The organism is Nitrospina gracilis Nb-211 (genome assembly GCF_021845525.1).
Lineage (GTDB): Bacteria > Nitrospinota > Nitrospinia > Nitrospinales > Nitrospinaceae > Nitrospina > Nitrospina gracilis_A.
Genome location: NZ_JAKJKD010000001.1, coordinates 2,926,573 through 2,984,243, shown reverse-complemented (window position 1 = coordinate 2,984,243; position 57,671 = coordinate 2,926,573). Strand labels below are relative to the sequence as shown.

Below are 57,671 nucleotides of genomic sequence, written 5' to 3'. Positions count from 1 at the left end.
GATGGCGCCGATGTCCGGCATCACCGACCTCTGCTACCGTCACCTGATGGATGAGATGGGCGCGGGGGTGTTGATCTCGGAGTTGGTGTCGGCCAAGGGACTGGTGTACAGCTCGGAACGTACGGCGAAGATGATCCGCGTCCACGAAAACCCCGGTACGCTGGTCGGCATTCAACTGTTCGGCGAGGACGCTGACGATTACGTCCGCGTTGCGCCGCAGGTGAAAGAACAGGGCGCGGACTTCATCGACATCAACCTCGGTTGCCCGGTGAAGAAGGTGGTGAAGAAAGGGTGCGGGTCGGCGCTCATGCGCGATCCGGAAAAACTGTTTGTCTTTCTCAAACACATCCGCACCAATATCGATCTGCCGCTCACGGTGAAGATGCGCACCGGGTGGAGTCACGACGAACTCACCATCCACGAATGCGTCGATGCGGCCCAGCAGGCGGGGTGCCAGTGGGTGGCGATCCACGGGCGTACGCGCCAGCAGGGATACAGCGGGCAGGCCGACTGGGGATTGATCGCCGAGGTCAAACGCAAAACCGGCATCCCCATCATCGGCAACGGCGACATCCGCAGTGCCGGCCGCGCCCGTGAGTTGCTCGAGGAAAGCGGCGTCGATGCGGTGATGATCGGCAGGGGCGCCCTGCGCGATCCGTGGATATTCAGGGAATGCACGGGCGATCTGGGAGAGACGCTGTCGCCGACGCCGGTCGAGTTGCTGCAACGTTTTCACGAAATGCTGGAGCCGGTGTACGACATGCGCCGCACGCTGTTGTACCTGCGCAAGCTGGCGGTGTGGATGGCATATGGCTATCCCGGTGCGGCGGCGTTTCGCGGTATGATGTTTCAACTGCCCACGGTGCGGGAGGTGCTGAAAGAGGGGGAGGCTTTTTTCCGAAAGGTGGCGCACCTGCCCAAACCGAAGTTCGACGAGGCGGAGGCCTTCATGATGGGCGGCCACGGCTGATAAATGTGAGGCCTGTCGGGTTTCCATTTATTGAGCCCGTACTCCAACTTAAAGGGGAGGGGGGGAGGATCATGGATCAGGCAACGCTACAGCACTGGGTGGAGGCGAACAACTTCTTCCAGTTCATGGACTCGGAAGAACGGGCGCACCTGTATTCGTTCAAGGACCACTGGAAATTCGTGAAGCCCGGTGAGTGCGTGGTGCGCGTCGGTGATACCGATTACGGATTCTTTGTCATCATCAAGGGCACGTTCAGCGTCATCAAACCGGAAGACATTTTCCTCGCGCATCTGAATCCCGGCGATCTGTTCGGTGAAGTCAGTATGAAGGCACGCAGGAAACGTTACAGCAATGTGGTGGCGGACGAGGACGGCATTGTGTTGAAGATCGATGACATTCTTTTGAAAAAAATCAGCCCGGCCCTGCATCTGAAAATCAAAAACCAGGTGATCGAGGTATTGATCCGCCGCCTCGACGACATGAACCAGCGGCTGGTCAAACTCACCCGCATGCGCTGACCGGCAGGCGGCTTCCATTTCAATTTTAGAGGTTCCACCCGTGACCGCCCGCAACCCGTCCACTCCGCGCGATAAAAATTCACACCGCAAACCGCCGCCGAAAAAGAAGCACACTCCCATCAAGGAACGCGAATGGACGCTGTGCGGCTGGAACGCCTGCGCGCGTGCGTTCGAGGAACGGCCGGAGGACCTGCTTCGCCTGTACTACCACAAGGATCGCTCGAAAGCCCTGTACCGCGTCAAGCAGTGGTGCGCCAAACACAAGCTGCCCTATCGCGAACTGGACGACGATTCGCTGAACCGTGCCGCAGGCGGCGTGCATCACGAAGGGGTGGTCATGGTCACGCGTCCACTGCATGTTGCCTCGCTGTACAAACTGCTGGAGCAGGCGGTGCACGCCGACTGGATCGGTGTCGCCTTCGACGGCGTGGCCAACACGCACAACGTCGGCGCGGTCCTGCGTTCCTGCGGCTATTTCGGCGTGCGCGGGGTTCTGCTGGACAAGGCGCAACGAGCGGTGGCGGTGGCTCCTTCCACGGCGCGCACGGCGGAAGGTGCGCTGGAGGTGGTGCCGGTGTACGACTGCGCCGATCTCGCCTCGGGCCTGCGTGACCTTAAAGAAAAAGGCGTGTTCGTGCTGGGCACCGACCCGGAAGCGAAGGAATCGCTCTACGATGCGGACATCCCGTTTCCCTGCGTGCTGGTGCTGGGTGGTGAACGTGAGGGGTTGTCGAAACGGGTGCGCGGACGTTGCGACCGGGTGGTGCGCATCCCCGGTGAGGACACCATTCAATCGCTCAACGTATCGGTGGCGGCGGGGGTGGTGCTGGGCGAGTTGTTCCGCCGCCTGCATGCGCGACCGAAGCCCTCTTCTCGATCGTCATGAACTTCGCGCTGGTGCATCCTTTGATCGTGCATTTCCCGGTGGCCCTGCTCACCAGCGGCAGTGTGCTGGAGTTGTACGGCCGCCTGCAGAAGGAACCGGTGGCGGAGCGGGCCGGACATTTCAACGTGCAGTTCGGGTTCTGGGCACTGCTCGCCGCGGCGACCGTGGGCCTGCTGGGACTGCTCGACCTCGAAGTGCAGGACAAATTCCGTTCGTTTCTGAGTTCGCACATCCTGTTCGCGTTCACCACGGCGGTCGTGTATGCGGTGGGCATGATCTGCTACCGCTTCCGTTCCAAATGGTGGGCGGACCGGCTGTATCTTCTCTTGCTGGTGGTGGGGTTGTTCACCACGCTGGCGACGGGGTATTACGGCGGCGAGCTGGTGCATCGCTTCGGTTTGCCTTCCGGCGGTCAGCCGCTGGCCGAATGAAACACCAGCATGTAACCGCTGTAGGCGGTGGCGCTCATCAACAGAACGTTGGCGATGTAAAAAAAGAAGGCGTTGCGCGACAGGGCGTTGGTGTAAGCGTAGATGGTGCAGATGATGGTGACGATGACGAAGGCGAAGGAATAGCCCTGGTGGCCTTCGACTTCCACCACCGGCCACTGGCCGAGGTCGACGGCGAACAGGCCGGAGAAGATGGCCATCACCCCCATCAGTAAGGCGACACTGAAGTTGAAGGCGGCGGCCTGAACCATCTGGTTGTCGTTGCGCCGTTTGGCGAACCACATCATCAGCAGTCCGGCCATAGCCAGTGCCACTGGAAAATGCGACAAAAAGGGATGGAGTGAAGGTGTGCTCAGCATAAATGGCGAACATGGTTCGCGGTAAAACGGCCCGGACTGCGTCCGGAAGCAGATGGCCAATGCCATGTGGGCGAACGATGGTCTCAGAGCGCGTTCCAAATACACTCTGTTGGCTCCGCGCCCTACGCGGCGGACTGCGTCCGGAAGCAGATGGCCAATGCCATGTGGGCGAACGATGGTCTCAGAGCGCGTTCCAAATACACTCTGTTGGCTCCGCGCCCTACGCGGCGGACTGCGTCCGGAAGCAGATGGCCAATGCCATGTGGGCGAACGATGGTCTCAGAGCGCGTTCCAAATACACTCTGTTGGCTCCGCGCCCTACGCGGCGGACGGCGTCCGGAGGCAGATGGCTAATGCCATGTGGGTGAATCAGGGTCTGTGGTGCGGACTGCGTTCGATGCGACTGGCTACTGCATAATGAGCGAACGATGGCCTGAGAGCGTGTTCCAAATATGCTCTGTGTCCCCGCATCCTGCGCGGCGGATCAGTTGTCGTTGGGCCGGATATCCGTATCCAGGTTGACGTCCACGTCCACCTTGGTGGCGGCGGAGACTTCCTGTTCCAACTCCTGCATGTTGGCCGTTTTCTTGACAGTCTCGGTTTCGTCCAGCACTTCCTGCTTGAGTTCGTTGAAAGTGCGCTGAAACTCGCCCCAGCCTTTGCCGATGGCCTTGGCGAGACGGGGCAGGTTGGCCGGTCCGATGACGAACATGCCAATGCCCATGAGAATCATGATCTCAAAAAAACCGATATCGAACATAAAGGTTTCCAAAAAAAAGGATTCTGGTATGATTCGATCTTATCAGACTCCGCGGGGGGCGGCAAGAAAAGACAATCGGGCTTGCCAGATGCCGCCGGGCCCGGAATTTGACACGCCTCCCGGACTTGGCTACCCTAAGGCGATCCCTCCCCAAACTGGGAACCGGTGGCTCCGAATCCAGCCCGAACGCAATCCAAATTGCCCGAAACGCCTTTCATGAAAATCACTCGTGGCACCAAGCACTTCAAAGGTCCGTTGCCGCACCCGGTAGTGGCACTGGGTAACTTTGACGGGGTGCATCTGGGCCACCAGCTCATTTTCCGCAGGGTGGCGGAAATCGCCAGGGAGAAACAGGGCACGGCGATGGTGTTCACCTTCGAGCCGCACCCGCTGAAAATCCTCGCGCCGGAAAAAGCCCCGCCGTTGTTGACCACCTTCCGCCAGAAAATGGAATTGATCGAGCAGTGCGGCATCGACGAAGTGGTGTGCGCCGATTTCACCCAGCAGTTCGCCGATCAGCGCCCGCGCGACTTCGCCAAGGACATCCTGGTGGACCTGCTCGGCTCCAAGGAAATCGTGGTCGGTTACGACTACGCTTTCGGACGCGGGCGCGAAGGCACGTTATCGTACCTGCAAAAGATGGGGGAGGAATTCGGTTTCGCCGTGCACGTGATCGAGGAAATCAGAATCAACGGTCAGCGCGTCAGCAGTTCGCACGTGCGGGAGTTGATCGAGGACGGGCAGGTGGAGGAGGCGAGGCAGTTCCTCGGCCGCTATTATTCCATCCACAGTCCGGTGGTGCATGGCTACAAGACCGGCCAGCGCATCGGTTTTCCCACCGCAAACCTCGACACCAGCAAGGTGCAGATTCCCGGCACCGGCGTGTATGCGGTGCGCGTCATCCACAATCAGAAAGAGTATCAGGGCGCGGCCAACATCGGGTTCAACCCGACGTTCCACCGCGACCGGTTGAGCCTCGAGGTGCACATCTTCGACTTCCACCAGGAAATTTACGGCATCGACCTCGAGGTGCAGTTCATCGCCCGCATCCGCGGCGAAAAGGAATTTGCAAACGCCGACGAACTGGTGGCGCAGATCGAAAAAGACATCGAAACCGTCAAATCCATTCTCGCCAGGCATACATTTTGAAACGATCCGGCCAACTGATCATAGGCATGTTGGTGGCCGTTGCCGCCGTGTACTACACGGTGCGCAACGTGTCGATGCAGGAGTTGCTCGCCTCCTTCACCGAGGTGCACTACGGCTACCTCGCCGTCTCGACGTTGATGATGATCCTCACTTACGTCGCGCGCGCCGTGCGCTGGCGGGTACTGCTTGCGCCGGTGAAGGAGGTGCGGACCATCGAGTTGGGTTCACCGTTGATGGTGGGATTCATGGCGGGCGTCCTGCCGGCGCGGGCGGGCGAACTCATCCGCGCTTTTTTGCTGGGCAAGAAGATGAACATGTCGTTCGCCAGCGCGCTGGCCACCATCGTCGTCGAGCGCCTGTTCGATATGGTGCTGTTGCTCATCCTGTTTGCGTGGTTGCTGGTGTTTCACGCCGACATGCTGGGGACGCACATCGCCTGGTCGGGCATCCCGGTGCAGACCATTGCTTTCCAGTTTGGGCTGGCGAGCATTGTGCTCGTGGCGGGGCTGGTGGTGTTCATTTACCTTTTGATCTACCACGAAGAGCGCGCCATGAAGCTGGTTCACTGGTTCATGAAACCGTTTCCGGAAACGGTGCAGTACAAGATCGTGCAGATGGCGGAAACCTTCAGCCAGGGCCTGCACGTGGTCAAGAGCCTGCGCTCGCTGATGTGGGTGTTCGTGGCGACGGCGGCGGTGTGGGCGCTGGTCATCCTGCAGTATTACCCTCTTTACTTCGCCTACGACCTGAATGAAAAAACTCTCGCTTCCGCCATCCTGCTCACGGTGATGATCTGCATCTTCATCACCATCCTGCCGACGCCCGCGTTTCTGGGATCGCTCAACGCAGGCGTGCTGATCGCGCTCCACGAAATCATGAACGAGCCGGAGGTGGCGGCGGTGAGCTTCGGCTTCGTCGCCTGGGGGCTCAACTTCCTCGTCATCATGGTGGGCGGCATCTACTTCATCCTGCACGACCACATCTCGGTCAAAAAACTCGTCGAAATCGAAGAAGAAATCTAACCCCGCCACGCGGGGAGGGAGCTGGCTATTGCCCGGTAGTCCCTGCGATGGTCCGTGGGCGCGGACTGCGTCCTGGGCAACTGGCTAAATACCTTGGGTGTGCCTTGAGCTTTACGGAAGGGGCGGGATCACTTGCCCGCCAGGCCGGGCGTGCGGTAAGTGGTGAGTTGGCTGTAAAGCAGGGCCTGCGTTTGGCGGTCGAGGCGGCCGGTCACCTCCAGCCGGTGAGCCTGCTGAAAACGCTCGACGGCTTTTTCGGTTAGCGGACCGTACTGCGCGTCGGGCTTATCGAAAAATCCCAGCGTTTTGAGTTGCGCCTGCAACCACAGCACCGTCTCGCCCTCGTCATTGCGGCCGAGCGACTCCGGCAGGTTCTCAAAATTCTTCCACACGATCTCCACCTTGCGGTCCCAGACGGGATCGATGAGCGCGAGCGGAATCTGCAACAATCCCTTTGCGCCAAACAGGCCGATGTTGCCGATGCGACCGAGGTAGGTCACGCGGTGCCGTCCGGTGGTCTCGCCCAAATCGAGGGTGATGAGCGCCGGGTAATTCAGCGTGGTCAGGCGTTCCAAGTTGGCGTTCAGGGAAAGCGTTTGCAGGCCGTTTTGAGTTTGAAGATTTTTCCAGCCCGCCTGCTTAAGCTCGGCGATGGTCTCCAGCGTGACGCCCCAGGTTTTGAGCATCCACCGTTGCGCGTAGGCTTCGCTTTCCCCGCCCGTCATGGTGGAGAAGTAGCCGTGCAGGTGTCCCGCATGCACCACCCGGTACGCGCCGGAAGGCGTCACCAGCGGCGGGCCGACGGGTGCCTGCAGGTTGGCGGAGGACGGTTGCATCGATTCCAGTTTGCCTGCGGGATGCGGATTCATCAGGTTGTGCTGGATCACGGGATCGAGGTCGATCCCCCAGGCCGGACGCCAGTCCAACTGATCGCGCACGGCATAAAACAATCCCGCCCCGGCAACGAGCGCCAGCAGGATCAACCCCAGCACCGCCTTCACGCATGTTTGCAGGAACGAGGGTTCGCGGTCCAGTCCGCCCAGGTCGTCGGCCGCCTGTCGTATGATTTTCCCTGAAATTTTTTTCGTTCGTTCGTTGTGGGCAAGGGTCAACGCGCGGTCCATCAGCGCGTTGATCATGCGCGGCACGCCTTTGGAGAAGCGGTGCACGTTGTCAAAGGCGCGGTCGTCGATCAGCACCTTGCCTTTTCCTCCTGCACGCTGGATGCGGTAGCGGATGTAACCGCGCGTCTCTTCGCGGTTGAACGGCGTCCACACGCGTTGCAGAGCGATGCGCTGGCGCACCGACTTCCATTCAGCTTTCGATAGAAAGCGGTCGAGCGCAGGCTGGCCCAGCAGAATGAACTGAATCAGTTTTTCCGTTTCCGTCTCCAGATTCGACAGCAGGCGGATCTCCTCCCACACCGCGGCCGGCAAATTCTGCGCCTCGTCGATGAGGATCGCCGTCCGCCGCCCGGCCTTGTGCTCCGAAAGCAGAAAGCGTGACAGCTCGCGCACCAGTTCTTTTTTGCTGGTGGAGTCGGCGGGCAGGCTGAATTGCTGGTTGAGGGATTGCAACAGTTCGATGCCGTCTTCCGCCGGGATATGGATGCAGGCGAAGCGGTAGGGTCCTTTCAGATTTTTCAGAAAACTTTTGCACAACGTGGTCTTGCCGGTGCCCGGCTCGCCGGTGAGTTTCAAAAAGCCCTTGCCTTCTTCCAAACCCATCAAGAGCGCCGCCAGCATGTCCTTGTGCCGGTGCGGCAGGTACAGGTAATCCGGGTTGGGGGTCAGGTCGAAGGGTTTCTCCGTGAAACCGAAATACTCCGGGTAGGTCTGGCGGCGGCGGGTGCGTGGAGTTGCCGGTGCGGCGGAGAGGCTGTCGTTCTCCGTATTGCTTTCCGCAGGCGCGTCCTGCACTCCGGTGTTCAGTTTGCCCGCGGACAGTGCGTCCAGCAGTTGGTATGAATCCAATTCGTGCGGTTGACCCATGTCTGCGGTTCCGAAAAGGCTCGGTGTGGGTGGCGGCGTCAGACTGTGGGAAGCCTCCCCATCGGCCAATTAAGTCAAACTAAATCAATAAAATACGGTCGGATCGCCGCGCAAAAAATATAATGCATTACTATACAAAGGTTTAGGGTTCCTGTAAACCGAAAAAGAATTTTAACCAATTGATTTTTAAGGATTTTTTGGGTTGCGCTCCCTGCCGGGCCGGACAAGGCCCTTCCTGTGCCCAGGGAGGGGAGGGCCTGGGGGTTGCGCAGGGGTGGGGGATTACGGCACACTTGGGGGAGTCACGCCACCCTGAACTTTGTGATGGACCATGAGCACTGCATTCTTCAAATGCCCCACCTGCAAAAAGAGAACGGAAAAAGACGGCAACCCGTTCTTCCCGTTCTGTTCGGAACGGTGCCGGCTGGCCGACCTGGGCAAGTGGCTGGACGGCGCTTACGCCATACCGGACACGCAAACCCCGCCTTCGCCGGAAGAGCCGGATCCCGAAAACAATTGATGTGAGTTGAGAGCGGTCAGGCCGAGCCCGTTCGGGCTGTGCCTGCGGTCAGGACGGATCCCGTCAGGACTGAATGTTGCGCGCGGGGATCTTGCGCATCAGGATTTCCAAGATGGCGTTGTCGTACAGGATGATGGCGACGTCTTTCATGCCGTCCTTGTTGAAGTCGCTTCCGGCGATGGCCCACGGATGCCTGCCGACGGGATAGTTGAAGTGCGGATAGATGAAGGTGCCGTCGCCGCGTCCCTGCAGAAGGCTCACGGAATTGTCGCGCTCGTTGAGGATCAACAGGTCCGGCACACCGTCGCCGGAAAATTCGCCGGGAATGATGTGGCGCGGACCCTTCTCCGCCGCGAACTCTTCGGTCGGGTGGAACCCGCCTTTGCCGTCGCCGATAAACAGAGTCAGGCTGTCGGTGGTGGGGCTGGACACGATGAGGTCGATGTGGCCGTCCTTGTTCATGTCCGCCTGTTCGATGTACATCGCCTGGTGGCCGCCGCGGATGGTCTTCGGCGGCATGAAGGTGCCGTTGCCGTTGCCGAAGAAGATGCGGATGTAGTCCGCCTTCACGCCGTTGAAGGCGACCGCGAGGTCCTGGTTGCCGTCATTGTCGTAATCGCCCACCACGACGCGCACCGGCAGGCTGTGCGCCTTGTAGGCTTCCGCCAGTTTGAAAGTGCCGTCGCCACTGCCGAGAAAAATGATCAGCTTGTCGAAACGAAGAGAGACGGCGAGATCGATCTTGCGGTCGTTATTGAAATCGCCGGTGGCGATGTTGATCGGCAGTTTGCCTGCTTTCACCGTGCCCGCGTTTTTGAACACGCCGTCTTTCTGGCCGAGGAAGATCTGGATATTGCCGTCGCCATAGTTGCACACCGCGATGTCGGCGATGCCGTCGCCGTTGAAATCCTCCGCCGCCAGCGCCATCGGTTCACGGCCGGTGTTCATGGTGAACGGGTCCTTGAACGTGCCGTCACCGCGTCCTTCAAAAAACATGATGTTGTTGTCCTGCGAATTGGACACCAGGATATCCGGAAAGTCGTCGTTGTTCATGTCGTGGGTGATGACCATCGACGGCTTCTTGCCCACGTCGTACATGGTGGGCATGTGAAAGGGGTCCGGGTCCTTGGCGCTTGGACCGGAATCGCAGGCGGAAAGGGTCACCCCAGTCAGGATCAGGACAACGGAAAACAGGAAAAAGCGGTGAGACACGATGCGGAAAACCGGGAGGCCGGCTGGTAAATATGGATTGATGGATACGGTTAAGCTTCGTTTCTCATATATACAGAAACCGAGGCGGCTTGTAAAGCAGGGAAAGCGTCTTGACTCCTATGGGGGTGGTGTTATAATTTTAGTGTTTTCAATCACTTATAAAGCAAGTGCGCGTGACGCCTCTAATCCGTTTACTGAAATGGGCGGCCCTTTTGGCCGCATTGCTGTTTCTGACCAGTTGCAGTGTGCTCGATGCCTGGCGGTATCCGGCACCGCGCGGCGTGTACCACACCGTGGACCGGGGCCAGACGCTGTATTCCATCTCGCAGGCATACGGGGTGAAGGTGCAGGTGCTGATGCGCGTCAACGGTTTGCAGGACCCCACGCAACTGCGCGCCGGACGGCACCTGTGGATTCCCGGCGTTGATTCCGTGAGGTACGTGCCGCCGACCGTCGGCACCGCAGAGAACAAACCGCAACGCAAACATCGCACCACTTCGCGCAAACGGAAAACCGGTGACAAGCGCGTCGCGCGGAAAGCGTTTTCCAAGTACCTCGTCTGGCCGGTGAACGGCGTCATCACATCGCGGTTCGGTCCGCGCGGACGGAGCACGCACGAGGGCATCGACATCGGCGCCACCTCCGGCACGCCGGTGTTTGCCGCCGCCGACGGGCTGGTCAAGTTTTCCGGCTGGGGCCCTACGGGGTACGGCCGCATGGTGATCATCAAGCACCCGAACCACCTCACCACGGTGTATGCGCACAACTCCGAGAACCTGGTGAAGAAGGGGCAGAAGGTGACCAAAGGGCAGATCATCGCCAAGGTCGGCGCCACCGGCCGCGCTTCCGGACCGCACCTGCACTTTGAGGTGCGCAACGACACACATCCCAAAGACCCACTGTTATATCTGCCCTGAATGGGCTACAATCCCCCGGCATTCGCATGACACCCGCCTGAAACCGCAGGCAACGTCCATCGAGAGGAGATACCACGGCATGAAGGAAATTAAAGAATATATCCGCGATATTTTGAACTTTCCGAAGGAGGGCATTGTCTTCAAGGACATCTCTCCGCTTCTGAACCACTCCGACACGTTCACCCGCGTCATTGAAATGTGGAAGGAAAGGTACGCCAATCGTGGCATCGACACCGTGGTCGGCGTGGAAGCGCGCGGCTTCGTGTTCGCCTCCGCCGTGGCCTACGCCATCGGTGCGGGATGTGTCATGATCCGCAAACCCGGCAAGCTTCCCTACAAGACCTTCACCAAAACCTATGATCTGGAATACGGCACCGACACCATCGAGGTGCATCAGGACGCCATCGACCCGGGCAACAAGGTGCTGGTGATCGATGACGTGCTGGCAACGGGCGGCACCATGGAGGCGGTGCTCGAGCTGTTGATGGACAACTTTAACTGCGAGTTGGTGGAGGTGACGTTTCTCATGGAACTGTCGTTTCTGGGTGGCCGCGACAAAATGAAAAACCTGCCCGTTCATTCCCTCGTCGTCTACTGATCCGTGGCGGGAACGTAATTCACTCCCCCCTCACCCGCAAACCCAGGCTCTCCGCCAACCGCCAGGCCGGTTCGAAGTCCGGGTCCAGAGTCAGCGCATGCTGGATATGGAACACGGCGCGGTCGAAAATTTCCTGCGTGACGCCCCCGGGCCAGGAAAGCAGGTAGTGCGCGAACACGGTGTGATAACGGGGATCGGAGTCGTGCAAAAACAAAGCCGATCCCAAAGCGAAGCCCGCCTCATCCGCCCGGTTTGCCTGCAACGCCTCCACGCCCCTGCGGAAGTACTCCTCCGCCGTGGGGTGCTTCGTGCCGGCGATGGTGATCGACCCCAGAAGGTCCCGGAAGGAACCGGTGACCGGCCCGGTGAACATCCCTCCTCCCGCAGTCAGGCCCTGACGGTACACGTGAAACAACTGGACCAGGCGCGGGGTCTTTTCCTTCTCCACCACATACGATTCGGTGAGCAGGTCCAGTTGGGTGCCCGGAATGTGCCGGGCTTTCATCTTCGTCCGCCGGCGAAACTGAAAGTCCAGCTCCAGCCCGCGCTCTATCACGAACAGCAGGCCCATGCGTTCCTCATACCACTTCAGGCCGAGTTCCAGGTTGGTGGCCTTGTAGTTGAGGTGGTGGAAGTACGCCGCCGCGGACAGCGTATCCAGCAGACCCTGCACAAAGGTTCTGTCCTGCAGAAAAATCTGCGTGCCGTCGGGGGTCTGTAGTGCCATCGCATGCAGGGTGAAGTCGTAATGAATGAACCCCTGCTTCAAAATGTTTTCCCTCTGGGTGCGGAAAGCTTCGGAATCCATGCGGACGTGCAGTATATCGACCACCCGGGTGCCTTCAGGGAGCAGGATGCGATATCCCATCGGCAGGAGGAAGGGCGTGGCCTTCAAAGGCGTGCGCACTCCTTCCACGTGGGAGGTTTTCATTTTCGGAAAGTTCAGCGCCACGGCGAACCCCGTAATCATGGGAGCGAGTCCCACGAACAGGATGGTCAGCCCCACGTTTTTCAAAATTCGCCGCGGCCGTTTCAGCTTCACCGTCTCGTCGATGAAGCGGGAATAGATGTTGGGATGCTGAAGAAATGCGATGGCCGCCGCGAAGGTCGTGTAATGCAGAAGGTAAAACCACCCCATTCCCCGCACGCCCAGGAGCACCATCTTGAAGTACACGTAGCCGAAATAGAAAACCACCAGCGTCAGCTGCGCGAAGAACCATCCCCAGAGCCGGGGGCGGAGCAGGCCGTACGCGGAAACCCAGCAGGACGCGATCAGCATGACCTGCCAGTTCAGCCAGAAGTAATCCCAGTAAATGTTGATGCTGCGCGGAAAATCGTCGAGGTAAAGGCGCGCGAGAAAATACAGGCCGAGGCCCAGCGCGGTCATGCCCATCAAGGGCGGAATGATTCTGCGGGTCGGTTTCTCCAAACAAAGCTCCCCAGTGTTGAGGGCATTATTGGTCAAATGCGCGCAGGATGCAAAGGATGAATCGCCCGGACCATGCCCATCATGAAATGATGGGTTCTTTTTTGAGGGGCTACCCCGTGGCAAGGGGCGGGTAGGATGGAGTTGCTTCTGCTTGGTTCCTTCCTTTTGGAAAGAACTTCATTACCTCTCCCCGATCTTCTCTCTGGAAAAAAGGGGAAGGGATAAAGGGCGTTATATGGCTTCTCCCACTTCGCCGCGGTTACCGGGACAACACCTGCACGGGGATTTCTTTGGAGAGAGCGTTCACCACGCCTTCGACTTCGCCCGCGAAATCCGGCGCGATCATGAGCTCGATGTGCCCGCGCCGGGGATCGAGCGTGCGCACCACGGCGAGGCCGTCGTAGGCTTCAAAGATGCCGACGATGTAGGCGATGTCCTTCGGCTCGACTTCCAGAATCCATTGAACCGAATCGGTGTGCGGAGGTTGCATGGTTTTGGGAAAGTTACGCGGCGGGGGCGTTCGTGGTTTCGGCGGAGCCGTGGAGTCCGCGCGAGCGCCGCTCCAGAAGGAGCATGAGCAGGCTCACCGCGGATGGCGTCACGCCCGAGATGCGAGATGCCTGGCCGAGCGTCGCCGGGCGGATGCTCTCCAGCTTCTGCACTTCCTCGCGCGACAACCCGGCGATGTCGTCGTATGCCAGGTCGTTGGGGATGACGTAGTTTTCGAGCTTCTTCTGTTTTTCGACCAGGTGGTTCTGCCGCTGGATGAACGCCTCGTACTTGACCTCGATCTCCACCTGCTTCGCCACCGCCTCCGGCACCGCGTCCGCGCCGTCGCCGAACACCTCCATCAACTGCGTGTGCGTCACCTCCGGCCGGGTGAGGAGTCCGCTCAGAGGGGTCGGCCCTTTCAGATTGCCAATGCCCAATTGGGCAAGTTTTGGTTTGGTCAGCTTGTCCGGCACCACGGTGGTGGTGCGCAGGCGGTCGATCTCTTCCACCACCTTGCGATGGCGCTCGATGCACGCGGCATGCGTCGCGTCGGAGATCAGTCCCAGCGCATGGCCCTTCGCCATCAGGCGCTGGTCGGCATTGTCCTGCCGGAGCAGGAGCCGGTATTCGGCGCGCGAGGTGAACATGCGGTACGGCTCCAGCGTGCCCTTGGTGACGAGGTCGTCGATCAGCACGCCGATGTAGGCGTCCATGCGTGTCAAGACGAACGGCGGCTTGCCCTGCACTTTCAGCGCGGCGTTGATGCCCGCCATCAGGCCCTGCGCCGCCGCTTCCTCGTAACCCGAGGTGCCGTTCAATTGCCCGGCATGAAACAGACCCGACACGCGCTTGGTCTCGAGCGTGGGTTTGAGTTGCGTCGGTGGGATGAAATCGTATTCCACCGCGTAACCCGGCCGCACCAGCTCCGCCCGTTCCAGCCCCGGGATGGTGCGCACGAACTGTTCCTGAATTTCCTGCGGCAGGCAGGTGGAAATGCCGTTCGGGTACACCCAGTCGGTGTCCAGCCCCTCCGGCTCCAGAAAAATGTGATGCGACAGCTTGTCGGGAAACTTGACGAGCTTGTCTTCGATGGACGGACAGTAGCGCGGGCCGATGCCCTCGATCACGCCGCTGTAGAGCGGCGACTGGTCCATGTTGGCGCGGATGACTTCCGCCGTCTTCTCGTTCGTATAGGTGATGTGGCACGGCACCTGTGGACGATGCGCAACGGAGTCGGTGGAAAACGAAAACGGTTGCGGGTCGGTGTCGCCGTCCTGCACCTCGCAGACGGAGAAGTCGATCGACCCCGCCTTAATGCGCGGCGGTGTGCCGGTCTTCAACCGTCCCACTTCGAAGCCGCAGGCGAGGAAGGAGTCGGAGAGTTTGTTCGACGGTTGCTCGCCCATGCGCCCGGCGGCGTAATTCTCGAGCCCGATGTGGATTCTGCCTTTCAAAAACGTGCCGGTGGTGATGATCACCGCCGTCGCGTAATACTCGTTGCCCCCGGCGGTGCGCAGGCCGTGAATCGTCCGGTTGTGCAGTAGCAGTTCCTCGGCTTCTTCCATCACGATGTCGAGGTTGGGTTGCGCCTCCAGCACGCGGCGCATTTGGTCTTTGTAAGCATGCTTGTCCGCCTGGGCGCGGTTGCCCTGCACGGCGGGGCCCTTCGAGGCGTTGAGCATGCGGAACTGGATGCCGGTGGCGTCGATGACCTTCGCCATCTCGCCGCCCAGCGCATCGATCTCGCGCACCATGTGGCCCTTGCCGACGCCGCCGACGGCGGGGTTGCACGGCATGAGGGCGATGTTGTCGAGGTTCAGCGTGAGGAGCAGGGTGGAACACCCCATCCGCGCCGCGGCCAGTGCCGCTTCACAGCCGGCGTGCCCGGCTCCAATCACTATGACGTCATACCGTTTCATGAAAATATAAAGTTACTTGGAAATATAAATTTTATTTTGCTGATTTTTTAATCTTTCGATCAATTCATCATAAAGAATGATTTCTAGGTTTTTAAGAGACATTCTTAAAACTCTAAAGTCTTCAATTTTCTTTTGTGAATCTAATTGGGTGGTTTCTCCCATTATTAAAAAAGCTCTTGGTTTTACCACCTTCACAGAGATATTTACTTCTCTTTTTATATCATCAGCTAAAGAACTTCTTTTTGATTCAGCATTAAATAAATACTTTTCGGCTTGGGTAATGGCCTTGATAGCATCTGTTGACCAGTAATAATTTCCTCTGTCTTGTGAAGAAGCCAAAAGCTTGGTATCTGGTTTTTTGATCTCAAAAATATCCAAGAATCCCTGAGAATCTACTAATCCAAAGTCAACGTTCCTGCTTGTCGCAAGGACAACATTTAGTTGTGGCAAAACATGAATATATTTTGAATCCAAAAGATAAAGGTTTTTCTTTAAAAATTGACCCCATTTAGCTTCATTGGGATTTTTTTTCATTAAGCTATCAAACTCATCCAAAACTTCGGATATTGCAATATTATCCACCTTCAGCTTTGTCCCGGCAAAGAGTTTGTGCTTAGGTGTGCCAAGGCTAAACTTTGTTTTTAAAATAGCTTCGACAAAATCTAATATCTTTTCGATTTCCGGTGAGGATAATTTTTCGATAATTTTTTCATCAAGGTTATTGATAACTTTTTTCGCCCGTCGATTAGCAGATACCCCAGATGATTTATAGAGTTTTGGTAACTCACCTGCAAAAAAATCATCAATAAATTGACTTTTTTCTGCCTTCCCTTCTTGTATTAGAGCCGTGACATCCTTCTTGAGTTTGTTAAAATTTCCATAATTTAAAATTATTTTATGCCCCTTGCTTAATTTCTTTATGGAAGTATTTTTGTTTTTAGAAATTATTAAAGATTGAACATTATGTTGCGAAAGCTTTTTATTTAAATAATAACCTAATCCTGCTTTGAAATAACCTTTTTCGTTCATCACAGAAGGAATGGTGTCAAATCCTTCAAAAGTAACTTTTTTTACAGCAAATTCTTCCGATGGAAAAAATTCAACAATCTTTTTTTTGTAATTTATTTTAAAGGCAAGATGCCAATCATTGGGAGTGTCCTCTTCATAAACATAAACACCTTCTATATCTGCTGAAATTTCTTCGTATTCTACTTCGCGTGCCATAATGGGACCTTGGGGTCATTAAAAATGATCTTCATGATTCCTTATGATTCCTTGTTAAGAATTTCCTCTTCCCCATCTAGCGTATAACCTGCATCTTCAATTTCAGTTTGTGCCAATTCGGTAAAGCTTGCATGGCTCCACCAAGGGTTTACTGGAAGTTCTTGGCCTGGGATTCTTTCTGGTGCAAAACCAAATTCAATAGCTACAAGAGATCTAGCTTTGTCCTCGTTTTCTGCTCTTACGATTACCCAGCCTTTATGTGTACTCCTTCTCCAGTGGTGTTCATCAATAAATTCTGGAATTGGTTCTGCTCTGAAAATTTTCATGGTCAAGGTCCTAATTTGACGGGAATTAAGCTATTTAAAAATACCAGAACCCCATAAATTCTACAAACCGATTAGCTTATCCCCTCCGGTCCATCACTCCATGGAGCCCCCTCATCCTAACCTTCTCCCGCGAGGGGAGAAGGGACCTTTAAAACTCCCTCTCCCTTGATGGGAGCGCTCACGGAGTAACGGGCTGGGGTGAGGGTGATTGGTGAGTTTCCTCATTAGAATCCTTCGCTGACGCTCAGGATACGAGACAGAGGAAAAAGCCCCCCAGCCCCACCCCGTGGGGAGGAAACTGGCTCATGCTCAGTGAACTCATGCTGATCTGTGGGCGCGTTCCGAATCTAATTCGTTGCCTCCGGGTTTAACCCGGCCCTTCGGAGAAGGGGGAGCCGGGCTACGCCCGGATGAAACGGCTTGTATTTGGAACACGCTGGGGGACCATCGCAGGGACTGCCGGGCATTAGCCATCTGCCTCCGGGTGCTTACCCGGGCCTGTTTGCACCGGGCCATGCCCGGGCCGTTGACTTTATAAAGGATTGGCGGTTTAATAGCGCCCAACGCTCACCCGATCCACTTCCTTGAAAGTTAAGGTCATGCCCGAATTGTTTTTCGAAATCGGAACGGAGGAAATCCCCGCCGGCTACATCGAGCCCGCGCTCAAGCACCTGTCGGGCCAGCTTTCCGATTACCTGGAGAAGCACCGCCTGCACGCCGGAAAGCCGGTGTGGATGGGCACGCCGCGCCGCCTCGCCGTGTGCGTGCCGGACATCGCCGGGCGGCAGGAGGACGTGGTCGAGACCCACCTCGGCCCCAGCGTCAACATCGCGTACGACAAGGAAGGCCACCCGACCAAGGCCGCCATCGGCTTCGCCAAAGGCAAGGGCATCGATGTCGCGGCGCTCACCACCGAGTCCACGCCGAAAGGCGACGTGCTCTGCGCCCGCGTCGAAAAAAAAGGCCAGCCGACGCCGGACATATTGAACGCGTACCTGCCGGAGCTGTTCGGCTCGATTCCGTTTCCCAAAAAAATGCGCTGGGCCGACGGCAAACTCGCGTTCGCCCGCCCGGTGCACTGGATCGCCGCGTTGTTCGACGGCAAACCGCTCCAATTCGAGTTCGGCGGCATCGCCGCAGGCAACACCTCATACGGTCACCGCTTTCTCAAGCCCGACGCCTTCACCCTCAAAAGCTTCGACGACTACCGCAAGCAGGCGGAGGCGCACTGCCTGGTGGTCGATCCCAAGGCGCGCCTGCAACGCATCCGCGAGCAGTTGAATCAACTCGCCTCGGAGGTCGGCGGCACCATACAGGAAGACAACGAACTGCTCGATACGGTGACGTATCTGGTCGAATACCCGGTCACCCTGCGCGGCGAGTTCGACGCGCGCTACCTGGAGTTGCCGAAGGAACTGCTGGTCATCACCATGAAGCACCACCAGAAATACTTTCCCGTGTGGAAGGGCGGCGACTTGTTGCCGTACTTCCTCGCCGTCAGCAACATGAAGACGCGGGACAGTACGTTGATCCGGCAGGGCAACCAGCGGGTTCTGCGGGCGCGGCTCGACGACGCGCGGTTTTTTTACGACGAAGACCGCAAGCACAAGCTGGAAGATTTCGTGGAGGAACTCAAGGGCGTGGTGTTCCAGAAGGACCTCGGAACCGTGTACGAGCGCACCGAGCGCATCCAGGCGCTGGTGACGGCGCTCACCGGCGAGATCCAGCCGGGGCAGGTTCTGCCCGTCGATGCCAGGGCCACCCGCCGCGCGGCGATGCTGTGCAAGGCGGACCTGGTGACGCAGATGGTGTACGAGTTCCCCGAATTGCAGGGCATCATGGGCGGATACTATGCGCTTCATTCCGGCGAGGGTGAAGACGTGGCGGTGGCGGTCAAGGAACATTACAAGCCCGCGTTCGCCGGCGACAGTGTGCCTTCCACCCTGACCGGCGCGCTGGTGGCCATCGCCGACAAGCTGGACACCATCGTCGGCTGTATCGGCGTCGGGCTCATCCCCTCCGGTTCCGAGGACCCGTATGCACTGCGCCGCAACGCGCTGGGCATCATCCAGATATTGATCCACTACGATTTGCAGACCAGTCTCGAATGGCTGATCGACCAGGGCATCGCCATTCTGGGAGATAAAGCCAAGCTGGATAAGGACAAGATCCGCTACCACTGCCTCGAATTGTTCTCGCAACGGTTGAAAACGTTGCTCACGCAGGAGGGATTCGAGTACGACGTGATCGACGCCGTGCTGGGCACGCGTGTGGATTCGTTCAAGGACATCAAGGAAAAGGCGATGGCCCTTTCCGACCTGAAAAAACAACCCTATTTCGAGACGCTGGCCATCGCCTTCCGGCGCGTGGCCAGCATCATCGAAGGCCAGGTTCCGGATGAGGTCAACCCCGATTACCTGAAGGAGGAACCCGAGCGGGCTCTTAACGAAAAATTCGTGGAACTGCGTCCGATGGTTGAAAGCTGTCTCAATATCCGCGATTATTCGTCGGCGCTGGCGAAAATCGTGGAGATCAAGCCGGCGGTGGACCGGTTTTTCGATCACGTCATGGTGAACGTGGAGGATTCCAAACTCCGGCAAAACCGCATGGCGTTGCTGAAATCCATCTCCGTCCTGTTTTCGCAATTGGCGGATTTCTCGAAGATCGTAGTCAAAAAAAGTTGAAATGAAACAGCGGGTTCGCTAACCTGAGGCCCGTTTTTCCGATTAATCTTATAGGAGTCAATTCCTTACGCGCCCCTCGCGGGGTGTTCTAAAAATGAGCCCCAATCCCAAGTACGTTTATTTTTTCGGAGCCAACCAGACCGAAGGCAAAGCAGAAATGCGGGAATTGCTCGGCGGCAAAGGCGCCAATCTGGCCGAAATGGCTTCCCTCGGCATCAATGTCCCGCCCGGCTTCACCATCACCACCGAAGCCTGCAATTACTATTTCAAAAAAGACCAGACCCTGCCCCCGTCCCTGTGGGACGAAATCATCAAGAACCTCAAAAACCTTGAAAAGGTGATGGACAAGGCGTTCGGCGGCAAGACCGATCCGCTGTTGCTGTCCGTGCGTTCCGGCGCGCGCGTGTCCATGCCGGGCATGATGGATACCGTCCTCAACCTCGGCCTCAATGAGGACACGATGAAGGCACTCGCCAAGAAAACCAGCAACAACTGGTTCGCCCACGACTGCTACCGCCGCTTCATCGCCATGTTCGGCAACGTGGTGCTGGGCATCGACGGCGAGCATTTCGAAACCATCCTCGAGCGCAAAAAAGAAAAGCGCAAGGTGAAGTTCGACACCGATTTGCTGGTGGACGATCTCAAGGGCGTCATCAAGGATTTCAAGGCGCTGGTGAAGAAGAAGGTGGGCCGCGCGTTTCCGGAGGATCCCGTCGAGCAGTTGCGGATGTCCATCGAGGCGGTGTTCAACTCGTGGAACATTCCGCGCGCCATCCATTACCGAAGGCTGAACCACATCCCGGAAGACTGGGGCACGGCGGTGAACGTGCAGTCGATGGTGTTCGGCAACATGGGTCCGACCTCCGCCACCGGCGTGGCGTTCACGCGCAATCCCGCCACCGGCGAGAAGAAGTTTTACGGCGAGTACATGATCAACGCGCAGGGCGAGGACGTGGTGGCGGGCATCCGCACGCCGCAACCCATTGCCAAGCTGAAAGAAGACATGCCCGCCAGCTACGATGAGCTCCTTGAGGTGTACCAGACCCTGGAGAACCACTACAAGGACATGCAGGACATCGAGTTCACCATCGAGGACAACCGGCTGTACATGCTCCAGACGCGGAGCGGCAAGCGCACCGCGGCGGCGGCGATCCGCATCGCCGTGGACATGGTGAACGAGGGATTGATCAGCAAGCAGGAAGCATTGCTCCGCGTGCCGGCGGAGCAGGTGGACCAGATCTTCCATCCCATGATCGACCCGAAGAGCAAGGTCAAGGTGCTGGGCAAAGGTCTGGGCGCGTCCCCCGGTGCGGCCACCGGCAAGGTGGTGTTCTCGCCGGATGTGGCGGCGGAGATGGCGCGCAAAAAAGAACGCGTTATCCTCGTGCGCACCGAGACCTCGCCGGAAGACATCCACGGCATGAGCGTGGCGCAGGGCATTCTCACCGCGAAGGGCGGCATGACCTCCCATGCGGCGGTGGTGGCGCGCGCCATGGGCAAACCCTGCGTCTCCGGGCTGGGCGAACTCAGCGTCGATATGCGTAAAAAGAAAGCGTGGTTGAACGGTGCCGAGATCAAGGAGTTGGACCCCATCACTCTGGACGGTGCGGACGGACGCGTCATGCTGGGCGCGGTGAAGCTGGTCCAGCCGCGCGTTACCGGGTACTTCACGCAACTCATGAGCTGGGTGGACAAGGCGCGGAACCTGGGTGTGCGCGCCAACGCGGACACCCCGCACGACGCACTGGTGGCGCGCGAGTTCGGCGCGCAGGGCATCGGCCTGTGCCGCACCGAGCACATGTTCTTCGACGAGGACCGCATCCTGCTCGTGCGCAAGATGATCGTCGCCGACAAGGAGAAGACGCGGGAAGAGGCGTTGAAGAAACTCCTGCCGATTCAGCGGAGCGACTTCACGCAGATCTTCAAGGCGATGGAAGGCCTGCCGGTGACCATCCGCCTGCTCGACCCGCCGCTCCACGAATTCCTGCCCGCCGACCCGAAAGAAATCAAAACCCTCGCCAAGCAGATGAAGGTCTCTCCTTCGGAGCTGACCAAGAAGATCAACTCGCTCAAGGAAGCCAACCCCATGCTGGGCCTGCGCGGTTGCCGGTTGGGACTGATGTTCCCGGAGATTTACAAGATGCAGGTCAGCGCCATCATCGAGGCCGCCTGCAAGCTGGTGAAGAAGGGAACGAAGGTGTTTCCGGAGATCATGATCCCGCTGGTCGGGCATGTCGAGGAATTGCGCCAGACGCGCGCGCAGTTGGACGAAGTGGCGCAGGACATCATCAAAAAGTCGAAAGTGAAACTCGACTACAAGGTGGGCACGATGATCGAGCTGCCGCGCGCCGCCATCACCGCCGACGAGATCGCGCAGGAAGCGGACTTCTTTTCCTTCGGTACCAACGATCTGACGCAGACGACGTTCGGCCTCAGCCGCGACGACTCCGGCATGTTTCTGCCGGAGTATATCGAGAAAGGCGTGCTGGACCGCGACCCGTTTGTCAGCGTGGACGTGAGCGGCGTCGGAGAACTGGTGCGGCTGGCGGCGGAGAAGGGACGCGCCGCGAACAAGAAAATCCATCTCGGCATCTGCGGCGAACACGGCGGTGATCCCAAATCCATCGAGTTCTTCAACAGCCTCAAGCTGGATTACGTCAGTTGCTCTCCGTTCCGCGTGCCGACGGCTCTGTTGTCCGCGGCGCAGGCGGCGATCAAGGATCCAAAGCCCTGATTTTCCCTCCATTGAGTGGTTTCCAGAATCGGGTTGACTTCAAAAATGGGGGCCACCATAATTGGTCCATCCTGAAGAGGTTGTGTCGTCCTGCGGCATGCACTGCATCCGTATGAGGGCGATTCCCAAAGGCAACGGCAACCCGGCGGAGCCCGCCGGTTAAGGAAAGGCTCGGAGGTTTTTTCATGAAAATCGCAATGACCGGGATCACCGGTATGGTCGGGTCCCACCTGATCAATAAACTCCACGGCAAAAAGTCCGCTGAGGAAGACCCGAAATTCGGCCCGGCCAATTTCGACGTGCGCGCCCTCATCCGCGAGGGCAGTGTGGTGGAACACCTCAAGCCGTTTGAAGAGGTCGATTACGTCATCGGCGGCCTGGAGGACAAGGAGTCGCTGAACAAGCTGGTGGAAGGCCGCGATGTGGTCATCCATCTCGCGCATTTTCCCGGTCCAGTGCAGACCGCCGACCAACTGGTGAACGTGAATGTCAGCGGTTCGTTCGATCTGCTGGAAGCGGCGCGGCGCGCCAAGGTGAAGCAGTTCATCTTTCTGAGCGCGTGCAACGTGTTCGGGCAAATCCTGCCGACGGTCAACGAACAGAATCCGCTGGACGAAACGCATCCCGTTCAACCCGGCACGCTGTACGGATCCATCAAGTCGGCGATCGAATCGTTCTGTTTCTTTTTTCAGAAGAGCCGCTATTTCGATGTCACCATTTTCCGCCCGGTGCTCATCTACGGCGTGCGGCCGGAGATCCAGAAGTCGGAGTGGTTCAACACCGTCGATTTCCTCGCCACCAATTACAACGTGGACGTGAAGGGAAGCACCAAGTACGTGTCCGTCGATTCCGTGATTCAGGGCATCGTCAACAGCCTCGGCAACAAGGACTGCGCGGGCAAGGTGATCCATCTGGTGGACGACCACATCCACAACATGGAACTGGCGAAGATGATCGCGGAAGCCATCGACTCATTCGGCGAAGTTGAGGGCACCATGGGCGAGAACGGCGTGCCCATGTCCAATAAGCTGGCCCGCGACCTGGGCGTTACCTTCCGCGGCAGGGACGGTGTGCTCGATTACATCAAGAAGATTCACGAACTGCAGATGACTTACGGAGGCGAGCGCAAGATCGAGAACTGGTGAGCCGCGGCTCCCGTTTGTCGATCGCCTCTCCACGCCCCATCACTCTCCCTAAGAGCACACTCAACATGCTGGCATCCGATTCCTTTATTGAAAAGTTAAGAGAGCGCGGGTACGACTTCTTTACCGGGGTTCCGTGCTCGTTGTTGTCCGGTCTGATCTCCGCCCTGGAAGCGCGCGAGGACGTGTCGTACTTCCCCTCGGTGCGGGAAGACGCGGCGGTGGGCCTGTGCGCGGGCGCGTTCATGGCGGGCAAGAAACCGGTGCTTCTCATGCAGAATTCCGGCCTCGGTTACAGTCTCAACGCCTTCACCTCGCTCAACCTCATCTACAACCTGCCGGTGCTGGTGATCATGAGTTGGCGCGGGTGCGGCGGCAAGGACGCGCCGGAGCACATCATCATGGGTGACGTGAATGAGAAACTGCTGGACACGGCGGGGATGATGCACGACGTGATCAGCGAGGACAACGTCGATGCCCTGCTGACGCAGGCGGAAGACGCCTGGGCCAAGCACCTGCCCTACACCCTGCTGGTCAAGAAAGGCATGTTCGATGAAAGGCATTGAGGTTTACCGGGAACTGGCGCCGTTGTTGAAAGACGAACCCGTGGTGTGCGCCAACGGCTACATCAGCCGCGAGTTTTTCAACGTGGACGACCGCAAGGGCAATTTCTACATGATCGGGTCGATGGGCCTGGCGTCGTCCATCGGACTCGGCGTGGCCATGGCGCGCCCGGACAGGAAGACCATCATCCTCGACGGCGACGGCAACGTGCTGATGGCGATGGGCACGCTGGCAATGATCGCCGCCGCCCAACCGAAAAACCTCCTGCACATCTGCATCGACAACGAGGTGTACGAGTCCACCGGCAAGCAGCGGTCGCTGTCCAATACGATCCGGTTGGAAGAGGTCGCGAAGAGTTCCGGTTACACGCAGGTCCTGCGCGTGACGAAAAAGGAAGAGTTGAAGCCCGCCTACGAAAAACTGCACGCCGCCGAAGGCCCCACGTTTCTTTTGGTGAAGGTGGAGCCGGGATTCGATCCCAATACCGGCCGGGTGACGCACACTCCGGAAGAAATAAAAAACCGGTTCATGGAAGCGGTCGCCGGGTAGCGACCCTTCCACAAACCGGTAAAAAAGCACGGGGGTTGATTTGCACCTGGGCTGTGCGCTGAGCGTGAGGACTTTCGCGCTGAAGACAGCCTGAATGCCACGATCTGGAAAGGTGTGGACTCAGCCGTCCTCGCGGTTTTCCTCGACGATCTCGCTCATCGCGCGTTTCAGGCGGAGCAGGTCCTCGGAGGGAACCTGCCGGACCACTTCATCGCTTTCCGGATCCACGAACTTGACCACCAGCCGATGGTCTTCCGTCACGTCGCGCACCGTTTTCTTCGGAGCAACCGGGTTGCCGGGTTCCGGACCGGTTCGATCGGGACCGGAAGCCCGCAGGCCACGCGCGGAAAGCGATACCCTGTCGCCACCGAACTTCTGGTTGCCGGCGTCCACCCGAGGGGTGGGCGGCGCCGCAGCCGGGGGCTTGCCCGTGGCTTTGGGTGCGGTTCCTGCCGGTACCAGGTTGGAAAGCACGGTTGGGTTCACTTCTGCAGGCATGGTGCATCACCTCACATTTCTTTCAAATTCGCCCTAAAATGTCGCTTTAGAACCGCCGCTGGGACCCCCGGAGGGGAGTCATACATTGGTTCCGCTCTTCTCTACGGCAGGAAGCGGGTGCAACTTGAGAGGATTTCTGGAAAAATTTTTAAGTTTCGCGTTCCTTCCATGGGGAGAGGCGGGGTCGGCCCAAACCCATTGATTTCAGGGTTATTTTTATTGATTTGCCATGCACGGACTTGTTGAATTGAAAACGCCTAAAAGGTATGATGAGCATTTTCATCCGACAGCCTGTTGGAGTGCGCCAGCGGAGGGTGCGCCCTCTTTTTCTGGGTGATTTCCGGTCCATGAAAGAATTTTCCAAAATCCTGCATTACGCCAAGCCGTACACCAGAAACATCGCGCTGGCCTTTTTGTGCCTGGCGTTGACGTCCGTCATCACCCTGATCCTGCCGCTCATCGTGCGCAACATGATCAACGCCGTGGTGGTGCAGAACAACGTGGAGGCGCTCAACAGCCTGACGTTCGATCTCGTTCTCATCATCACCCTCCAGATGGCGTTCGGCGTGACCACCAACTACATCCTCGGCTTCGTCGGCAACCGCATCACCGCCGATTTCCGCATGGAGTTCTTCGCGCACATCCAGAAACTGTCGCTGTCGTTTTTTCATTCGCGGCGTGTGGGTGAAATTCTTTCGCGCATGGGCAATGACATCACCGTCATTCAAAAGGCGCTGGTCACCATTCCCGTCGCCGTGCTCCGGCAGACCATCACCCTGATCGGCGGGCTGGCCATCATCGTGTACCTGAACTGGAAGCTGACCGGACTCATCCTGCTCATCCTGCCGCCGCTGATGCTGTTCGCGCGGGTGTTCGGCAAGCGCTTGAAGGACCTGTCGGCGCAGGTGCAGGATCGACTGGCCAAAGCGACGGTGGTGCTGGAGGAGATGGTCTCGTCCATCAAGGTGGTCAAGTCTTACACGCGCGAGCCCTACGAGCAGAAGCGATTTGAAGAAGGCATCGAGGACGCCTTCGACGCGGAGGTGAAGAAAGTAAAAATTTCCGCGGCATTCGGTCCGTTCATCCTGTTCCTCACGTTTTTGGCCTCGACGGCATTGGTGTGGTACGGCGGCCGGCAGGTGATGCTGGGAACCACCACGCCGGGCGAACTGGCGGCGTTCTTTCTTTATGCCATCATCATCGCCGGACCCATCGGCACCTTCGTTCGGCTCTATACGCAGGTCCAGGAAGCGCTGGGCGCCATCCGCCGGGTGTACGAGATCATGGACCTGAAACCGGTCGTTCAACAACCGGAACACCCGGTGGTGCTGGACCGCATCGACGGCCGCATCGAATTCGATCACGTCACCTTTGGGTATTCGCCGGAGCGGCCGGTGATCGAGGACGTGAGCCTGCACATCCAGCCCGGCGAGCGCGTGGCGCTGGTGGGGCCGAGCGGCGCGGGCAAGTCCACCCTCATCCAGCTTCTGCACCGCTTCTTCGACGTCGATCAGGGCGCCATCCGCGTGGACGGACACGACGTGCGCCAACTGGATCTCACGGCGTATCTGAAGCAGGTGGCGCTGGTGCCGCAGGAGACGCACCTGTTCGGCGGCACCGTGCGCGAGAACATCCTGTACGGCAAACTGGATGCGACGGAAGAAGAACTGCATCGCGCCGCGAAAACCGCCAACGCGGAAGCCTTCATCCGCGATCTGGAAAAGGGTTACGACACCATCGTCGGTGAAAAGGGCGTGAAGCTCTCCGGCGGCGAACGCCAGCGCGTGGCCATCGCCCGCGCCATGCTGAAAGACCCGCGCATCCTGGTGCTGGACGAGGCGACCTCGTCGCTCGACACCCAGTCGGAGCACCTCATCAGCGAGGCGCTTGAGGAGTTGATGAAAGGCAGAACGACGTTCATCATCGCCCATCGGCTGAGCACCGTGCACAATGCCGACAAGATCGTGGTCATGGAAAAGGGCCGCGTGGTGGAGGTCGGCACGCACACCGAGTTGATGGCCAGGGAAGGTTTGTACCACCACCTCTACACCCTGCGCCTGTTCGACGATGCGCCGTTGACGTTGGAAGAAGAAGGCTGACCTCCGTCTCCCCCCACCCCGAATTCTTACGGAAATTTTCGTGTTTCCCCGCCGGATTTTGAATTAAGCTGTGTGGGTTGAACCTTTTTTCCCCTTTTAAAAGATGCATCCATGCGAAAGCTGAAACTGCTGTTCGGCGTGCACAATCACCAGCCCGTCGGCAACTTCGATCACGTGTTCGAGGAGTTGTTCGAAAAAAGCTACCGGCCATATTTCGATGTGCTGGAGCCGTTCGAAAGCCTGCGCACCGCGGCGCACTTCACCGGCCCGCTTCTGGAATGGATGCAAAAGCACCGCCCGGATTTTTTCAAGCGTCTGCGGGATCTGGTGCGGGCCGGACGGCTGGAGATGATGAGCGGCGGCTTTTACGAACCCATCCTGTCCAGCCTGCCGGAGGAAGACGCCGTCGGCCAGATCCGCATGATGAACGAGTTTCTCGAAGCCGAATTCGGCCAGCCGCCGCGCGGCCTGTGGCTGGCGGAGCGCATCTGGTCGCCCACGCTTCCCGGCCTGCTGTCGCAGGCGGGCATCGAGTACACGGTGCTCGACGACACTCATTTTTATTACGCCGGATTGGAGACGAACCAGATCTCCGGCCACTACATCACCGAAAACCAGGGCCACGCGCTCAAGGTGTTTCCCATCAGCAAAACCCTGCGCTACTCGATTCCGTTCGACCTGCCGGAGAAAACCCTCGAGCATCTGAAACGCTTCCGCGATGAGAGCGGCTTCGACGCCGTCACCTACGCCGACGATGGCGAAAAATTCGGCGGCTGGCCGGAAACGTATGAGTGGGTGTATGAGAAAGGGTATCTCAAAAACCTGTTTGCCGCGTTGGAGGCGAACCGCGACTGGCTGGAGACGGTGACCTTCAGCGACTACATCCAGAGCACGCCGCCGGTGGGACGGGTGTACCTGCCGATGGCGTCGTATGACGAGATGATGGAGTGGGCCCTGCCACACCGCGCCGCCTCGCGCTTTGAGGATTTCAAGGAGCAACTTAAGGAGCGCGGCCTGCTGGAGGAAGACGGTTATCGCACATTTCTGCGCGGCGGGCAGTGGGACAACTTCCTCACCAAGTACGAGGAAAGCAACCTCATGCACAAAAAAATGCTGTACGTGAGCAGGAAAGTGCACCGCCTGACGCTCGAACAGCAGAAGGAAAGCGGCGCCCTGCGCGAATTGTACCGCGGCCAGTGCAACTGCGCCCAGTGGCACGGCTTGTTCGGCGGGCTGTATCTGAATTATCTGCGGCACGCCTTGTACAACCACCTCATCGCCGCGGAAAATATCGCCGACGCCTTGCTCGGCGGCAACGACCGCGGGCTTCAGGTTGAGGTGCTCGATTACAATCACGACGGGCACGAGGAGGTGATCGTGTCCAATCCCCTGATGACCGCGGGCATCGTCCCGGCCTACGGCGGCGCGGTGTTCGAGCTGGACTGCCGTCCGGTGTGCTTCAACCTCAGCAATGTGCTCAAGCGTCGCGAGGAGGCCTACCACCGCCAGTTGGAAAAAGCCGATGCGCCACACACCGTGGGGGAGGGGCAACCCGCGTCCATCCATGACCGGGTGCGCGCTAAAGAACCGGGCCTCCGGGACCGGTTGTTTTACGATGCCAACGAGCGGTATTCGTTCATGGAACGCTTTCTTCCCCCAGGCACCACGCTCACGGACATGAAGTCCAGCCGCTACCGCGAATTGGGTGATTTCACCGGACAGCCGTATGAAGTGATGCGGCGACCGGACGCGGCGGCGGGTGCGCCATTTGAACTGGAATTGAGACGGGAAGGCACGGTGGCGGGTGATGCCGGGGCCCACCCGGTGAGGGTGAACAAGCAATACGCTTTTGACCCGGACCGGGGGGGAATGACGGTTTCCGTGACCGTCACCAACACGGGCGATCGCGCGCTGAACATGCTGTGGGCGGAAGAGTTCAACTTCACCCTGTTGGCGGGCGATGCGCCGGACCGCTATTATCTGTCTCCCGGATTCGGTTCCGAACGGCCGCGCATGAACAGTGAGGGGGAACTGAGCGGAGTGAAACGTTTCGGCCTGTGCGACGAGGCATTCGGTTTTTCGTTGATGCTGGAATCCGAACCGGAAGGAGCCTGGTGGTGGTATCCGGCCGAGACCATCTCGCAATCGGAAGAAGGATTCGAGCGCACTTATCAGGGCTCCTGCCTGCTGAATGTACGTCTTCTACGATTGAATGCGGGGGAGGTTTGCGGTGCGACGTGGAATTTGACGTTGTCCGTGGCGGGTGAAGAAACGTTTCAAGCAAAAGGAAGCTAGTCGGGGCAATGAACCGCCTGGCCGGGGCTCATTCGCCCGGATCCGCTCCATTGACAAAACCAATCAGGTGCGCCCGCTTTTCCAAGCCTCCTTTTTTGTAAATGCGGACGACCTTCTCAATCACTTCCCGCAGTTTCTGATCTTCCCCATACTGCTCCAGCATGGAGTTGACCATTCCTTCTTCCTGCGTGGAAGCCGACTCGTCGCGAGTCATGGGGCCTTTCCCAGTCAGCAGCCAGACAATGTTGAGATTGGAGAACTGGTACAGCTTGGCAATGGTGTCAGCGGACGGCAGGGATTTCTCGTTTTCGATATCGGATAACGAGCCCTGGGAGATCTTGATGAGTTTTGCCAACTCATAAGATTTCATCGGGATCGTCTTTCGCCACTGACGCAGGCGTGATCCCAGATGCTTGGCGGTTCCTTTATGTTTTTTTTCAGGCATCGTGCTTGCCCAGTAATTAGTTAGACAGAAAGTGGTGCTTTAAGGCGTGGATTCTAATAACCATTATGATACACATCCACTTTTTTTCTCATTGAAAATAAACTCTACCTGAATGCTGGTGGGCTTCGGTTCGCTTCCCCTAAGCAAACCGTAAAGCCAGCCTAAATTGATAACTAAGCAACTACTCTAGCCATTCCGGCGTTTTCGTCAATCAAAACATTGAAAGTGGGGGCTTAATGTATATCTGTTTAGGTCCCCCGACTTCGGGGAATTATGGGTGACCTCGGTAATAATTTGGAGTCCCGAATGGTTGATGCTGAGAAAGTTTATCGGTTTTCCAAATGCCATGTTTGCATACTATATAATACTATATATATAGTATTAATACTATATTTATGTTTTTGAACTTATTTTGTATGGCTCTGGCCATTCAAGCTTTTACTTTGATTTATTCCTGAAAGAGGGAATGGGGGTATAAATTCCGCACAATAATCCCTCTTCCAAACTTTTTTGGAAGGGCCGAATCGATCATTTATTAGGCTTATCGATATCAAATTTTTTTTGCCGGATGAGCTAAAACTTAGCCCAAAGTGACATATGTATCGAATCAATAATTACAGGCTGGTCGAAAAACAGCCAAAGCCTGTATCAGAATACAATGTATTGATAAATAGGGGGTTTTTTACTCAGACTCAGGCGAAAGGCTCGCCCGCCTGTCGCAGGCGGTCGGCGATGGGTTGATGGTAGGAGGTCCAGCCTGCTGGTTCCGGCGGCTGTTCAGGCGGCTGCCGCAGTTTGGCTTTTAAGTGAAGCAGGCGCTCAACGGATGTTTCGATGCGGGCGGGGTCGATGCGTCCGCACTCCACCCCGCGGTTCAGCTGGTCGTGCAGGGCCAGCACCTTGTCGCGGTGGTGGCAGATGAGGAAGGCGTCCACCCCCGCTTCGACACCGCGTTCGGCGAAGGTGTCGAACGAAAAATGCTGATCCACCGCTTTCATCTCCAGGTCATCGGAAATGATCACGCCATCGAAGCCCATCTGTCCGCGCAGGATGTCCTGCAGGATGCGTTTCGAAAACGTTGCCGGCAGGTGTTTGTCCCACGCCGGGTACATGACATGGGCGGTCATGATGGCCCCCAGCCCGTGCTGGATGGCGTGCGCAAACGGCGCCAGCTCGACACTTTGCAAGCCTTCCGCATCGCGATCCACCCATGGCAGGTCGTGGTGGGAGTCGAGGTGTGTGTCGCCGTGGCCGGGAAAGTGTTTGCCGACGGGAATCACGCCGGAGTCGCGGCACCCCTTCATGAACGCCACCGCCAGCAGTCCGGCCCAGCGCGGATCGGTGCTGAATGCGCGATCGCCGATGACGGGGTTGTCAGGATGCGTGTGGACGTCCAGCACCGGCGCGTAATCCATATTGATGCCCACCTCGAAAAGCTCGCGCGTCAGGGCGCGGCCGAACTCGTAAGCGAGGTCCTCGGACCGCACGCGATCGAGGCCGATCGCCGGGGGGAACTCCGTGAACGGTGCTTTCAGCCGCGCCACGCGGCCGCCTTCCTGGTCCACGGAGAGGAACAGCGGCAGGCCGATGGAGGACGCCGCCGCTACCTGTTGCAGGTCCCGCGTCAATGCATGCAATTGCTGGGGGTTCTCGTAGTTGCGGTCGAACAGGATCAACCCGCCGATGTGGTGGTTGAGGATCAGGTCTTCGACGGCGCGGGTGATGCGGGTGCCCTCAAACCCGGCGATCAGCATCTGTCCGGTCTGTTCGCGTATGGAAAGGTTCAGGCTCAAAAACGGCATGCTCCAGAAAGGGGGCCCGCAAACGGACTGTCTGCGTTCCGGCAAAGCATAGCACTAAAACCCGGCAGTGAGAATATTTCCGATCGATTGCGCTGAAAGGTCTCCTCCCGGCAGGGGGTGGACCCGTATATAATAGGAGCTTCGGGTGTGGTAGAATCGCGCCTTCATCTTTTTCTTTTGAGCAAGTGAACGTATGTTTCCAAGACGAGTGGTGATCACCGGTCTGGGTGTCGTCAGTCCCAACGGGATCGGTAAAGACACATTCTGGAAAAACACCTGCAACGGGGTCAGCGGCATCGACCGCATTCAGAGTTTCGATCCCGAAGGGCTGGACTGCATGATTGCGGGGGAGGTGACCGACTTTGACCCCCGGCAGGTTTACGGCGAAACCGAGCTCAAAAAACTGCCGCGCTCGGTGCCTCTGTGCGTGGCGGCGGCGACCGAGGCTTTCGAGGACGCGGGCATCAACTTCAAGGATTTTGAGGAAGAGGATTTCGAGAGCCTGGGCGTGCTGGTGGGCACCGGTGGTTCCGGATTCGACTTCTCGGAAAAGCAGTTTGCGTTTTTCTACTCCGACGACCGCCACAAGATCAGCCCCTATGCCATCTCCAATTCGCTGGTCGGCATGCTGTCGAGCGAGGTGTCGATGCGTTTCGGCCTGCAGGGGCGGAGCCATGTCATCAGCAACGGATGCACCAGCTCGACCGACGCCATGGGCTACGCCTTCAACGCCATCCGTTTCGGGCAGGAAGACTGGTTTCTGACCGGAGGCGTCGAAGCCTGCGTGACGCCGGCGATGATGACCGGCTTCCAGCGCATGCGCGCCAACCCGGTGCATTTCAACGGCGATCCCACACGCGGGTCGCGTCCGTTCAACAGGGACCGCGAAGGTTTCGTGCTGGCGGAAGGGAGTTGGATGCTGGTTCTGGAAGACCTGGAACGCGCGCAAAAGCGCCGGGCCAAGGTGTACGCCGAGATCATCGGTTACGGCACCACCTGCGATGCGTATCATCGCGTTGCCATCATGCCCGATGGCAAGCAGTCGACACGCGCGCTGAAGCTGGCGCTCAAGGACGCGCGGCTGAGCGACATGGATGTGGACTACATCAACTTCCACGGCACCTCGACCGTGCTCAACGACAAGATCGAGACGCTCGCCGTCAAGCAGGCGCTCAATGGATATGCGATGAAAATTCCGGTGAGCTCGACCAAGTCGATGGTGGGGCACCCGCAGGGAGCGTCCGGGGCGTTGGGGGTCACGGTGACGGCGCTGTCTTTGAAGCACGGAGTGCTCACGCCCACCATCAATTTGGAAAACCCCGATCCCGAATGCGATATGGACTACATCGCCAACGAAAGCCGGGACACTCCTATTCGCACCGCCATCAGCAACTGCATCTCCTTCGGCTCGAAAAACTCCACCCTCGTTCTGCGCAAATTCGAGTAGGCGCGGACTGCGTCCGGAGCAAATGGCTACTGCTCAGTGATCCCTGCGATGATCGGTGGGCGCGGACTGCGCCCGGAGCAAATGGCTGCTGCTCAGTGATCCCTGCGATGATCGGTGGGCGCGGACTGCGCCCGGAGCAAATGGCTGCTGCTCAGTGATCCCTGCGATGATCGGTGGGCGCGGACTGCGCCCGGAGCAAATGGCTGCTGCTCAGTGATCCCTGCGATGATCGGTGGGCGCGGACTGCGCCCGGAGCAAATGGCTGCTGCTCAGTGATCCCTGCGATGATCGGTGGGCGCGGACTGCGCCCGGAGCAAATGGCTGCTGCTCAGTGATCCCTGCGATGATCGGTGGGCGCGGGGTGCGTCCAAAGCGGATGGCTACCGCCCATCGGCCGGCACCTCCGCCGTGACTCTAAAGCAGTATCCAGTTTGCTCCAAACCATTTCCGGCGGGTGCAACCCGGTTGAACTCCGTCCCGGGGAATTCTATAATGGGTCCAAACTCAAAGCATCGAACCCGGATTTCAACCGTTTTTCATAAATTAAGGAGTGCGATATGTCCGAGCAGCATGCACATGACATAGAAATCAACTACCGCAAAATCTTTGCGCGCCTGCGCACCCGCAAAAAATTCTCCATCCAGTCGATCGAAGGCACGAAGGTCATCGTGGAGCAGGATGAAGAAATCTGTGGACAGAAGGAACCGCGCACGTTCGAGTTCAACAGCGAAAAAGAACTCGAGCAGTTCGTCACCAGCGAGAACCAGATCGAGCGGGACATCGAGGCGCAACTGTCCGGCAACCAGATGCCCTATCGTTAATCGGGCCATGCCCGCGCCAATCAGGCAATGCCTGAGGAAACGTTTTAAACAAACACCTGTCACCGGACCCTCTCTCCTGGCGGGACCACTCACGGAGTGACGGGCCGGGGTGAGGGTGAAGGGCGGGGTGGGTTTTTCCATTCCCTTCCGCTTCACTGCCTTCCAATACAATGGGGGTACACACCGCAATTTTTTTGTGTTAGCATTTGGCCAGCACATCGGGTCGCAGATTCCCACAAGCGGCCCACCATAGCCTGCCTTGATTCAACGGGAAGCATTCCTGCCGATCCGGTTTTCTTTCGTTTTTCCACGAACCATCATTACCGAACCGGGTTTTTTCGTTCATGCCGCCAAGACTGACGCTCCACACGCTCGCCGAAACATTGATCCGCGAATCGCAGGCCCCCTTCACATTAGAGGATTACGTCTCTCGCATTCAGGAACGCTGGCGGCGACGCATTGCGCCCGACACGCTGGATCATCTGAAAGCCAAGCTCAACAACCACGATTATCTGATTGAAGTCGGCGACAACGATTTTCTTCCATTCCGTCTCATCCTCAACCGGCTGGGGCGCATTCCACTCATCCTGTATCCCGGCAAGGTGGAGCAGGAAGAGGGACTGCTCGTGCCCGGCCACCGGCTGGCGCCATTCGTGTCGTGCGAGTTGGAAGAAGGCGATCTGGCGTTTGTCGATGCCGACGGCCGTGCCATTCCAAAACAACGCAAAACGTTTTTCATCGAAGACGTCATTCCGTATTTTCAATACTGTGATGAGCGGCATTTCCCTGACCAGATCAAGGTCAACCAGTTCGTGCCCGGCAAAAGCATGCTCACCGTCACCGCGTGGGACGTGCGCGCGCTCCATCGAGAGCATGGAATGAAACCGGGCGACGCCCTGCAGGCGCGGCTGGAGGATTACCGCGGCGGTACGTTCTCTTTGCATCCGTACCCGGCGGACAGGGAGCGGGGCGACCGCATTCGTCTTCGGTCGTTGTACATCGCGCTCGAGCGGGTGCTGTCCGATTTGTTCACCCGCAAAAGAAAGGGACCCGATCGCCTTGATAAACAGCTTCTGTATGCGCTGTTCACGCTGGTCGAGCGGCGGGTGGAGATTCCCGCGTTCTCATTGCCGGAGATGGTGGAAAGCCTGAACCGCATGCGCGTGGTGCGCGATGAACTGCGGGGCATTCATCTCGCTCCGGACAACCCTTCGGGCCCGGAGCCTTACGTGTGGGAAGTGGTGGAGCAAACCCCCACCGGCCGGACGGGATCGCTTTCTGAAATTTTCGAAGACATGGGGCTCGCCTTCAACGACCTCGAGTTCAAGGCCATCCTGGTTTCGGTGATGGCGACAGATGACTTCGACATCGAAGCGGTGTTCGACCTGCTGTTCGGCGCGAAGCGCGACCGCTTTTACGACGACCGCCAGCACAAGGCGTTCTACCGTTATCTGCGCAAAATGCTCCAGGGCATCTGCGAAGAACTGCAATGCCCGGAACCGAAACCGGTGTCCGACATCCGCAACCAGACGGTGGGCGTCAAACTGCGCCTCATCCAGGTCCTGCGTTACCTTGAGTCCCAACAGGTGAGCCTGGAAGACCTGCCCACTGAAATACTGGAGGTGCTGGCGGACCTCGACGAGTTCTGCACCGATACGCTCGAAAAACTCTCCGACCGGCTGGACCCGCCGGACGTGAAATCCATCCGCGACATGCGCATGACCCTCCAGATGATCGGCCCCGACGCCGACCTTCTCGAAGAAGACATCTACAACAACCTGGGAATTTATTGAGCAGATAAAATGAAGGGCAGATACAGGATGTGCGTATCTGTGTAAAGTGTATCCAAATTTTCGGGAAGGACTTACAGGCTCACCGCGGTAGCCGGTGCGTGTTTGGAAACGTATTCGCCTTTCAGGACATGGCCCTGTGCGCTGTGCACCCGGACACGGGCGAGGTCGCCGGTCTGCAATTCATCCTCTCCGCCTGAGAAGATCACCATCCAGTATTCCGGGTTCCGGCCTTTGAACGTCATGTTCTGCCGCGACGTCCGGCTTTCCACCAGCACCTCGACTTCTTTGTCGAGGAACTGTTGACTCAGTTGGTCCGTCAGCCGCGACTGCAGGTCGATGGTGGCGTGCAGGCGGCGTTTCTTTTCCTCCTCCGGCACGGAGTCCTCGTACAACGCGGCGGGGGTGTTGGGCCGCGGGCTGTAGGCGAACATGTAGCTGTTGCTGTAGCCCACCTTCTCCATCAGGCGGAGCGTGTCTTCGAACTCGCTTTCCGTCTCGCCGGGAAAGCCGACGATGATGTCGGTGGACAGCGCGATGTCCGGCACCGCGTTTCTCAGTGCGTCGATCTGTTCCATGTACTCCGCCACGGTGTGACTGCGCCGCATGCGGTCCAGAATGCGATCGTTACCGGACTGCACGGGCAGGTGCAAATGGTTGACCAGCTTGTCGATCTCGCGAAACGCCTGAACGGTTTCGGGCGTGAAGTCGCGCGGGTGGCTGGTGGTGAAGCGCAGGCGCTCGACGCCGGGGATTTCCGCCACGCCGTACAGCAGTTCGTGGAAGGCCACCGGTTTTTCGAGGCCGCGTTTGCCGTAGGCGTTGACGTTCTGGCCGAGCAGGATGATCTCCCTCGCGCCCTGGTCCACCAACTGCCGCACCTCGCCGTAGATCTCCGACGCTTCCCGCGACTTTTCCCGCCCGCGGGTGAACGGCACCACGCAGAACGAACAGAACTTGTCGCATCCCTTGATGATGTTGACGAAGGCGCTGGGGCCGGGCGGTTTCACCGGCTGGACCACGGGAATGGAGTAATGCTTCTCGCGGTCGAACTCCGTCCAGGCCAGCGGTTTGCCCTCGCGGCGAACACGGTCGACAGCAAGCGGAATGTCCTCCACCGCGTCGGGACCGATGATGAAATCCAGAAACGGCATGCGCTTCAGCAGGGACTCCTGCTCCTGTTGCGCCAGGCACCCGGCGAGTCCGAACAACAGGTCCGGGTTCTGTTGCTTGAGCGGGCGGAACGAGCCGAACAGCGAATACACCTTTTGCTCCGCCTTGTCCCGGATCGAACAGGTGTTGACCAGGATGAGGTCCGCATCCTCCGCATGTTGTGTGCGGGTGTAGCCGGAATGGAACAGCAGCAGTTCCATGCGGTCGGTGTCGGCCACATTCATCTGGCACCCGAAGGTTTCGAGGTAAACGTGTTTCATGGCGGAAGATTGTAGCGGAATTGCCGGGCCATTCCAACCGGCATTTGAAAGCTGGAGGCGAGGCATTCGCACTCTTTTTTTAGCCGGGCCCGCGGAGGGGAATGCGATGTGGCGAATAGGCCTGTCTTTTCAATGGGCCGGTGGTTGCGTTTGCGGATGCCGGAGGCCGGGAAACCCGCTTCAGAAGCGGGAGAGCGGCCCTTTGGCGGCGTCGCAAGCCGGGCTATAAATTTATTTAAATTTATATAAATTTGTTTAAATAAAAGTTAATTCAAAAAAATTATTGACATAATAATAAACATTCAAGTATATTGGTAGGCATCCGTAAAAACTGAATAGCAAGTACTTAGAAGTCATGCGCAATTCGTCCCAATTTTCTAGCCAAAGGAGGGGAATATTGTGGCCAGTGTGAATAATGTCCGCAAAATCCGCGAGTCGAAGATGATGAGCAAGGCCGAGCTCGCACGGAAAGCCAGTGTCACCGTGCAAACCATCGACCGGATTGAAAAAGGGAACGATTGCCGCTTGGACACCAAACGCAAAATCATTCTTGCACTTGGTTACAAACTGGGGGAGCGCTCGAAAGTCTTTGGGGAGGAATCTTCTGTCGACGACCGGGTATCCAGCCAGGGTAGAACCAAATCCAAGTCCAGGGTCAAGGTGCGTCGCCAGACCGGAAAGGGGAGAAAGCAGGCGTGATGCCGTTCGGAGTTCAACGGTTTCATTAATGGATGGAGGTGGCGGTGGAGGCCGCGGCATCCTGATAATTAAAAGGAAAGCAGGAGGAGGGGGCCCGGATTCCGGTTCGCCGGAGGGCGGTTCCCGTCAAGAGCGAAACCAATCTCACACGCAGAGGACGTTACATGTTTCTTTCGGCCAAAACTCCGTTGTTGGCTATTGATATCGGGTCGCATTCCATCAAGGTCGCCCAGCTCGATGGGGATCCGGGCAAGTTTGAGTTGAAGAATTTCGGACTCATGCCCCTGGAACCGGAATCGGTGACGGATGGAGTGGTGCGCGATGAGGAGCAGGTCACCGACGCCCTCACCCGTCTGCTCGCCGCCGAAAAAATAAACAACCGGTTTGCCGTGGTTTCCGTCTCCGGCGAGGCGGTGATGATCAAGAAAATCCGAGTGCCGGCCATGCCGGAAGAAGATCTGGCCGATGCGATTCAGGAGGAAGCGGAGCAGTACATTCCTTTTGACATCGACGATGTGCGCATTGACTACCAGGTGCTGGAACCGAGCACGGTTCTTGAAGAGCATGAGATCGAGGATGAGGAAGAGGAGAAGCTGGACATTCTGCTGGTGGCGGTGCAGAACGAAATCATCGACAGCCGCCTTGCCGTGTTGGCCGCCGCCGGTCTGAAGCCGGTGATTGTCGACCTCGACGTGTTCGCCATGGTCAATGCCCTGGCCAATTCCCGCAATGTCAAGGACATGGGATCGGTGGCGCTGGTCGATCTCGGACACACGTTCACCCATCTCAACATCCTCATGGACGGCGTCAGCACCTTCACCCGCGACATTCCGGTGGGTGGCGGCATGTGTACGCAGAATCTGGTCAGCCGTTTCCAGCTCGAACCCAAGGATGCCGAGGCATTCAAGTATGGGGTCCTGCCGGAAGAGGTGGAAAAGGACGACGTGATCAACGTCATCCTCGATTCGTTCGATCCACTCATCGAAGAACTCCACAAGGCGTTTGAATTTTTCAGCTCCACTTCCAACAGCCAGGTAGAAAAGGTCTTCATCATGGGAGGCGGGGCGTTGATTCCCGGGGTCGATGGCCTGATCGCCGACCGCATGGCGGTGCCGGTGGAGGTGTTTGATCCGTTTGAATCCATCAAGGTTCCCTCCACCTTTGACAAGAAAGCCCTGGCGCACATGGCGCCCATGTCTGCGGTGGCCATTGGCCTGGCTTCGAGGCGGTTCGATTACCTCGAGCAGATGGAGTCCAAGAAAAAAGAACAAAAGGTGAAATAACCCATGAATCTCATTCGCGTCAATTTATACGACTACCAGCGCATTGTCCGGGAAATCATCATACAGAAGCTGTTTGCCGGCATTCTGAGCGCTGGCTTGCTGGCCGGTGTGGCTTGCTTCATGGTCTGGGCGTGGCAGTTGGTCACCGTCGCGCAGTTGGAAGGAGACATCGAGGAAGTGCAGGCCCAGGTGAACACATTGACGCCGGATTACAGGAAGGTTCAGAAGCTGAAAAAGAAAAAGGAGCGGTACGGCGACATCATCAAAGGCATCGATGGTCTTCGTACCAAGAGGAGCCGCACCACGGAACTGCTGGAAGACCTGGGCCGGAGTCTTCCGGATGGGGTCTGGTTGACCGTCGTGGAACAACGTACGCTGGATGATCTCGCAAACGTTCCGGATCTGTTCCTTGGAGTCAACAAGGACGGGCTGAGGGAAGAGCGTGCCAGGGCGGAGAAAGAAGGGCGCGAATTCGAACCGCATCAATTCATTCAGATCACCGGACAGGGGGACGATCATCAGGCAATCGTCCATTTCGTGGATCGATTGCGGACCCTGCCGTACTTCGACCATGTGATGCTGGCGAAGACCGAACAGAAATGGGAAAAGAATCATCCGGTCAAGGAATTCACCATTTACAGTCATGTGCTTAAACTTGAGGCTCCGCAAAAAGGTTGAACCATGGATAAAATTTTAGACAAGATTCCATACGACAAGCTGGACCGGTTTCAGAAACCTCAGGCCATCATGGCGGGTGCGGTGCTGTGCTTCGGTGTTATCCTGATGTACTACTTTCTGGTCTACAGTGCTTACCAGGATGAGTACCGCGATTTGGAAACCAAGCTGGGCAAAACCCAGGACAAGTTGAAGCTGTACCAGCAGGAAGTGTCCCAGAAAGAGTTGATCACCAAGCAGGTCGCCACGCTTTCGGGCACGCTGGTGGAAAAGAAACGTCAGCTCCCGCTGGTGGAGCAGTTGCCCACGCTGTTGAACAAGATTTCGGACGTGGGGCGGTTTCTGGACGTGAACATCGTCACTTTCCGACTGGACGAGGCTTCCGAAAAAAGATTCTACAAGGAAATCCCCATCACCATGACCATCACCGGGGATTATTACCGTACGGCCGGTTTCTTTGACACCTTGCAGAGCTTGTTGCGCATGGTGAACATTTCCAAGCTCAAAATGGTGCGGGAAACCACCCAGGTTTCCGTGAAGGGGAAAATGGGAGAAGCCAAGCGGGAGGCGGTCCTGTTGTTGAAGACGGATATTCAGGCAAAAACTTTTGCTTACATCGAAGGATCGGAAAAAGAGGGTGAATAAAACCATATGTGGAACGCGACCATGAAAACGCAGACCCAACACTCCAACGGATTCCCCTACAGAAGCGGCACGCGCTGGCTCACGGCGTCCCTGATGGCAGTCACGCTGATTCTTGCCGCCTGGGTGCCTCCGCTTGAGGCGGCCAGGACGCAAAATAAAACGTCTCTGGTGCGGCAGTTGTTTGTGGTCAGTGGATCGCAAAAGGAAAAGGCGCTGGTGGCCCGGATGACGATGGACCCTTCCGTCTTCACCAGTCCCAATCTGCTGTCCTCTCTTGGACTTTCCAGGGAACACATCACCCTCATCAACGAAGTGTATGAAGGTGCGTTCAACACCAACGAATTTTACAACGCCAAGTTCCGGACCCTGCGGGACGGTTTCAACCGCACGCATATCCGCCGCGCCATCCGTTTTTTCCGCTCTCCCTTGGGACGCCGGGTGGCATCTCTGGATTCCGGCTATGTGAAGCGTTGGGGTGAGTATGAAAGTTTTCTCAAAAGCATCACCAACAATCCTCCGGAAAAAAGCCGGCTGGAGTTGATAAATCGCCTGGAAAAAGCCAAGTCCCAGGTGGATTACGAAATCAAATTCAAGGCATCCATTTTGCGGACCGTGGCGCCGTTGAACGATTTCTTCGCGGTGGGCAGTGCGGAGAAGCTGATCATGAAACTCAAAATGGAACTGCGCGACCATCAGCGGTCTTTGCACATCATCGACAATTTGTTCCGCTACAGAGCTCTCAGCGACCGCGAAATCGAGCGGATGGTCCGCTTCTATGAGTCCCCGGAAGGACGCTGGTACAACCAGATGGACCAGGAAGGAAATGCCGAGGGCATCGCCAAAATGAACCGGCGTGCCGTTGGCGCCATGCAGGAAGTGGTGCGGAGGTTGAAATCCACCAAGGAAGATTTCGACACCCTCAAAGCTGTTTTTGCTCCGGGATTGCGTTACATGTTCACGGACAAGCGCGATCCCTTTGTGCCTCAGATTGATGAAGTGGATATAGAAGCCATTCAACGTCAGCAGGAGGAAGCCAAGGGACGGCAGGAACGGATGCACGAAAGAATGGAGGAACAGAGGTTGTTCCGGAGCCGCATGGATCAGGAACTGGGCGGTTTGCCTTCCATTCCTTATGAGGTGTACCGCGCTGTCAAGCGGACCGATCCGCGCCTCCATTCCGATCTCGAATACTATGCGGCGTTGTTCAAGAACAAAAGCGAATTGCGGAAAATGAGCAAGGACGAGATCATCGAGGAACTCAACAACTACAAAAACCTGATTGAAAAGGCCAGCGGTATTGGGTCCATGCAGATCGGCTCCGACCTGCAAAATGAATTGGGCCAATTGAAACTGTCCGGCCTGATCTGGAACGGTCAGGAGACCGTTGCCTTGGTGGAAACCCCGGATACCTTCGGGCACACCATTCGCGTCGGTTCCCTGCTGGGCCCGCGCTACGGTGTGGTCGAGGCCATCGATCAGGAAAAGATCACCATAATCGAACGTATCCGCGATTATCAGGGCAATATCCGGACGCAAACCCGATATCTGGAGTTTACTAAACCGGCCGATGAATGAGGAGCGTGTTGTGAAAACCAAAAACATGAAAATGCATATCTCTTGTTTGACCGTCGTCGTGATGGGCGTGTGTCTGACGGCGTTCCCGGTTTTCGGCGCCACGGGGGACAAGGGCCACACCTCCGTTGAGCCGGAAAATATGAAGGGGATTTCCGTCACCAAATCCGGAAAAAGCACCCATGGAAAAAACGGCAAGGTCTGGAATGTGGCTCAAATGACCGAAGAGGCGCCCGCTTCGGTCATGAACGAAGTCCAGGGCCTGAGCGCAGACCAAGAAGGCAAGGAAACCTCCATCAAACTCCGGATCAGCGGTTCCATGAATTACACCGCCTTCAAACTGGAAAACCCGCTCCGCCTGGTGCTCGATTTTCCAGGAACCTCCCAGGGTATGCTGACCGGCGCCATCCAGGTCAACAAGGGAGTGGTCAGCACCGTCACGCCGACTTACTTTGAAGAAGCGAAGGTTCTGCGTTTGGAGATCGGTCTCAACCAGACCGCAAGTTACGAAATCGTCAAAACCGGACCCAACAGCCTGGACGTCCGCATTCAGGCCGCTTCCATGGAAGCGGAAAAAAAGGACGTCGCCCAGACCGCCTCCTCGTTTGAAGAGGAAATGGGCATGACGAGCGGACAGCAGGAAGGATCTCTTTATGAATCGGGGTCCAAAGCCAGTCTGGAAGACACCTGCGCCCAATTGCTTGGTGGCCAGAAGGAAAGCTACACCTTCGATTTTCAGAACGCGAGCCTCAAAAACATCTTCCGCATCATCTCTGATGTCAGTGGGTTCAACGTCGTTCTGTCGCCGGACGTGAGCGGCAACGTCAACGTCCGGTTGGTCGATGTCGGCTGGAATACGGCGCTGGAACTGATACTGGACAACTACGGACTCGCGCGCAAATGCCAGAACAACATCATCCGCATCGCACCCAAAGCGGCGCTGGAGGAAGCCAAAAAATCCGAGCCGCTGGTGACGGAGATGATTCGCATCAGTTACGCAGACATTGCCGAGATGGTGAAAAATCTGGAAAAGATCAAGTCTGCGGACCGTGGGCAGATTTCATCCGACACCCGGACCAACACCCTGATCCTCACCGACATCGAAGACAAGATTGAGGAAATGGTGTCGGTCATCCAGACGTTGGACATTCGCACTCCGCAGGTGATGATCGAATCGCGTATCATCGAGATCGCGCGGTCGTTCACGCAGGACCTCGGTCTGCAATGGACGCTGAACAACAACATCGACGTCGCCAACCCGGGTTTCCCCACCACGTTGAACGGAGAATTCCTGGTGGACCTCGCCACCAACGTGACCACGCCCGCCGGGTTGTACACGTTGACCATGAGCGATGCGGATCATCAGTTGCAGTTGATTCTTGCCGCCGCCGAAAGCGAGGGTAAATCGCGCACCATCGCCAACCCGAAGGTGACCACGCTGGATAACAAGGAAGCCAAGATCCGAAGCGGCCGGGAGATTCCGTATCAGACCTTTTCCGCCAACGAAGGCACGAAGATCGAATTCGTCGATGCGGAAATCAACCTGACCGTCAAGCCGCATATCACCGCGGAAGAGGACGTGTACATGAAGATCACCGCCACCCAGAACCAGGCCGACTTCGGTCAGCAGGTCAACGGTGTGCCGACCATCATCACCAAGGAAGCCAATTCCGAAGTGCTGGTGGACAACGGCGCCACGGTGGTGCTGGGCGGCCTCTTCCAGCAGGAAATCAACGAAAACCGCGTGCGGGTGCCTTACCTGCACCAGATTCCGATTCTCGGTTATCTCTTCAAGAATCGCTCGCAAGATGATACCATCTCGGAATTACTGATTTTCGTTACGCCCACCATTGTGCGGGAAAACATCGAATAGGTTTCAATGAAAGTTTTGAGGATAGATCTGGCCGACAGGAGTTACGACATCCTGATCGGCCAGAATCTATTTGGCATCCTTGAGGAGAGCGTTCCCTCGCTCACTGGTCTGCGCCGCGCGGTGATCGTCACGCACCCGTCCATCCGCGCCCTGTACGGGCCTGCGCTGGAAGCGGGACTGAAGCAGGCAGGCATCGAAAGCCGCACCGTGGAGATTCCGGAAGGCGAGTCGCACAAAACGCTGGCCAGTGCGGAAGTGGTGTATGACCACCTCATGGAAAGCGCATACGACCGCAATACATTGATGGTCGCCCTGGGCGGCGGGGTGATCGGCGACCTCACCGGCTTTGTCGCCGCCACCTACCAGCGCGGCGTTCCTTTTTTGCAGGTGCCCACCACCCTGCTGTCGCAGGTGGACAGCAGTGTCGGCGGTAAAACCGCCGTCAACCACCCGCTCGGCAAAAACATGATCGGTGCGTTCTACCAGCCGCGCGCCGTCATCATCGACCTCGATACCTTGAAGACACTGCCTCCCGACGAGTTCCGCGCCGGCATGGCGGAGATCATCAAGTACGGCGTCATCGAGGACCCGGCCCTGTTCCAGTATCTCGAAGACAACGTGGAAGCGATCCAGGCACAGAATCCGGAAGCGCTCGCGCACATCATCGAAACCTCGTGCGCCATCAAGGCGCGGGTGGTGGAGAAGGACGAACGCGAAAGCAATTACCGCATGGTGCTCAACTATGGCCACACCGTCGGCCACGCCGTCGAAGCCCTCACCGAATACATGCAATACAAGCACGGCGAGGCAGTGGCCATCGGCATGGTCGTCGCCGCGCGCCTGTCTCAGCAGATGGGATACTGCGATGCCACCACGGTGGAGCGCATCACCAAGCTCATCGACCTCTACGGCCTGCCCACGGCGCTTCCGGATTTTTCCGCACGCGATTACATCGAGTCCATGTACCGCGACAAAAAAGCGCGCGAAAAGAAAATCCGTTTCATCCTCGTTCACACTCTCGGTAAAGTGGAAATCGTGGATGCTGTCCCTGAGCCGGAACTGGAAAAAGTTTTGATTTCCAAGTGATTCCCCCGCGCATGGCGGCCCTCCGCCGGCCCGCTTGACTTCCCCCTGGCATTTACCTATATTCCAATTAAGCGGTGATTTTGGCCGCATTTTCTTTTCCAGACACCGGATTTTTCATGAACCCGGGTCTTCATCGGTCTCCGGAGGGTCCCGGCCTGTGCCAATGATCGATCTCCTTTCGCTCCCCCAGTCCGATCTCAATACATTTCCATTCGGAGGTGTTGCATGACGAAGGAATACAAAAACTACATCAACGGCAAATGGGTGGCCTCGTCCAGCGGCGAGATTTTTGAAAACACCAATCCCGCCAACTGCAACGAGGTGCTGGGCCGGTTCCAGAAGTCGAACAAGAAGGACGTGGACAAGGCCGTCGCCGCCGCGGCCAAGGCCAAAAAGATGTGGCGGGAAACCCCGGCGCCCAAACGCGGCGAGATCATGTACAAGGTCGCCGAGCTGTTGGTCAAGCACAAGGAATCGCTGGCACAGGACATGACGAAGGAGATGGGCAAGGTCATCGCGGAAACCCGCGGCGACGTGCAGGAAGCGATCGACCTCACCTACTTCGCCGCGGGCGAAGGCCGGCGCATGGCGGGCGAGACGGTGCCCTCCGAACTCAAAAACAAATTCGCCATGTCGGTGAGGATGCCGCTGGGTGTCGTCGCCTGCATCACGCCGTGGAACTTTCCGCTCGCCATCCCGTCGTGGAAACTGATCCCGGCGCTCATCTGCGGTAACACCGCCGTCATCAAACCGGCGGAAGACACGCCGCTCACGGTGGTCAACTTCATGGACATTTTCGAGAAGGCGGGACTGCCCCCCGGCGTGGTCAACATGGTCACGGGCTACGGACCCGATGCAGGCGCGCCTTTGGTCGAACACAAGGATGTGGACATGGTGTCATTCACCGGTTCCACGCAGACCGGGGCGGGCATCGCCAGCGCCTGTGCGCAGAGGATGAAGCAGTACTCGCTGGAGATGGGCGGCAAGAACGCCATCATCATCATGGACGACGCCAACCTGAACCTCGCGCTGGAAGGGGTGATGTTCGGTGCGTTCGGCACCACGGGGCAACGGTGCACGGCGTGCAGTCGCGTTGTCATTCACAAAAAAGTGGCGAAGAAGTTCACCGACATGCTGGTCGAGCGCGCGAAGAAGCTGAAGCTCGGCAACGGCCTCGATGAGAAAGTGGACATGGGTCCGCTCATCAACGACAGGGCGCGCGAAAAAGTGCACCGCTATGTCGAGATCGGCAAAGAGGAAGGCGCGAAACTGCTGACCGGTGGCAGTCATGCCAACAGCAAGGTCTGCAAGAGCGGCTACTTCTACCAGCCGACGGTGTTCACCGACGTCGAATCCAAAATGCGCATCGCGCAGGAGGAGATCTTCGGTCCCGTGGTCAGCATCCTTGCCTGCAACAGTTTCGAGGAAGCGGTGGACATCGTCAACGACTCCACCTACGGCCTGTCGTCGGCGATCTACACGCAGGACGTCAATCGCGCGTTCAAGGCGATCGAGTTGCTGGAAACGGGCCTGACCTACGTCAACGCGTCCACCATCGGCGCGGAAATCCAGCTTCCGTTCGGCGGCATCAAGGGCACCGGCAACGGTCACCGCGAGGTGGGCATCGCCGCGCTCGAAACCTTCTCGGAATGGAAGTCGGTGTTCGTCGATTACAGCGGCAAACTGCAGAAAGCCCAGATCGACCACGACTAGCGGGCGTGGCCCGCAGCAAATGGGTACCGGCTCGTTGGTCCTTGTGATGGTCGGTGGGCGCGGACTGTGTCCGAGGAAAAAGGCAAACGCGTTTGCGCGGGAAACGTTTACCTGTTTTAATAGTCCCTCCCCTTTACAAGGGGAGGGTTGGGTGGGGTAAGAGGCAGGCTTAATTACCTCCCCTTCACGCTCTCCTTGAAAAGGAGCCGGTAAAAAAGGAATTCAGAGGGGAATTCCTTTAAACAATGTTTTAAAGTGGGTGACGAAACCACGTGCCTGCTCCGGGCGCAGTCCGGGAAAGGGGAGGACCATTCTTAGATTTTCCGTTTTATCCAGCGGCAGTAAAGGCAACGCGCTGTTTGTCGAAAGCGACCGCGCGTGCATCCTCATCGACAACGGCCTGTCCCTGCGCGAACTCAAAATGCGCATGGCGGCGGTGGAGCGCAACGTCACCGACCTCGACGCGGTCTTCCTCACGCACGAACACTCGGACCACATCCGCGGCATGAAGTTACTGCTCAACAAGCATGGCATTCCGGTGTACGCCACGAAGGGCACGTTCGATGGCGCGCGGCGGCACCACGATCCGTTCGAAAAGGCGCAGTGCATCGCCCGCGAGGACGAGGTGGCGGTCGGCGACCTGCGCATCGAATCGTTCCCCACGCCGCACGACGCGGCGGAGTCTGTGGCTTATGTCGTGCGGTGCGGATCGCTGAAGCTGGGGCACGCCACCGACCTGGGGTCGTCCACGCCGACGGTCGAGGCACGGCTAAAGGGAATGGATGTATTGCTGATCGAGGCCAATCACGATCCTGACATGCTGATCAACGGTTCCTACCCGTGGTCGCTCAAAAAACGCGTGGCCAGCGAAACGGGTCACCTTTCCAACCAGACCTGTGGCGAGATGTTGAGTGTTCTCAATCACGATAAGTTGCAAAAGGTCGTGCTGATGCACCTGAGCGAAAAGAACAACCGGCCGGAGCTGGCACTGAACCACGCCCACCGCGCGCTCGCCGCTTCACCGGTGCCGGTGGAGGTGGCCCGGCAGGACCGCCCCACCCCCTTGTTCGCCATCCGGTAACCCCTCCCGCATGAGCACCTCCGACGACAAAGCCCTCGGCAGTTGGTACGGCATGGCCGTCGGCGACGCGCTCGGCCAATCGGTAAAAGGCCTCAAACCCGAAACCGTCAAACAGTATTTCAAAACCGTCGATGCCTACCACGACGTCAAGCCTCACATCGGCAAGGGCGTCAAGCGGTACCGCATGAAGGGATTGTACGGCGTGCAGACGCAGGCGGCCCTGGCGGTGAGCGAGGTGTTGCTCGCAACCAAAAAGCCCGCGCCGGAAGCGATTGCCGATGTGCTGATGCGCATGGGCGCGAACGGACCCGAAGGGTATTTCGGTGTGTTCCGCCGGCCGGAAGGTTGTTTCTATAAAACCGTCGAATCGTTTCTCAACCGCATGGACATGGCGAAGTCGAATGAACCGTACGCCTTCGGTGCGACGTTCTCCGTTGCCCTACCCATCGCCGCATACATGAAACGCAATTCCGTAACCTTCCGCACCCAATGCGTGGAGCTCGCGCGGCTGTTCAGTATTCATCCCTGGGAGATCGTCGGCACCGCGCTCACCGGGTTTCTTGTGACGCGTTGCCTTGAGTTGCAATCGGCGTCGCAGCCCGGAGCGTTGAAACATCTGTTCGGCGACGCCGTCGCATTTTGCGAAGAAGTGGAAACGTTGTTGCAGGTCGAACACGGCGACGCCTGGCATGCGGTGGAGAAAGACCCGCAGGCGTTCAGCAAAACCCTGCGCGAACTGGAAACGCGCTACGAGCCGGGACAGTGCGACGCTTTGGGCAAGTGGATCGCGGAGAACGCATCGCGCTTCACCGGGGTGGACATCGTGCATCCCACGCAGGGGCACGCGCTCACCCTCCTGCCGTTTGCGTTGCTCATGCTGGTTGATGTGCCCGGCGGATTCGGCGCCGTGCTCACCGCCACACTCAACTACGGACGCGAGGCCGACAAGCTGGGCGCGCTGGCCGGGGCGTGGGCCGGGGCGCTGTACGGATTCGACGCCATCCCCGACGCCTGGCGAAGCGGGCTGGTCAACGCGAAAGAGATCAAGGCGCGCGGCGAAGCGCTGGCACGCCGCAAAAGCTGGAAGGGCGACAAGGATCTCGTCGCGATGGAACTCGGTCTCACCAACAAGGAAGCGGAGGAGCGCCGAAAGTTTTTACCCAAGGAAACGAAGAAGACGGCGAAGAAACCGGCCCCCCTCGACGACTTGTGGCTGGGAGAGGAGCCGCGCGAAAGCATCAGCCAACTGAAAGAAGACCCGTACAAGTGGCGGCAGTTCGAGCGTGACAAGGCGAAGAAAAAGCGGGACCGGCGACGCAACCCGGGGTTTCCGGAATAAAACTCGCCCAAATCGCCCTTAAAATGGGCAAAATGAAGGGAAGTTATTGATTTTTTGCAGGAAAATTCAATTATCCGCTTAACCTGAATGCCGAAATCGGCTATAATAATGCTCATAATCCATTGATAGATAAACTGTTATTAGAGGGACCGGGGCCGGTTCCATCGTGTAGGGTGCAGGATTTGACAAGATTAACGGGTCCACTTTTGTAGGAGAGAGTTGTGAAATCCGGAAACTATTTTTTGCTGGTCATGAGCCTCGTTTTTGCGGCGCAGACAGTATTCGCGCAGGACGCGCCCAAACCTGCCCCGGCACCGGCGCCGGTGGAGGAACAGAAACAGGAATGCGCGCCGCGCCCCGGTGAAACCACTCCGGCGGACATTGTGGTGGGCAAAAACCTGTCGGTGGATATGCCCCTGCAAGCCGCGATCGACCTTTTGGGCATTCCCGAATTCATCAAGATCAACCGCGGCACCGATCCGGGTTTGGACAACATCGAGATCACCTATCCCAATCACGATCTCGTGATCCGGGCGCTGACCGAAGGCAAAGTGGTGGAAGCCATTGAAATCGGTCCGAACTTCAAAGGCGCGTTCAACCAGGGCGACATCCGCCTCGGCGCGAAGTTCGAAGACGTGGTGGCGAGTTACGGCGTGCCGGCTTCATTGACGGCGCAGGTGGCGCGATACCCCGACCAGGGTCTGTACTTCCTGTTCAGCGACCGCATTCTGTTGTCCGCGAAAACGTATTCCAAGAACACGCGTCTGCTCGATGCGCGGCTGATGAACCCGTAAGCGTTCGGGCGGAGCACACATCCACGCAACACCGGCGCGAAGCCGCAAGCTTATTTGGAGGAGGAGAAACATGGGTCTTCGGACCCATGTTTTTTTTTGGCCTGACGTTGTGGGTTAAATCGAGATTTCGGCCTGCAACCGCATGGTGTTCCATGCGTGGCATTGCGGGCAGAAGGCGTGCCACGTGTCGCCCGTGTGGTGACAGGCGGTGCAGACATACTGTTCGATGGCGGTGGTCAGGCGGTTGTGCGTGGCGTGCATGATTTCATCCACCTGGGCGTAATCGTTGCGGTCGAGCAGGATCCGTATCCTGTACATCTGCGTGGAGAGCGACGGGTTTTCAATGTTGTTGAGCACATCCATGGCCGTGTCCTTTTCCTCGTGCTGGAGGAGGTGGTGGGCATAGAGCATGGAAAGCAGTTCGCGCTGGGCGTCATTGGAAGCGTCGCTGATGGCCTCCTGGTACAGTTTGTAGCTGTCGTGCAGTTTGTCCATATCCTCGTGGAGGTTCTGCAGGCGAAGCAGGAAGAGGGGCGATTGGGTGAGCTCGAACCCGTCCTTCCAGTATTTGATGGCGGTCTTGGGATTGCTGTTTTCCAGATACAACTGGCCGAGCATGAGGTAAGCAGGGAGGCAACGGTTGTTTTCGCGAAGCGCGCGTTTCAACTCCACGATCGCGGGCTCAATTTTCTTTTCCTGGTACAGCTGGTATCCCTTGGAGTACGTGATCTGGCTGAACAATTCCTGTTCCTCCGCCAACTCACGGGCGTCGTGGATGAGCGGCATGATGGCCTTCTGCATCTGGTACGCCTGGTCCGGGTTGCCCGCTTTCAAAAACGCGTCGCGCAACCGGCGGAGCGTGGGCAGGGAATTGGGATTGCGGCCGCGGATTTCTTTTAAGGTCGCGATTTCTTTTTCCACATTGCCCAGGGCCGCATAGTCTTTCGCCAGCGCGAAGCGGACGGGCAGGTTGTCCGGGTCCAGTTTGATCGCCCGCTGGTGCATGGTCACTGCACGTTCGGGATCGCCTTCCTCCCGCAATTGATCGCCCAGGTGTGCGAGCGCTTCAAAATGTTCCGGCGCCTGGTTGAGGATTTTTTCCAGCAGGGCGATGCCTTTGGCCCGCTGGCCGCTGGTGATCTCGTTGATGGCTTTCTGGAACAGTTCTTCCCACTTGCGGTGCAGTTTTTCCTGCTTCTTCACCACCCGCTGTTGACCGTAACGGCGCAGGGATAAGCGGAACTGCTGGAAACCCGTAGCCAGCGCGGTGCACACCACCCCGACCAGGATCGAGCCCAGCATGAACACCACGATGGGCATTTTCATTGAGAAGTGCTGGGTGAAGTAAACCTCGACGTCGCTGGGGTTGAGGAAGGTAAAGTAAACGATCAGCAGAATAAAAACGATCAGAGTTGAGATCAGTTTCAGGGTCACGTCGTGTGTTCAGGTTGGGAGGTTGTCGTTCAAATCAGTTGAACGGTGAATTCATCCTAGAGGACCGGCTTCGTCGCCGTATGAATCCATCCGCTTGTTGAATTTTTCTTCCTGCTCCAGTTTTTCGAGGCATTTCACGCAATATCGCGTGAACGGCACCACATGCAGTCGAGCTTCCGGGATGTTCGATTCGCACTCGGAGCACACGCCGTATTCTCCGGTGGCGATCTTGCTGAGCGCTTCTTCCACGAGCTTCAACTTTTGCCGTTCCTGCTCGCCCAGGTTGAGGAGCATCTGCCGGGAGGAGGAGCGCGCCGCGTCGTCCGACATATCCGAGACGAGCTGGGTGAATTCCTCATCCTGACTGGATTTGATGTTCTTTTCCAAGTCTCCCAGAATTTCCGACCGGATCTGGATCAACTGGGACTTCAGCTCGGAAACTTTCTTTTTGTCCATGGTTCCGGAATCTCCTCACGTTCATTCGTTCATTCGCTCATAGCCGCGATCACGGGGACGTCCCCCCAAAGCCGCTCCAGGTCGAAATGTGTCCGGACTTCCTGCAAAAATATATGGACTATCATGTCTCCAAGATCGAGAATCACCCAGTTGCCCTGCTGGTATCCTTCCTGCGCAACAGCGTCGTAAGGAGTGCCCGAGGTTTTTTCGAGGATGTTGTCCGCGATGGCCTGAACCTGTACCTTGGAATTCCCACTGCAAATCAGGAAATAATCCGTCAGGTCCGTGCGGTTTCTCAGATCCAGAAGAATGATATTGGAAGCTTTTTTTTCGGTGGCCGCGTTGACCACCAACTGTTGGAGTTCGCTTAAAGACTCTCTCATTAAGACATCGGATGGGGGTGTGCTTGGTATAAACGATGGGCCATGATATACCCTGTAACGGCAGGTGGCAACATCTTTTTGACCGTATCGCCGCGCTGGAGCGCCTGCCGGATTTCCGTTGAGGACACGGCCTGCGGCGGGATTGGGAAGAGCGCGATGCGGCGTCCGGTTTCCTCGCAAATGAAGGTGCGCCGGGTGGCATCGGAGGTCTCCGGACTGTAGGAAAACGGCAGGTCGGCGATCAAGGCAGTCATGTCTTCCGCGGCCTCATCGAGAGTGTGGCCGGGACGCGATGCCACCAGGATGTGGCTCGCCTGCAACACGCGGTCATACTGCTTCCAGGTAGAAAAATCGCGAAACGTATCGGCACCCATGATCAGGTAAAGTTCGACGCCCGGCCATCGGGCCTGCAAACCTTTCAGAGTGTCGAGCGTATACGACACCCCGCCGCGCTCGATTTCCAACTCCGAGATTTCGAATCCTTCTTCTCCCTCCAGCGCGCACCGCAACATTGCCAGACGGTGGTGCGTCGGCGTGATCGACTGGTTTTGTTTGTGTGGAGGAACCCCCGCCGGAATGAACAGGACCCGGTCCAGATGAAAGGTGGCCCGCGCCGCCCGCGCGAGACCAAGGTGGCCGTTGTGGACGGGATCGAAACTGCCGCCCAGGATTCCGATGTGTTCACCTTGGTGAGGGATCATGAGATATGAACAGGACAAATAATGATGTAGGATGGGGGGGATGCAAGCATTCCGTCCGCCACCCATCCGGTACCTCAATCTTATCCGGTTGATTTCATTTATTTAAGAAAAAAACGGGCGAAGGGAGAAGCAGGCCCGGCGCCCCTGCAAACGGCTAGGCCGGAACCGGCGCTCCTTCACCCCGCTAACGCCCTTGCCTCCTTATATATGTAGACCTTTTAAGAGGAGGGGCGTCCAAACCTTAAATATAAAGGAGGTTTACAAATTTTTGTCTTCGAAGTGACATAATTTGTCCCTAAAAAGGGTGGTTGGCGAGGCATGAGGGGGTATTTAAAATAATTGAAAATTTTTAAATTATTGATTTTAATTAGCTTATTTTATTTTTAGCGGAGGGGGTGCGGGTTCGGCATATAGCTTGCACTCTATGGGCAAACGATTACGACGAGTGCCCCAGAAGTCAGGTTCAATTTCAGAAACTGTTAACTTTATCAGGAGGAGAAGTAATGATTAGTCGAAACGAGAAAGGTTTTACCTTGATCGAGCTGCTGATCGTAATCGCCATCATCGGTATTTTGGCGGCGATCGCGATTCCTCAGTTCAACCAGTACAAAGCACGCGCATACAACTCGGACTCCAAGTCCAACCTGCACAACCTGTACCTGGGTTGTAAAGCTTACTGGGCCGAGGAAGGATCCAGCCGGCAATGTAACGTGAATACCGTGACTCAGTCTCAATACGGTTTTGTGCAATCCACTCGGGTCAGCATCCAGGGTTCCGGTATCGAAACCGGCTTTGCTGCTACGGCTCAGCATATGGACAGTTTGACCAGCTACACCATGGATGCGAACGGCAATATCCAGTAATCCATGGGTGTCGTGAGACACGTGGGTTTGTGTTAACCAAACTCAAAACAAAGCTCCCACCCCGGTATCCGGGGTGGGAGTTTTTTTTCGTGAAAACGGGTCCGGCGGGGTCTCTCTCCATCCGGGATGAAGGGAAGGTTGACAGCGTTCTGCCGGCGGGGTCCAATAGCAAACGTACAGCATGCCCGCCCGCGGGCCAGGCAACAAAGACCGACCGTTCCTCTTAAACGAGAACCGACAGTGCCTTCCACCTCCGCCGACGCATCCAGTCCTTCCGCAAGCCGCGCTCCCTTCACAGTAGCGGCGCTCAGCTTTCTGGTTTATATCCATTCGCTTCGAAACGGATTTCTTAATTACGATGACATCGACGAACGCATCCTGAAAAATCCGTTTCTCAACACCCCTTGGGACTGGAGTTTCATCCCGCGGGCATTCACGCAGGCGACGGCGGGTTATTACGATCCCATTTACGCTCTGTCCTATGTCATCGATTATCAGTTGTGGGGCATGAATCCCGCCGGCTTTCACTTTGACAACCTCCTTCTGCATGCGCTCAATTCCCTGCTCGTGTTTTATTTGATACGCAACACAACCAAACGGCACGACCTCGCGTGGGTGACGGCGCTGTTGTTCGCAGTGCATCCCATTCATGTCGAGTCGGTGTCGTGGGCCACCAGCCGGAAGGACACGCTGTCGCTGTTCTTCGCGCTGGCGTCGATGCTCGTTTACTGGCGCGGGGTGGGAGGGGACACACGGCGTTATGTGGTCCACGCGGCGGGATCGGTTGTGCTCCTCCTGCTGGGCATGATGACCAAGCCGACCGTGGTGGTGATCCCGGGCATGATCCTGTTCGCGGAACTTTTGATGGGACCGCGTCCCTTTTCCTGGCGGCGCATGGTTGCATTCCAGGCGTCAGCGTGGAGCGTTGTTCTCGTGTTCATCGCCGCGACGTATTCGATGACGGTCGGCATCGCCGTCAAAGACACCATCCATTTCACGCCCACTCAGCACGTCACTTTGTTCTTCCAATTGTATGCGTATTTTTTGAAACTCATTCTGTTCCCGGTGAACCTGTGCGCTCTGTACCTGATCGAGGTGCGGGACCGGTTCGATCCGCTGACGCTCGGCCTGTTCATTCCAGGGCTTTTGTTCCTCGTCGGTTGGATGTTTGTGGAAATCAAACGATGCGTTGTCGATGCCGATCGCGCGCGGCGGCACGGTGCGGTGGTGTGGGGGGCGGTGGTGTTTTTTGCCGCACTCCTGCCATACACCAATATCATGCCGCGCACCATTTATCTCGCGGACCGCTACCTCTATCTTGCTTCAATGGGATTCTGCCTCATCGCGGCGACGCTTTTACTTCGCATTCGACCGGTGCGCATGCGCTTCGCAGGCATTATAATGTTGGTGGTGCTGTATGGTGCGCTGACCATCGACCGGGTGCCGGTGTGGCACAACAGCATCGTCCTGTGGTCGGACGTAATCCAGAAAACCAATATGAATCCCGATCGCGGACACATTCTTCTTGCCCGTGCCTATGGATTCGAAGGGCAATGGGACCGGGCCGTGCAGGAATACGGACAGGTGGACCTGTCCGGACACCCGGATCCGCAGTTGTGGACCGACGTAGCGAGGGCCTACGTCACCACAAACCAACTCGACCTCGCCCGCGGGATTCTGGAACGGCTGACGAAATCCTGTCCGCATCACGTGATTCCGGCCACGCGTCTTCTGGCGCTGGACATCGAACAGGACCGGCTCCACCGCGCCCGTCAACGCGCGCAGGAACTGGGCCGTCAATTGACCGATGAAGAACGCCTGCTTCTGGACTCAATTTTGCTCCTGCGTGCGGAAGGCCAAACGGAAACCATGTGGCGGACGTTCTCGCGGTTGGACTATCTGATCGAACAACGCATCGCTCCCCATAAACCTGAATTGCTGAAGCAATGCCGCGAGCGGCTGGGGTAGTGTGGAGACGGAGACGCATCGCATGGGAAAAAATGCAAACCCGGGGTTCCGTCAGCACGCGTTGCCGCTGACGCTCCTTTCGGTGGTGCTGGCCTGGTATTTTCTGCCGGTGCTGTTCCTGGGGCACACGTTCTTTTTCCGCGATGTCATGAAATTCGGCCTGCCGGAGAAATGGTTCCAGCTCCACACATACATGCAGGGCGCCATACCGTACTGGAATCCTTCCATCTTCAACGGCGTGCCATTCATGCCGTTGTTGCATCCCAATGCGGCGTATCCACTGAACGTCCTGCTGTTCGCGGGCGACTTTCCGTACGGCTACAACCTGTTCGTTGTGGTGCACCACGCCATTCTGGTTTTTTCGGTGTACGCGGTGATGCGTTTCTGGGGAGTGTCGGCGGTGGCCGCCACGGCCTCGGCGCTGGTGGCGGGACTCGGCGGATATTTCCTTTCCCTTGTGTCGCTGGGCAACCAACTGGTGTCCACCGTATGGACACCGCTGGTCCTGCTGGCGGTACAGAAATACCTTTTACGCCCGCACTGGGGATGGCTGACCGTGGCGGTGGGCTTCGTGGTCTTGCAGATCCTGGGCGGCAGTCCGGAAAGTTGTGTGATGTCCACGCTGATGGTGTACTTTGCCGCCGTGTTCCTCACACCCGGCCGGGCCGCGCACTGGAAACGCCCGACGCTTGTGGTGGCGGGGGTGTCGCTCACCGCCATCGCGCTCACCGCGTTTCAACTGCTTCCCACCTACCGCACCATACAACGCTCCGTGCGCGCGTGGGACCTCGACACCGCGTTCAACACCAAGTGGTCGCTGGAACCGGAAGCCCTGCGCCACTTGTTCGCCGCGCGCGATTTCGACAGATTCATGACCGCCTCGTCACTCGAAGCGGTTCCGTATTTTCCGTCGCTGTACATGGGCATTCTGCCGGCACTGGCGCTGGTTTCCGCGGCGGTGTTGATCCGCAGGAAGGAAGTGATTTTCTGGACGGCGGTGTTTTTTGTCGGGCTCTTCTTCGCTCTGGGCGGCAACAATCCTGTTTATAACTTTCTGTTGCCGTTCAATCCGCTTCTGCAGATGTTCCGCTACCCGGAGAAGTTTTTCTTCCTCTGCGCTTTTGCGATGACCTTTCTGAGCGGATACTTCATCGACAGTCTCTTTCAGAAGCGGGCGCGCCACCGTCTTTCGCCTTTCATCCTCGCCTGCCTGATTTTCGGTTCCGTGCTTGCCGGGGTGGCGGTGTACGCGCACGACGACCACATCGCCCTATCGGCCGGGGTGTTTGCCACTGTGGTGGTGCTGGCCGGCATGGTGTTCACCGGACGCATGGAACCACGCTGGGGGCGGGCGCTTCTTTTGCTGGTGGTGTTCGCGGATTTGTGGATCGCGCACAGCCGGCTGGTGCCGTTCATCGATCAACGGCTTATCACCCAGCCGCCGGAAGTGATGGCGGGCCTGCCCGAACCGCCGCCGCCTTACCGGGTGTACACGGGGGCTCTGGACCGCGAACGGTTCCGTTCCAAAAACCTGTTTCCGAAAGCGCCCAACCTGGTGTTGAGCCACATCCTGGAAAAAGAAACCGCCAGCCCCAATCTCGGCACCGTGTTCGGACTCGAATACGCCGATGGGTTGATGGCCATCGAGCTGGAAAACGTATGGTTGTGGACGCAGGTGTTCCGCAAATCTTCCTTCGACAAAAAGCAGCGCATACTGGAACGGAGCAATGTACGTTACTGGATTGCGGGTGGCGACCTGTTTGGCCGGGAAAGTGCGTCGCACGGCTTCGGTTCGGGCTCCATCCGAGAATTCGAAAATGTCCTGCCGCGTGCGTTCATGGTCCCCGCCATGCGGCTGGGGCCGGAGATCAAACTCCTCAACACCTACTTTGCCGAAGACTTCGATCCGAGAAAAGAAGTTTTACTCGACCAGCCGGTGGATTTCGAACCGTCGGAACGGTTCGAGGGGGCGGTGCAGTCTATTGAGTACTCACCGAACCACGTCACCGTGCGCACGCGGCAGGAGGGCAACGGGTTCCTGGTCCTGCTCGACTCCTACTTC

The 57,671-nt window shown here is 57.6% G+C and carries 50 protein-coding genes (2 of these 50 only partly in view); 33 read left to right on the top strand and 17 right to left on the bottom strand.

What is annotated here, in order from left to right; all coding sequences use genetic code 11:
- The 4 genes from J2S31_RS14105 to J2S31_RS14090 form a co-directional block, all read left to right on the top strand.
- Positions 1-970: the 3' portion of a tRNA dihydrouridine synthase gene (locus J2S31_RS14105; protein WP_237099800.1), read on the top strand. 86 nt of this gene lie to the left of the window's left edge; 970 of the gene's 1,056 nt are visible here — the last part of the coding sequence; the start codon falls outside the window, past its left edge; it ends in the stop codon at positions 968-970.
- Between the two features lie 71 nt (positions 971-1,041).
- The gene (locus J2S31_RS14100; protein WP_237099799.1) at positions 1,042-1,488 is read left to right on the top strand and encodes a cyclic nucleotide-binding domain-containing protein; all 447 of its coding nucleotides are present in this window, start codon (positions 1,042-1,044) and stop codon (positions 1,486-1,488) included.
- 40 nt (positions 1,489-1,528) lie between these two features.
- Positions 1,529-2,374 carry a TrmH family RNA methyltransferase gene (locus J2S31_RS14095; RefSeq protein WP_237099798.1) on the top strand — a complete coding sequence of 282 codons (846 nt, stop codon included), beginning with the start codon at positions 1,529-1,531 and terminating at the stop codon, positions 2,372-2,374.
- Positions 2,371-2,805: a DUF2231 domain-containing protein gene (locus tag J2S31_RS14090; RefSeq protein WP_237099797.1), complete on the top strand. Its 435-nt coding sequence runs from the start codon at positions 2,371-2,373 to the stop codon at positions 2,803-2,805. Before J2S31_RS14095 ends, J2S31_RS14090 begins: the two co-directional genes overlap by 4 nt.
- Here the strand turns inward: J2S31_RS14090 and J2S31_RS14085 are convergent.
- Positions 2,787-3,125, bottom strand: a complete 339-nt coding sequence (locus J2S31_RS14085) for a hypothetical protein (RefSeq protein ID WP_237099796.1) — start codon at positions 3,123-3,125, stop codon at positions 2,787-2,789. The two genes, J2S31_RS14090 and J2S31_RS14085, sit on opposite strands and share 19 nt — an antisense overlap.
- A gap of 541 nt (positions 3,126-3,666) precedes the next feature.
- Complete coding sequence (locus J2S31_RS14080) at positions 3,667-3,942, bottom strand: Sec-independent protein translocase subunit TatA/TatB (RefSeq protein ID WP_237099795.1); 276 nt, start codon at positions 3,940-3,942, stop codon at positions 3,667-3,669.
- A gap of 216 nt (positions 3,943-4,158) precedes the next feature.
- On the opposite strand from J2S31_RS14080, the gene J2S31_RS14075 reads away from it, so the two are divergent.
- Positions 4,159-5,091 (top strand): bifunctional riboflavin kinase/FAD synthetase, encoded by a 933-nt coding sequence (locus tag J2S31_RS14075; RefSeq protein WP_237099794.1) that lies wholly within the window; start codon positions 4,159-4,161, stop codon positions 5,089-5,091.
- Positions 5,088-6,113 (top strand): lysylphosphatidylglycerol synthase transmembrane domain-containing protein, encoded by a 1,026-nt coding sequence (locus tag J2S31_RS14070; RefSeq protein ID WP_237099793.1) that lies wholly within the window; start codon positions 5,088-5,090, stop codon positions 6,111-6,113. The genes J2S31_RS14075 and J2S31_RS14070 overlap by 4 nt, the downstream gene beginning before the upstream one ends.
- Positions 6,114-6,241: 128 nt before the next feature.
- Here J2S31_RS14070 and J2S31_RS14065 read toward each other — a convergent pair whose 3' ends face one another.
- Positions 6,242-8,104, bottom strand: a complete 1,863-nt coding sequence (locus J2S31_RS14065) for an ExeA family protein (RefSeq protein ID WP_237099792.1) — start codon at positions 8,102-8,104, stop codon at positions 6,242-6,244.
- A 331-nt stretch (positions 8,105-8,435) separates the two neighbouring features.
- On the opposite strand from J2S31_RS14065, the gene J2S31_RS14060 reads away from it, so the two are divergent.
- Positions 8,436-8,624 (top strand): DNA gyrase inhibitor YacG, encoded by a 189-nt coding sequence (locus tag J2S31_RS14060; RefSeq protein ID WP_237099791.1) that lies wholly within the window; start codon positions 8,436-8,438, stop codon positions 8,622-8,624.
- 63 nt (positions 8,625-8,687) lie between these two features.
- Here the strand turns inward: J2S31_RS14060 and J2S31_RS14055 are convergent, their stop codons facing one another.
- Positions 8,688-9,836 carry an FG-GAP repeat domain-containing protein gene (locus J2S31_RS14055; protein ID WP_237099790.1) on the bottom strand — a complete coding sequence of 383 codons (1,149 nt, stop codon included), beginning with the start codon at positions 9,834-9,836 and terminating at the stop codon, positions 8,688-8,690.
- Between the two features lie 212 nt (positions 9,837-10,048).
- Between J2S31_RS14055 and J2S31_RS14050 the strand changes: the two genes are divergently transcribed.
- Both J2S31_RS14050 and J2S31_RS14045 read left to right on the top strand, forming a co-directional pair.
- A complete protein-coding gene (locus J2S31_RS14050; RefSeq protein ID WP_237099789.1) occupies positions 10,049-10,753 on the top strand; it encodes a peptidoglycan DD-metalloendopeptidase family protein in 705 nt (234 codons plus the stop codon).
- A 79-nt stretch (positions 10,754-10,832) separates the two neighbouring features.
- Positions 10,833-11,351, top strand: a complete 519-nt coding sequence (locus J2S31_RS14045; RefSeq protein ID WP_237099788.1) for an adenine phosphoribosyltransferase — start codon at positions 10,833-10,835, stop codon at positions 11,349-11,351.
- A gap of 19 nt (positions 11,352-11,370) precedes the next feature.
- On the opposite strand, the gene J2S31_RS14040 is transcribed toward J2S31_RS14045, so the two are convergent.
- From J2S31_RS14040 to J2S31_RS14020, 5 genes are all read right to left on the bottom strand, one after another.
- Positions 11,371-12,780 (bottom strand): hypothetical protein, encoded by a 1,410-nt coding sequence (locus tag J2S31_RS14040; protein WP_237099787.1) that lies wholly within the window; start codon positions 12,778-12,780, stop codon positions 11,371-11,373.
- 259 nt (positions 12,781-13,039) lie between these two features.
- Positions 13,040-13,270 (bottom strand): DUF4911 domain-containing protein, encoded by a 231-nt coding sequence (locus J2S31_RS14035; protein WP_237099786.1) that lies wholly within the window; start codon positions 13,268-13,270, stop codon positions 13,040-13,042.
- A gap of 13 nt (positions 13,271-13,283) precedes the next feature.
- On the bottom strand, positions 13,284-15,191 hold the full coding sequence (gene mnmG / locus J2S31_RS14030) for a tRNA uridine-5-carboxymethylaminomethyl(34) synthesis enzyme MnmG (protein ID WP_237099785.1): 1,908 nt from the start codon (positions 15,189-15,191) through the stop codon (positions 13,284-13,286).
- Positions 15,192-15,203: 12 nt separating this feature from the next.
- Positions 15,204-16,415 (bottom strand): Shedu immune nuclease family protein, encoded by a 1,212-nt coding sequence (locus tag J2S31_RS14025; protein WP_237099784.1) that lies wholly within the window; start codon positions 16,413-16,415, stop codon positions 15,204-15,206.
- A 41-nt stretch (positions 16,416-16,456) separates the two neighbouring features.
- The gene (locus J2S31_RS14020) at positions 16,457-16,741 is read right to left on the bottom strand and encodes a hypothetical protein (protein WP_237099783.1); all 285 of its coding nucleotides are present in this window, start codon (positions 16,739-16,741) and stop codon (positions 16,457-16,459) included.
- A 599-nt stretch (positions 16,742-17,340) separates the two neighbouring features.
- Between J2S31_RS14020 and glyS the strand changes: the two genes are divergently transcribed.
- The 5 genes from glyS (at position 17,341) to J2S31_RS13995 (ending at position 24,414) form a co-directional block, all read left to right on the top strand.
- Positions 17,341-19,425 (top strand): glycine--tRNA ligase subunit beta, encoded by a 2,085-nt coding sequence (gene glyS, locus J2S31_RS14015; RefSeq protein ID WP_237099782.1) that lies wholly within the window; start codon positions 17,341-17,343, stop codon positions 19,423-19,425.
- Positions 19,426-19,519: 94 nt separating this feature from the next.
- Positions 19,520-22,159: a pyruvate, phosphate dikinase gene (ppdK, locus tag J2S31_RS14010; RefSeq protein ID WP_237099781.1), complete on the top strand. Its 2,640-nt coding sequence runs from the start codon at positions 19,520-19,522 to the stop codon at positions 22,157-22,159.
- A 185-nt stretch (positions 22,160-22,344) separates the two neighbouring features.
- On the top strand, positions 22,345-23,304 hold the full coding sequence (locus tag J2S31_RS14005; protein ID WP_237099780.1) for an NAD-dependent epimerase/dehydratase family protein: 960 nt from the start codon (positions 22,345-22,347) through the stop codon (positions 23,302-23,304).
- Positions 23,301-23,867: a thiamine pyrophosphate-binding protein gene (locus J2S31_RS14000; protein ID WP_237099779.1), complete on the top strand. Its 567-nt coding sequence runs from the start codon at positions 23,301-23,303 to the stop codon at positions 23,865-23,867. The genes J2S31_RS14005 and J2S31_RS14000 overlap by 4 nt, the downstream gene beginning before the upstream one ends.
- On the top strand, positions 23,854-24,414 hold the full coding sequence (locus J2S31_RS13995; RefSeq protein ID WP_237099778.1) for a thiamine pyrophosphate-dependent enzyme: 561 nt from the start codon (positions 23,854-23,856) through the stop codon (positions 24,412-24,414). The genes J2S31_RS14000 and J2S31_RS13995 overlap by 14 nt, the downstream gene beginning before the upstream one ends.
- Before the next feature lie 120 nt (positions 24,415-24,534).
- On the opposite strand, the gene J2S31_RS13990 is transcribed toward J2S31_RS13995, so the two are convergent.
- Positions 24,535-24,912 carry a flagellar protein FlaG gene (locus J2S31_RS13990; RefSeq protein ID WP_237099777.1) on the bottom strand — a complete coding sequence of 126 codons (378 nt, stop codon included), beginning with the start codon at positions 24,910-24,912 and terminating at the stop codon, positions 24,535-24,537.
- 347 nt (positions 24,913-25,259) lie between these two features.
- On the opposite strand from J2S31_RS13990, the gene J2S31_RS13985 reads away from it, so the two are divergent.
- Together J2S31_RS13985 and J2S31_RS13980 are read left to right on the top strand one after the other, a co-directional pair.
- A complete protein-coding gene (locus J2S31_RS13985) occupies positions 25,260-27,011 on the top strand; it encodes an ABC transporter ATP-binding protein (RefSeq protein ID WP_237099776.1) in 1,752 nt (583 codons plus the stop codon).
- Between the two features lie 111 nt (positions 27,012-27,122).
- Entirely contained in the window at positions 27,123-29,306 is a 2,184-nt protein-coding gene (locus J2S31_RS13980) for an alpha-amylase/4-alpha-glucanotransferase domain-containing protein (RefSeq protein WP_237099775.1), read from the top strand.
- A gap of 28 nt (positions 29,307-29,334) precedes the next feature.
- Here the strand turns inward: J2S31_RS13980 and J2S31_RS13975 are convergent, their stop codons facing one another.
- Entirely contained in the window at positions 29,335-29,751 is a 417-nt protein-coding gene (locus J2S31_RS13975) for a helix-turn-helix domain-containing protein (RefSeq protein ID WP_237099774.1), read from the bottom strand.
- A 692-nt stretch (positions 29,752-30,443) separates the two neighbouring features.
- A complete protein-coding gene (gene nagZ, locus J2S31_RS13970) occupies positions 30,444-31,553 on the bottom strand; it encodes a beta-N-acetylhexosaminidase (RefSeq protein WP_237099773.1) in 1,110 nt (369 codons plus the stop codon).
- A 193-nt stretch (positions 31,554-31,746) separates the two neighbouring features.
- Between nagZ and J2S31_RS13965 the strand changes: the two genes are divergently transcribed.
- The 3 genes from J2S31_RS13965 (at position 31,747) to J2S31_RS13955 (ending at position 35,614) form a co-directional block, all read left to right on the top strand.
- On the top strand, positions 31,747-33,000 hold the full coding sequence (locus tag J2S31_RS13965) for a beta-ketoacyl-[acyl-carrier-protein] synthase family protein (RefSeq protein WP_237099772.1): 1,254 nt from the start codon (positions 31,747-31,749) through the stop codon (positions 32,998-33,000).
- Positions 33,001-33,557: 557 nt separating this feature from the next.
- The gene (locus tag J2S31_RS13960; RefSeq protein WP_237099771.1) at positions 33,558-33,821 is read left to right on the top strand and encodes a hypothetical protein; all 264 of its coding nucleotides are present in this window, start codon (positions 33,558-33,560) and stop codon (positions 33,819-33,821) included.
- Between the two features lie 344 nt (positions 33,822-34,165).
- A complete protein-coding gene (locus tag J2S31_RS13955; protein WP_237099770.1) occupies positions 34,166-35,614 on the top strand; it encodes a hypothetical protein in 1,449 nt (482 codons plus the stop codon).
- A 71-nt stretch (positions 35,615-35,685) separates the two neighbouring features.
- Here the strand turns inward: J2S31_RS13955 and miaB are convergent, their stop codons facing one another.
- Positions 35,686-37,044, bottom strand: a complete 1,359-nt coding sequence (gene miaB, locus J2S31_RS13950) for a tRNA (N6-isopentenyl adenosine(37)-C2)-methylthiotransferase MiaB (RefSeq protein WP_237099769.1) — start codon at positions 37,042-37,044, stop codon at positions 35,686-35,688.
- Between the two features lie 399 nt (positions 37,045-37,443).
- On the opposite strand from miaB, the gene J2S31_RS13945 reads away from it, so the two are divergent.
- The 11 genes from J2S31_RS13945 to J2S31_RS13895 all read left to right on the top strand — a co-directional run bounded on the left by J2S31_RS13945 (position 37,444) and on the right by J2S31_RS13895 (position 49,804).
- Positions 37,444-37,743, top strand: coding sequence for a helix-turn-helix transcriptional regulator (locus J2S31_RS13945; protein ID WP_237099768.1), 300 nt, complete (start codon positions 37,444-37,446; stop codon positions 37,741-37,743).
- 164 nt (positions 37,744-37,907) lie between these two features.
- Positions 37,908-39,026, top strand: coding sequence for a type IV pilus assembly protein PilM (gene pilM / locus J2S31_RS13940; RefSeq protein ID WP_237099767.1), 1,119 nt, complete (start codon positions 37,908-37,910; stop codon positions 39,024-39,026).
- Between the two features lie 3 nt (positions 39,027-39,029).
- Positions 39,030-39,704, top strand: a complete 675-nt coding sequence (locus J2S31_RS13935; protein ID WP_237099766.1) for a PilN domain-containing protein — start codon at positions 39,030-39,032, stop codon at positions 39,702-39,704.
- 3 nt (positions 39,705-39,707) lie between these two features.
- On the top strand, positions 39,708-40,346 hold the full coding sequence (locus J2S31_RS13930; RefSeq protein ID WP_237099765.1) for a type 4a pilus biogenesis protein PilO: 639 nt from the start codon (positions 39,708-39,710) through the stop codon (positions 40,344-40,346).
- A gap of 21 nt (positions 40,347-40,367) precedes the next feature.
- Positions 40,368-41,921, top strand: coding sequence for a pilus assembly protein PilP (locus J2S31_RS13925; protein WP_237099764.1), 1,554 nt, complete (start codon positions 40,368-40,370; stop codon positions 41,919-41,921).
- Between the two features lie 10 nt (positions 41,922-41,931).
- On the top strand, positions 41,932-43,791 hold the full coding sequence (gene pilQ, locus J2S31_RS13920; RefSeq protein ID WP_237099763.1) for a type IV pilus secretin PilQ: 1,860 nt from the start codon (positions 41,932-41,934) through the stop codon (positions 43,789-43,791).
- A gap of 6 nt (positions 43,792-43,797) precedes the next feature.
- Entirely contained in the window at positions 43,798-44,877 is a 1,080-nt protein-coding gene (gene aroB / locus J2S31_RS13915; RefSeq protein WP_237099762.1) for a 3-dehydroquinate synthase, read from the top strand.
- Between the two features lie 225 nt (positions 44,878-45,102).
- Positions 45,103-46,590, top strand: a complete 1,488-nt coding sequence (locus J2S31_RS13910) for an aldehyde dehydrogenase family protein (protein WP_237099761.1) — start codon at positions 45,103-45,105, stop codon at positions 46,588-46,590.
- 259 nt (positions 46,591-46,849) lie between these two features.
- Positions 46,850-47,671: an MBL fold metallo-hydrolase gene (locus J2S31_RS13905; protein WP_237099760.1), complete on the top strand. Its 822-nt coding sequence runs from the start codon at positions 46,850-46,852 to the stop codon at positions 47,669-47,671.
- A gap of 10 nt (positions 47,672-47,681) precedes the next feature.
- The gene (locus J2S31_RS13900; protein ID WP_237099759.1) at positions 47,682-49,010 is read left to right on the top strand and encodes an ADP-ribosylglycohydrolase family protein; all 1,329 of its coding nucleotides are present in this window, start codon (positions 47,682-47,684) and stop codon (positions 49,008-49,010) included.
- A gap of 221 nt (positions 49,011-49,231) precedes the next feature.
- The gene (locus J2S31_RS13895; protein ID WP_237099758.1) at positions 49,232-49,804 is read left to right on the top strand and encodes a hypothetical protein; all 573 of its coding nucleotides are present in this window, start codon (positions 49,232-49,234) and stop codon (positions 49,802-49,804) included.
- Positions 49,805-49,918: 114 nt separating this feature from the next.
- Here the strand turns inward: J2S31_RS13895 and J2S31_RS13890 are convergent, their stop codons facing one another.
- From J2S31_RS13890 to nadD, 4 genes are read right to left on the bottom strand one after another with little or no spacing between them, the layout of a single operon-like run.
- Positions 49,919-51,238: a lipopolysaccharide assembly protein LapA domain-containing protein gene (locus J2S31_RS13890; protein ID WP_237099757.1), complete on the bottom strand. Its 1,320-nt coding sequence runs from the start codon at positions 51,236-51,238 to the stop codon at positions 49,919-49,921.
- A 51-nt stretch (positions 51,239-51,289) separates the two neighbouring features.
- A complete protein-coding gene (locus J2S31_RS13885; RefSeq protein ID WP_237099756.1) occupies positions 51,290-51,694 on the bottom strand; it encodes a TraR/DksA family transcriptional regulator in 405 nt (134 codons plus the stop codon).
- Between the two features lie 29 nt (positions 51,695-51,723).
- Positions 51,724-52,077: a ribosome silencing factor gene (gene rsfS / locus J2S31_RS13880; RefSeq protein ID WP_237099755.1), complete on the bottom strand. Its 354-nt coding sequence runs from the start codon at positions 52,075-52,077 to the stop codon at positions 51,724-51,726.
- Positions 52,077-52,778, bottom strand: a complete 702-nt coding sequence (gene nadD / locus J2S31_RS13875) for a nicotinate-nucleotide adenylyltransferase (protein ID WP_237099754.1) — start codon at positions 52,776-52,778, stop codon at positions 52,077-52,079. The genes rsfS and nadD overlap by 1 nt, the downstream gene beginning before the upstream one ends.
- A gap of 503 nt (positions 52,779-53,281) precedes the next feature.
- On the opposite strand from nadD, the gene J2S31_RS14655 reads away from it, so the two are divergent.
- From J2S31_RS14655 to J2S31_RS13860, 3 genes are all read left to right on the top strand, one after another.
- Positions 53,282-53,641, top strand: a complete 360-nt coding sequence (locus J2S31_RS14655) for a prepilin-type N-terminal cleavage/methylation domain-containing protein (protein WP_272908867.1) — start codon at positions 53,282-53,284, stop codon at positions 53,639-53,641.
- 240 nt (positions 53,642-53,881) lie between these two features.
- A complete protein-coding gene (locus tag J2S31_RS13865) occupies positions 53,882-55,609 on the top strand; it encodes a tetratricopeptide repeat protein (protein ID WP_237099753.1) in 1,728 nt (575 codons plus the stop codon).
- 22 nt (positions 55,610-55,631) lie between these two features.
- Positions 55,632-57,671 carry the 5' portion of a YfhO family protein gene (locus J2S31_RS13860; RefSeq protein WP_237099752.1) on the top strand. 240 nt of this gene lie beyond the right edge of the window, so 2,040 of the gene's 2,280 nt are visible here — the first part of the coding sequence; the start codon lies at positions 55,632-55,634; its stop codon lies off the right edge, out of view.

What these genes read in the sequence shown, in the direction of transcription:
- J2S31_RS13985 (WP_237099776.1), top strand. Translation starts at nt 25,260, where the DNA reads ATGAAAGAATTTTCCAAAATCCTGCATTACGCCAAGCCGTACACCAGA.
- J2S31_RS14655 (WP_272908867.1), top strand. Translation starts at nt 53,282, where the DNA reads ATGATTAGTCGAAACGAGAAAGGTTTTACCTTGATCGAGCTGCTGATC.
- rsfS (WP_237099755.1), bottom strand. Translation starts at nt 52,077, where the DNA reads ATGAGAGAGTCTTTAAGCGAACTCCAACAGTTGGTGGTCAACGCGGCC.
- J2S31_RS13975 (WP_237099774.1), bottom strand. Translation starts at nt 29,751, where the DNA reads ATGCCTGAAAAAAAACATAAAGGAACCGCCAAGCATCTGGGATCACGC.
- miaB (WP_237099769.1), bottom strand. Translation starts at nt 37,044, where the DNA reads ATGAAACACGTTTACCTCGAAACCTTCGGGTGCCAGATGAATGTGGCC.
- J2S31_RS14035 (WP_237099786.1), bottom strand. Translation starts at nt 13,270, where the DNA reads ATGCAACCTCCGCACACCGATTCGGTTCAATGGATTCTGGAAGTCGAG.
- J2S31_RS13935 (WP_237099766.1), top strand. Translation starts at nt 39,030, where the DNA reads ATGAATCTCATTCGCGTCAATTTATACGACTACCAGCGCATTGTCCGG.
- J2S31_RS14100 (WP_237099799.1), top strand. Translation starts at nt 1,042, where the DNA reads ATGGATCAGGCAACGCTACAGCACTGGGTGGAGGCGAACAACTTCTTC.
- nagZ (WP_237099773.1), bottom strand. Translation starts at nt 31,553, where the DNA reads ATGCCGTTTTTGAGCCTGAACCTTTCCATACGCGAACAGACCGGACAG.
- J2S31_RS13910 (WP_237099761.1), top strand. Translation starts at nt 45,103, where the DNA reads ATGACGAAGGAATACAAAAACTACATCAACGGCAAATGGGTGGCCTCG.
- ppdK (WP_237099781.1), top strand. Translation starts at nt 19,520, where the DNA reads ATGAGCCCCAATCCCAAGTACGTTTATTTTTTCGGAGCCAACCAGACC.
- J2S31_RS13930 (WP_237099765.1), top strand. Translation starts at nt 39,708, where the DNA reads ATGGATAAAATTTTAGACAAGATTCCATACGACAAGCTGGACCGGTTT.
- J2S31_RS14065 (WP_237099792.1), bottom strand. Translation starts at nt 8,104, where the DNA reads ATGGGTCAACCGCACGAATTGGATTCATACCAACTGCTGGACGCACTG.
- J2S31_RS13990 (WP_237099777.1), bottom strand. Translation starts at nt 24,912, where the DNA reads ATGCCTGCAGAAGTGAACCCAACCGTGCTTTCCAACCTGGTACCGGCA.
- J2S31_RS14075 (WP_237099794.1), top strand. Translation starts at nt 4,159, where the DNA reads ATGAAAATCACTCGTGGCACCAAGCACTTCAAAGGTCCGTTGCCGCAC.
- J2S31_RS14090 (WP_237099797.1), top strand. Translation starts at nt 2,371, where the DNA reads ATGAACTTCGCGCTGGTGCATCCTTTGATCGTGCATTTCCCGGTGGCC.
- J2S31_RS14060 (WP_237099791.1), top strand. Translation starts at nt 8,436, where the DNA reads ATGAGCACTGCATTCTTCAAATGCCCCACCTGCAAAAAGAGAACGGAA.
- J2S31_RS13965 (WP_237099772.1), top strand. Translation starts at nt 31,747, where the DNA reads ATGTTTCCAAGACGAGTGGTGATCACCGGTCTGGGTGTCGTCAGTCCC.
- aroB (WP_237099762.1), top strand. Translation starts at nt 43,798, where the DNA reads ATGAAAGTTTTGAGGATAGATCTGGCCGACAGGAGTTACGACATCCTG.
- J2S31_RS14005 (WP_237099780.1), top strand. Translation starts at nt 22,345, where the DNA reads ATGAAAATCGCAATGACCGGGATCACCGGTATGGTCGGGTCCCACCTG.
- J2S31_RS14020 (WP_237099783.1), bottom strand. Translation starts at nt 16,741, where the DNA reads ATGAAAATTTTCAGAGCAGAACCAATTCCAGAATTTATTGATGAACAC.
- J2S31_RS14025 (WP_237099784.1), bottom strand. Translation starts at nt 16,415, where the DNA reads ATGGCACGCGAAGTAGAATACGAAGAAATTTCAGCAGATATAGAAGGT.
- J2S31_RS14085 (WP_237099796.1), bottom strand. Translation starts at nt 3,125, where the DNA reads ATGGCCGGACTGCTGATGATGTGGTTCGCCAAACGGCGCAACGACAAC.
- J2S31_RS14080 (WP_237099795.1), bottom strand. Translation starts at nt 3,942, where the DNA reads ATGTTCGATATCGGTTTTTTTGAGATCATGATTCTCATGGGCATTGGC.
- J2S31_RS13885 (WP_237099756.1), bottom strand. Translation starts at nt 51,694, where the DNA reads ATGGACAAAAAGAAAGTTTCCGAGCTGAAGTCCCAGTTGATCCAGATC.
- J2S31_RS13900 (WP_237099759.1), top strand. Translation starts at nt 47,682, where the DNA reads ATGAGCACCTCCGACGACAAAGCCCTCGGCAGTTGGTACGGCATGGCC.
- J2S31_RS13960 (WP_237099771.1), top strand. Translation starts at nt 33,558, where the DNA reads ATGTCCGAGCAGCATGCACATGACATAGAAATCAACTACCGCAAAATC.
- nadD (WP_237099754.1), bottom strand. Translation starts at nt 52,778, where the DNA reads ATGATCCCTCACCAAGGTGAACACATCGGAATCCTGGGCGGCAGTTTC.
- glyS (WP_237099782.1), top strand. Translation starts at nt 17,341, where the DNA reads ATGCCCGAATTGTTTTTCGAAATCGGAACGGAGGAAATCCCCGCCGGC.
- J2S31_RS14045 (WP_237099788.1), top strand. Translation starts at nt 10,833, where the DNA reads ATGAAGGAAATTAAAGAATATATCCGCGATATTTTGAACTTTCCGAAG.
- pilM (WP_237099767.1), top strand. Translation starts at nt 37,908, where the DNA reads ATGTTTCTTTCGGCCAAAACTCCGTTGTTGGCTATTGATATCGGGTCG.
- J2S31_RS13955 (WP_237099770.1), top strand. Translation starts at nt 34,166, where the DNA reads ATGCCGCCAAGACTGACGCTCCACACGCTCGCCGAAACATTGATCCGC.
- mnmG (WP_237099785.1), bottom strand. Translation starts at nt 15,191, where the DNA reads ATGAAACGGTATGACGTCATAGTGATTGGAGCCGGGCACGCCGGCTGT.
- J2S31_RS13980 (WP_237099775.1), top strand. Translation starts at nt 27,123, where the DNA reads ATGCGAAAGCTGAAACTGCTGTTCGGCGTGCACAATCACCAGCCCGTC.
- J2S31_RS13995 (WP_237099778.1), top strand. Translation starts at nt 23,854, where the DNA reads ATGAAAGGCATTGAGGTTTACCGGGAACTGGCGCCGTTGTTGAAAGAC.
- J2S31_RS13925 (WP_237099764.1), top strand. Translation starts at nt 40,368, where the DNA reads ATGAAAACGCAGACCCAACACTCCAACGGATTCCCCTACAGAAGCGGC.